This window comes from Actinoplanes sp. NPDC021490 (assembly GCF_055562135.1).
In genome coordinates this window covers 1-57355 of sequence record NZ_JBVHFW010000014.1, presented here as the reverse complement: position 1 = coordinate 57355, position 57355 = coordinate 1, and the positions used below count along the sequence as shown (strand labels likewise).

The window sequence follows — 57355 nt, the reverse complement described above, 5'->3', positions numbered from 1 at the left end:
ACGACCCGGCCGCCGCGATCAGCAGCGCCAGCGCCGTCGGAACCGCTACCGCCGGCGTACGGGAAAGCAGCTTCTCATTGAGGGCCGTGGTGGTGATGCCGACCGACACGAGCGCGATCACGGTGTTCCGATCGATGACCGGGACGACCGTGCGCACCGACTCGCCCAGCGTGCCGACGCTCTTCTCGATGACGACGCCGCCCCGCAGCGCCTTGTCGATCGAGCCGATGAACGGCTGCCCGATCACCTCCGGGGTCGTGTGGGTGAACCGCGTGCGATCCGGGGCCATCACGACGATGAAGGTGGTCTCCGTGGCCAGGCGGACGCTTTCCGTGTACGGCTGCAGGATCTTCGACGGGTCCGGATCGTCCACCGCGTCGATGACCGTGGGCGAGAGGGCCACGGCCTGGGCGATCCCGACGACCTGGTCGATGGCCGCCTGCTCGGTGTCGTCCCGGGCCAGCAGCGCGGCCCCGGCCGTGCCGATCGCCACCAGCGTCGTCACCACCAGCACCTGCAGGACGAACAGCTGCCGCGCGATGCTCCACCGTCGTGCTATCGGCATGTTTCCGGTCCGGTTCTCCGCAGTAAACAGAATGAACGCAATGTCGCCCTGGGGTGAGACGCAGGACACAGTCTGCGGCATGGAGACCCAGAGCCCCACCCCGCGGGTCCGGCGGGACAGAACGCACTACCTCTACCTGGCCGTGATCGCCGCGGTCCTGGCCGGCATCGTCATCGGCCTCGCCGCACCGGACGTCGCCAAGGAGCTCAAGCCCATCGGCACCGGGTTCGTCAACCTGATCAAGATGATGATCGCCCCGGTCATCTTCTGCACGATCGTGCTCGGCGTCGGCTCGATCCGCCAGGCGGCCAAGGTCGGCCGGGTCGGCGGTCTGGCCCTCGGCTACTTTCTGGTCATGTCGACCGTGGCGCTGGCCATCGGCCTCGTCGTCGGCAACATCATCCACCCCGGCTCCGGGCTGCACCTGGACCCGGAGGCCGCCGCGGCCGGACAGAAAGCGGTGGGCGACACCGGCGAGGAGGGCCTGGCCGACTTCGTGCTCGGCATCATCCCCAACAGCCTGCTCTCCTCGCTGACCGACGGCGAGGTGCTGGAAACGCTGATGGTGGCGCTGCTGGTCGGCTTCGCCGTGCAGGGCATGGGCCGCCGCGGCGAACCCGTGCTGCGCGCGATCACCGTCATCCAGCGGCTGGTCTTCAAGATTCTCGCCATGATCATGTGGCTGGCCCCGATCGGCGCGTTCGGCGCGATCGCGGCGGTGGTCGGCGAGACCGGCGTCGACGCGCTCAAGAGCCTGGCCCAGATCATGCTCGGGTTCTACGTCACCTGCGCGATCTTCGTGTTCCTCATCCTCGGCGCGATCCTCTGGGTGTTCACCCGGCTCAACCTGTTCTCGCTGCTCAAGTATCTGGCCCGCGAGTTCCTGCTGATCCTGTCGACCTCGTCGTCGGAGTCGGCGCTGCCCCGGCTGATCGCCAAGATGGAACACCTCGGCGTCAGCAAGCCCGTCGTCGGCATCACCGTCCCGACCGGCTACAGCTTCAACCTCGACGGCACGGCCATCTACCTGACGATGGCGTCGCTGTTCATCGCCGAGGCCCTGGACCAGCCGCTGTCCATCGGCGAACAGATCTCCCTGCTCGTCTTCATGATCATCGCCTCCAAGGGAGCGGCCGGCATCACCGGCGCGGGCCTGGCCACCCTGGCCGGCGGCCTGCAGAGCCACCGCCCCGAACTGGTCGACGGCGTCGGCCTGATCGTCGGCATCGACCGGTTCATGTCCGAGGCGCGGGCCCTGACCAACTTCGCCGGCAACGCGGTCGCCACCGTCCTCATCGGCACCTGGACCGGCGAGATCAACCGCGAGAAGACGCGGGCCGTGCTGGCCGGCGAGGACCCGTTCGACGAGACCACCATGCTCGACGACGAGGACGACGCCGCCACCCAGGACGCCCCGCCGCCGGAGCCCGGCACCCCCGAACCGGCGCCGGCCGCGAGAACCTGACCCAGCGAGCCTCCATCCGGCGCCACCCGGCGGCCCGGCCCTCCGCGCACCCCGCGAGGAGGGCCGGGCCGCGGGCTGTCGGGCCACTTTCCGCGCGTGAGTAACATGATCGGGTGCTTGCCCCCGGAGCCATGCTCAGCGACCGATACCGCCTGACCCAACGTCTCGCCGCCGGCGGCATGGGTGAGGTCTGGCGCGGCGAGGACGTCATGCTCCATCGCCAGGTGGCGATCAAGGTGATGCTGCCCGCGCTGCGCAGCGACCGCGAGTTCGTCACCCGCTTCCGCACCGAGGCGCGCATGATGGCCGCGCTGCGCCACCCCGGCATCGTGCAGGTCTACGACTACGGTGAGACGTCCGACGGTGACTACCTGGTCATGGAGTTCGTCGAGGGTATCCCGCTGTCCAAGCGGATCGAGCAGGCCGGCCGGCTGAGCCCGGCCGAGACCATGACGATCGTGGCCCAGGTGGCGGACGCGCTGCAGGTCGCCCACGAGGCGGGCATCGTGCACCGCGACGTCAAACCCGCGAACCTTCTCGTACGCCCCGGTGGCGCCATCGTGCTGGTCGACTTCGGTGTCGCCCGGTCCGCCACCGCGAACGGCCTGACCGGCACGAACGTGGTTCTCGGCTCGGCCAACTACATGGCTCCCGAGCAGGCCGAGGGCAAGCCGATCGGACCGCCCACCGACGTGTACGCGCTGGGCGCCGTCGCCTACTGCTGCCTCACCGGGCGCCCGCCCTACGTCGGCGACAACCCGCTGCAGGTGATGACCCAGCTGGTGTACGGGCAACTGCCCACCCTGCCGCCCGACGTGCCCCCGGCGGTGTCCGCGCTGGTGCTGCGCGCCCTGGCCAAGGAGCCGTCGCAGCGGTTCGCCAGTGCGGCCGAGCTGGCCTCGGTGGCCCGGTCGCCCGGCCGGGGCGGCCCGGGGTCGTTCGCGCCGCCCCCGCCGACGCGCGCGTTCCCGAACGGCGGCCCGGGTCACACGGCGGCCGGTTTTCCCAGCACGGGCCGGGCCCAAGCCGGTCACCGGCCGCCGGGGCAGAGCTCGAGCCGGATCCCGGCCCCCGGCAGCGCCCAGGCCGGCGGCTATCCGTCCGGTTCCGGCACGCGGGTCGGCGGCTACCCGACAGGCGCCCAGGGCCGTTTCCAGCCCGGGGCCCAACCCGGCGGTTTTCAGCCCGGGCGGGCTCAAGCCGGCCTCGGTCGGCAGACCGGCTTCCACTCTTCGGCGTCCGTCTCCGGAGCCGCTTCAGTCCCGCGGCCGGGCGCCTCCGGCGGCGGCACAGGTGGAGGCACCGGCGGCGGTGGAACCGGCTCCTTCGGCGCGGGGGCCGGCGACGGTGCCCCGAAGCGCCGCAACATGATGGTCATAGCGGCCTTCGTGGCGGTCCTGGTCGGCCTGGGTGGCGTGGGCCTCGCGGTGGCCTGGCCGTCGCTGACCGGCGCTTCCGACAGCTCGGACAATTCCGGGGACGGCCCGCTGGCGGCCGGCGACACGACCACCGAGACGACCGCCAAACCCGGCAAGACCGGCGGCTCGCGCACGAAGACCCCCAAACCCAGCAAGACCACCGACAAGGCCGAGCCCACCGCCGAGCCGACGACGGCGCAGCCCGCGGCCCAGCCCAAGGACCCGCAGGCGGTGTGCGGCGACGGCTTCGACGTCGTCGACCGCAAGAGCCTGAAGGGCGGCGGCACCAGCGGCCGGGTCTTCCTGCTCTACAACGAGGACAGCGACGAGAACTGCGTGGTCACGGTGAAGCTGACCGGGATCGGCGAGAAGTCGTCCATGTCGGCCTACCTCGAAATCGAGGGCCAGCCCGCGACCGAGGACAACACCTCGGCGATCGACTACGTCGGCCCGGTCACCGCCCAGGCGGGGGAGGCTTGCGTGAAGTGGGGCGGCTCGATCGACGACCAGTCCTACTTCAGCGACTTCGAACAGTGTGAATGATCTAGCAGAATCGTGTCCACGGCCTCGCGGACGGCGTCCAGCTCGGGATGCAGCGCGGCCAGGGCGTCGACGGCGGCGTCCAGGTCGTTCAGCCGGGCCCGGTCCTCCAGGCGCCCGCAGGCGTCGGCGGCGTCCCGGGCCCCGATGTTGGCCATGATGCCCTTCAGCTGGTGGGCCTCGTTGCGCAGCGTGCCGGCGTCGTCGAGGGCCAGGGCCTGGCTGATCTTCTCGACGTGGCCGGGCACCCGGTCGGCCATCGTGCGGAGCAGGCGTTCGATCACCGGGGCGCTCGCGGCCGGGTCGGGGCCGCGCAGCTGGTCCAGGCGCTCCTCGATCTGGGCGACGACCGGGGGTGTCGCCCACTTCGCCAGCGCGGCGGCGACGTCGGTGGGCACCAGCGGCTTGGCGATGTGCTCGTCCATGCCCGCCTCGAGGCAGCGGGCGCGGTCCTCGGCCAGGGCGCTCGCGGTCAGCGCGATGATCGGCACGTGCCGGTCGGCGCCCTCCTCACGGCGGATCTCGGCCGTCGCCGCGTACCCGTCCATCTCGGGCATCAGGCAGTCCATGAAGATCAGCTGGTAGCGGTGCTCGGCCGCCATCCGCACCGCCTCGCGGCCGTTGGTGGCGACGTCGGCCGAATAGCCGAGGTTGGCCAGGATGCCCAGCGCGACCGTGCGGTTGATGTCGTTGTCCTCGACCAGCAGCACGTGCCCCTCACCGGCGGGCGCGGCGGCCGGCGGTGACACCGGCGGGTCGTCGGCCGCGAGCACCCCGACCAGCGCGTCGTAGAGCTGCGACTGCCGCAGCGGCTTGGTGAACGCGGCCGACATCACCGCCGGGTCGGGCTCCGAGGGCAGCGACTGCGAGTCGTTGGTCAGCAGGATCGTCTTCGGCGCGGGCGTGCCCGCCGGCGCCTGGGCGAACGCGCCGTCGTGGATGACCAGGTCGATCGGGCGCCCGGCGGCGGCGGCGTCGCGCAGGATCTCGTACGCCTCCTCGCCACGCCCCACCCCGGTGGCCCGCATCGACCAGGCCGCGAGCTGGTCGGCCAGCACCGCCCGGTCGGCCTCGTCCTGATCGACGATCACCACGCGCAGCCCGTCGAGCGCGTGATGGTCGCTCAGGCCCACCCCGTCCCGGGCGGCCCGCAACGTGATCGTGAACCAGAACGTGCTGCCCTGACCGGGCTCGCTGTGCACGCCGATGTGCCCGCCCATCAGCTCGACCAGGTCGCGCGAGATGGCCAGGCCCAGCCCGGTGCCACCGAAACGCCTGGTCGTGCCCGCGTCGGCCTGCGTGAACGGCTCGAACAGCCGCTCCTGCTGGTGGCGGTCGATCCCGATGCCGGTGTCGCGCACCTCGAACCGTACGGGAACCGCATCGGGCCCCGTGGTGACCGCGGTGTCCAGGGTCGCCGAGATCGAGACCCGCCCGTACGCGGTGAACTTGATCGCGTTCCCGGCCAGGTTGAGCAGCACCTGGCGCAGCTTGGCGGCGTCCCCGCTGACGGTCGCGGGCAGCCGCGGGTCGCACTCGCCGGTGATCGCCACCGAACTGGTCGTTCCCGGCGGCGCGGCCAGCGCCACCACATCGTCGACGAGCCGCTGCAGCTGGAAGTTGGTGTCCTCGAGCAGCACCTTGCCCGCCTCGAGCTTCGAGAAGTCGAGCACGTCGTTGATGACCGACAGCAGCGCGGACCCGGCCGTGCTGATCCCCTCGGCGTACCGGCGCTGCTGCTCGTCCAGGGCGGAACCGAGCAGCAGGCCGGTCAGGCCGATGACCCCGTTCATGGGCGTACGGATCTCGTGGCTCATCGAGGCCAGGAACTGCGACTTGAGCCGGGCCGTCTCGATCGCCTGATCGCGGGCCTGGGCCAGGGCCTGCTCGGTCTCGAGGCGGGCGCTGATGTCGCGGGCGAACGCGTGCACGTGCGACGCCCCGTCGTGCCGGATCCGCCACATGGTCAGCTCGATCGGCCGTTCCCGCCCGTCGTGGTGCAGCGCCGCCATCTCGGTCGGCCGGTCGAGCAGCCAGTCCCACCGGCCTTCGAGGAAACGGTCCAGCGCGGCCCGGTACCGGCCGGGCAGCACGGTGTCGGCCACGTGCCGGCCCACGATCTCGTCCCGCGGCCACCCGAACACCAGCTCGGCCTGCCGGTTCCACTTCTCGATGACGCCGTGCGAGTCCATCGAGAAGAACGGGTCGGCCGCCGCCGCCATGATCATTTCGAGTTTTTCCCGCTCGACCCGCAGGCGCTTCTCGGCCCGTACGCGGGCAGTGATGTCGTGGGCCACGGTCGACGCGCCGATGATCCGGCCGTCGTCGTCGCGCATCGGGGCCATGCTCAGCGACACCTCGATGACCCGGCCGTCCTTGCGCATCCGCCGGGTCTCGTGCTGCGGCAGCGTCTCGCCCTGATTGACCCGGCCCAGCAGCAGTTTCTCCTCGTCGAGCCGGTCCGGCGGCAGCAGGCGGGTGACGTCGTGCCCGATCATCTCGGCGGCCGTGTAGCCGTACAGCCGCTCGGCCCCCGAATTCCAGGTCTGGATCGTGCCGTCGAGCGCCTTGCTGACGATCGCGTCGTTGGACGACTCGACGATCGCGGCCAGCCGGGCGTTCGTGTGCGCCTGCATCCGGCGCGCGCTGACGTCCTGGATCGCGGCCAGCACCATCGTCTTGCCCTCGGCCTGCACGGGCGACAGGCTCACGTCGACCGGAAACTCGGAGCCGTCCTTGCGCCGCGCGGTGAGCAGCATGCCCTCACCCATCGGACGCGCCGACGGCGACGCGAAATACCGATTGCGATGCTGTACGTGAACCTTGCGGCTCGCCCCCGGCACGAGCGTCTCGATCGCCGCGCCGATCATCTCGTCCCGGGCGTACCGGAAAAGCGTGACGGCCCGCTGGTTGGCGTGCACGATGTGCCCGTCGCTGTTGACGCACACCATGGCCTCGGGCGACGCGTCGAGCAGGCTGCGGAACTTACCCTCGGCCAGGCGCAGCTGGGTGACGTCGACGCCGGCCCCGAAGATCGCGTACGCCCGGCCGCGCCCGTCGCGCAGCGTGTGCAGGGTCGTCACGTACCAGCGGCCGTCGAGTTCCTCCTCGTACGTGACCGGGCCGGGTCCGCTCAGCACGTCGCGGTCGTGCCGGGAGATCTCGGCCATCCGCTCGGGGGAGTGCACCTCGTGGTCGTGGCGCCCGGCCGCCCCGTGCAGGCCGTGCAGCCTCTCGTAGGCCGGGCTGACGATCTGGTAGCGCCCGTCGATCGACTTCACGAAGGCGGGCGCCGCCGACTCCTGGAGGATCGCGGCGAGGTCGATGTAACGCTCCGTACGGCGGCGGTCGTGACGGCGTGCGAGCCGTCGCCAGGCCCAGACGAGACTGCCCGTAGCGATCACGGCGGTGGCGACACGTCGGCTACTCACGGTCAATAACCGTACAAGGGAAATATCTTGCTTTAGTCTTATAACGGACATGAGCAGATGAGGAGCCGCCGGTGGCCACGGTGATGGTCGTCGACGATGTGGCCGCTAACCGCGACATCGTCCGCTTGCTGCTGGGCTATCGCGGTCACGACGTGATCGAGGCCCACGACGGCGCCGACGCGCTGCGGCTCGCCCACGAACACCATCCCGACATCGTCGTCTCCGACGTGCTCATGCCCGGAATCGACGGTCTGGAGCTGGTGCACCGGCTGCGCACCGACCCCGACGAGGTGGCCGCCCAGGCGCCGGTGATCTTCTACACCGCCAACTATCTCGAACCCGAGACCCGGCCCATCGCCGAGGCGTGCGGGGTCAGCCAGGTCGTGCTCCGCTCGCAGAGCCCCGACGAACTGCTCGACGCGGTCGACGCGGCCCTGGCCAACGGGCCCGTCTCGATCGACGTGGTGCCGTCCGACGACTTCGCGCAGGCCCATGTGCAGGCCGTGAACGCGAAGCTCATCGAGAAGGTGCGGGCGCTGCACCACACGGAACGGCGTTTCGAGGCGATGGCCGTGGCCTCACCGGTCGGCATCGCCCTGCTCGACGCCGACGGCGAGGCCGACTACATCAACCCGCGGCTGGCCGAGATCATGCGTACGCCCATCCCCGGTCTGCTCGGCCGCGGATGGCTGGCCTGCCTGGACGATTCGTCGCGTCCGGACGCCCTCGACCTGCTGCGCGGCGGAGCGGCCGAGCGCCGCTTCACCCACCGCTTCGAACTGCCCGACGGCACCCGCCGATACCTGCGACTGCAGTTGCGGCACATCGAGGACGAGGAAGCCGAACTGGCCGGCGGCGTGCTGATGGTCGACGACGTCTCCGACCTGGTGGACGCCGAGGAACGACTGCGCGACGAAAGCCGCCGCCGGCAGGACGACGCCCGCCGCCGCGACGCCGAACGCCTGGACAGCCTGCGCCGCATGGCCGGCGGGGCGGCCCACGACTTCAACAACATCCTCGGGGCCATGCTCGGATACACGACCCTGGCCATCGAAACGGTCACCGACACCACCCTGCCCGCCGGCATCTCGGACTCGCTGCTGGCCGACCTCGAGCAGGTGATCAAGAGCGGCGAGCGCGCCAAGGCCCTGACCCAGCAGTTGCTGGCCTTCGGCCGGCGCGAAATCACTCAGCCCACGACGTTCGACCTCAACCCGCTGCTGCGCGACCTGCTCAGCACCTTGCAGGACTCGGCCGGCGCGACCCCGGTCGTCCTGCAGCTCACCCCGTCTCCCGCCGACGTGCGGGCCGACCCCAAACAGATCAGCCAGGTGCTGGTCAACCTGGTCAGCAACAGCGCCGAGGCAACGCCGGACGGCGGCACGATCACCATCACCACAGCGGCCACCCCGGACGGCGACGCGGTGGTGACGGTCCACGACACCGGGCGCGGCATGCCGTCCGAGGTGCTCGACCGGGCTTTCGAGCCGTTCTTCACGACCAAACGCTCCACCGGGACGGCCGGGCTGGGTTTGTCGACCGCCCACGGCATCGTCAGCCAGGCCGGCGGGCAGTTGACGCTCACCTCCTCGCCGGGCGCTGGCACGACAGCGACAATCACCCTTCCCGGCGTACGCCCGGAGCCGTCGCCATCCTCGTTGTCGTCTGCGGCTGCTGGGCCGCCGTCGTCATCTGCCGGGGTCGGCTCGCCCTCTCCGTCCGCGGCGGCATCGTCGCTTCCGTCCGCCGCCGCGCCGGAGTCCCTCGGGACCTCCACCCCTGCGGCGTCGTCGGTCGCCCCGGCAACCGTTGGTGGAGCGCCTGCTACGCAGGGTCGGTCTGAGTCTCCGGAAGTTGCCGGCACGTTCGGCCATCCGGCCGTTTCTGAAGTGCCCGGCCATCCTGGTGTCCCGGGCGCGCTTGGCCATTCCGCTGTCTCGGACGCGCTCGGCCGTTCTGCTGTCTCGGGCGTGCCTGGCCATTCTGGTGTCCCGGATGTGCCTGGCCATCCTGCTGTCCCGGCCGTGTCTGACCGGCCGGCTGCTTCCGGTGAGCGGGACCGGCCGGTTGCTTCCGACGTGCGTGACCACCCGGCTGCCTCTGGCGGAGCTGAGCACCCGGCCGACTCCGATGTGCCCGCGTCGCCGACTGCCCATGTCTTGTCCAAGCCGTCGGCCCGAGCGGGCGTGCCCGGGCGTCCACGTGCGGCCGAATCGGACAGCGGCCGCGAGACGCTGCTGCTGGTCGACGACGAGGCGGACCTGCGCGAGGTGACCGCCCGCTTCCTCGGCGGCGCGGGCTACCGTGTGCTCTCGGCCGCCGACGCCGTCGAAGCCCTGCGCCTGCTCGACGGCCATCACGACCCGATCGCCGCCATGATCACCGACGTGGTGATGCCCGGCATGAACGGCCGCCAGCTGGCCCGGGTAGCCAAGCAGCGCCGCCCCGAACTACGCGTCGTCTTCGTCTCGGGTTTCGCCGAGGCGCTGATCGACGAGGCCGGCAACAACCTCGAACCCGACTCGATGATCGTCGCCAAGCCCTACACGCGAGATCAATTGCTGGCCGGCGTCGAGTCGGTCCTGCGCCGCGCATAGACAGCCATGGCCCCGCGCGGAAGTCGGGGTCGGCCCGGAGATCGCGTCGTGCCTGCGAGTTGCGTACTGCCCGGAAGTCGCATCGTGTCTGGGAGTCGCGTGCTGCCAGGGAGTTGCGTCGCGCCCGCGAGTTGCGTCGCGCCCGGGAGTTGCGTCGCGCCCGCGAGTTGCGTCGCGCCCGCGAGTGCGTCTTGCTTGGAAGTCGCATCGTGTCTGGGAGTCGCGTGCTGCCAGAGAGTTGCGTCGCCCGCGAGTCGCGTTGCGCCCGCGAGGTGCGACGCGCCCGCGAGGTGCGTCGCGCTCGGGAGGGCGTCGTGCCCGGAAGTCGCATCGTCTCCGAGAGTCGCGTGCTGCCAGGGAGTTGCATCGTGCGCCGGAGTTGGGCGCTGCCAGGGAGTCGCGTCGTGGGTCATTCCCGCAGAGCCGGATCGGCCCGAGAGCCACGTGCTGCCAGAATCGCCTCGTGCCCGCGAGTTGCCAGCTCCGGGAGACCGCACCCTGCCCCGAAGACGCATCTCGACCAGACGGCGTTCTGCCCCGAAGTCGCGGCCCACTTCAGAAGCAGGGCCTCCCCGAAGACAGGGCCCACCCTACCGGGGGAACCCCCGCCCTCGGCCATTTTAGTGATTTGGGGCGATCCTTGGAGTTGGGTTGTGGATAAGTCTGCATTGTGGATAACGGCTGGGCGGCGGATGCGGGGGATTGCGCTGGTCGCGGCGGTGATGGCGGGAACGGTGGCTGTTGCGCCTCGGCCGGAATTGGTGGGGTCGGCGGCGGCAGAGTTCGATCTGTGTGTCGGTCGGGCGCACGTTGACGACGATGGCACGTTGGCGACTTGCGCGGTGGCGGAGGACGTGAGTGGCGACTGGGTGCCGCCGGCTGAGCCGGTTGAGGCTTCGGCGCCCTATTTTCCGTCGCTGCACGTTCCCGTTGCGACGGACCTTGCGCCGGGTTGCGGGACGGTTGTCGGTACGACGGGGGCGGTGGAGGTGTCGGCGTCCTTTTCGACGATGTATGGGGGGCGGCCGGAGCAGGCGCTGTTTGAGGTTTGGGGGGATGACAGTGAGGAGGCCTGGTATTCCAACGTTCCCCTGGAGGGGGCGCGGGCGGTTCTGACGTTTGAAGCCGGCGAGCTGGGGCCGGGTGTTTTCTATCGGTGGCGCGTACGGGGAACCCCGATTGATGCTCTGGCCCCGACCTGGTCGGACTGGTGCTCGTTTGCGGTGGCGGACGATGCGCCGGATCTGCGGGCGCTCGACTCGAGTGAGATTGACGGCCTGCGGGAGCTGGGGTTGAGGCCGGAGCGTCGTTATGCGGTGACGTTGACCGGTGCGCAGTGGAAGCTGGTGCTGGAGCCGTTGGTGGCCGAATACGCCACGTCCACCGTGGACGAGTTTGGACCGGATCCGGACGAGGTTGCCCGGGAGCAACGCCGGGAGCGGCTGGCCGAAGTTGTCCGCGGAGCCGACGGTCGGCTGAGCATGACCGGCGTTGAGTGGGTGGCGGTGGCGCTCGAACTGGTCGGCTGGATCCAGGGCATCGGGTTCGGGAACGATGAGGTCGAGCCCGAGTTTCAGACCGACACTGCGCCTTACTGGGCTGTGGTCGACCGCATCTCCCGGCAGCTCGGCGGGCCGGACCACCCATCCTTCGGCCTGCGCTGACCGGGGCCGGGTGCTTTGAATCGGGCGCGGATGCGGGCGGGCTGGGCGGCGCCGGATGGACAGGTTCGGATGCGGATTCGGCTGGGCTGGGCTGAGCTGCGCCGGGTGGGCTGGACCGGGGGACTGAGCTGCGCCGGGCGGGCTGGACCGGAGCGCGGATTCGGCCGGGTGGATCGCGCAGGCCGGCCAGGCTCGGAGCGCGCACGCGGCGGGCTGAGCGCCGTCGGGCGCGGGCCCGGCTGGGGGTGAGCAGGGCGGGACGGGCAGGATCGGGGTATGGATCCGATTGCCGATGCCCGCGATCTCGTGGCCGACCTGTTTCCCGGGGCGACGTGGGCGCTGCTGACCGGGAGTGTTCTTGGCCCGGCCCGTACGGCGGGATCTGATCTGGACATTGTGGTGCTTCGGGACGAGGAGCCGGGCTTTCGCGAGAGCCTGCGCTTCCGGGGATGGCCGGTCGAGTTGTTCGTGCACACCCCGGCGAGGCTCGAACAGTTTCTCGCCGCCGAACTCGCCGTGCGCAAGCCGAGCACCCACCGCATGATTGCCACGGGCGTGGCGCTGGCCGGTGATCCGGCGGAGCTCATCGGGCGGTGCGCGCGGGTGCTGGCCGACGGTCCGCCGCCGTTGAGTGAGGGGGAGCGGGACAGGGTGCGGTACGAGCTGACCGACCTGGTCGACGACTTCCGGCATGCGGGGGACCCGGGGGAGCGGGCGGTCATTGCGGCCGCGCTGTGGACCGAGACGGCGAGGGCCGCGCTGCTGTTCCGTGGGGGCTGGGTCAGTCGGGGCAAGTGGCTGCTGCGCGAGCTTCGGGAACTGGATCCGGAGTTCGCCGCGCGGTGGTTGGGCGTACGGGAGAACGCTGTTGATCTGGCCCTGGAAGTGCTCGACGGGGTTGGCGGTCCGCTGTTCGAGGGCTACCGCGTCTGAGGCTCAGTCCGACTTGTCCTCTTGGTAGGTGGCGCCGCCGGTGGATTCGCGGGTCAGCGGGCGGGCGCCACCCTCGGGTGGGCCGGCCGGCGACTGGGCGCCCGCGGCGAGTTCGGGGAACTTGGCGTCGAAGGCGGGGCGCTCCGAACGGATGCGGGGCATTTTGTCGAAGTTGCGCAGCGGGGGCGGGCTGGAGGTAGCCCACTCCAGGGAGTTGCCGTGGCCCCACGGGTCCTGGGCGGTGGTCACCTGGCCCGCCCGGTAGGAATACCAGACGTTGTAGAGGAACGGCAGGGTGGCGATGCCGAGGATGAACGAGCCGATCGTCGAGATGGTGTTCAGCGTGGTGAAGTTGTCGCTGGTCAGGTAGTCGGCGTAGCGGCGGGGCATGCCCTCGGCGCCCAGCCAGTGCTGGACCAGGAAGGTCGTGTGGAAGCCGATGAAAGTCAGCCAGAAGTGGACCTTGCCGAGGCGGTCGTCGAGCATGCGGCCGAACATCTTGGGGAACCAGAAGTAGATGCCGGCGAACACCGCGAACACGATCGTGCCGAACAGGACGTAGTGGAAGTGCGCGACCACGAAGTACGAGTCGTGGACGTGGAAGTCGATCGGCGGCGAGGCCAGCAGCACGCCGGTGAGCCCGCCGAACAGGAACGTGACCATGAAGCCGAGCGCGAACAGCATCGGGGTCTCGAAACTGATCTGGCCCCGCCACATGGTGCCGATCCAGACGAAGAACTTCATTCCGGTCGGTACGGCGATCAGATAGCTGAGCAGGCTGAAGAATGGCAGCAGAACCTGGCCGGTGGCGAACATGTGGTGCGCCCAGACCACGAACGACAGCGCGGCGATCAAGAGGGTGGCCGACACCAGTCCCTTGTAGCCGAAGACGGGTTTGCGGCTGAACACCGGAATGACCTCGGTGACGATGCCGAAGAAGGGCAGCGCCACCACGTACACCTCGGGATGGCCGAAGAACCAGAACAGGTGCTGCCAGAGCATCGGGCCGCCGGTGGCCGCGTCGAACACGTGCGCGCCGAGGATGCGGTCGGCGGCCAGCGCGAACAGGGCGGCGGCCAGGAACGGGAAGATCAGGATGACGAGCAGGCTGGTCAGCAGGATGTTCCAGGTGAAGATCGGCATCCGGAACATGGTCATGCCGGGGGCCCGGAGGGTCAGGATCGTGGTGATCATGTTGACGCCGCCGAGGATCGTGCCGAGCCCGCTGATGGCCAGCCCGACGACCCACATGTTGGCGCCGACGCCGGGCGAGTGGATGGAGTCGCTCAGCGGGGCGTACGCCGTCCAGCCGAAGTCGGCCGCGCCGCCGGGCACCAGGAACCCGCCCACCGCGAGCGTGCCGCCGAACAGGTAGAGCCAGTACGCGAACGCGTTGAGCCGCGGGAACGCCACGTCGGGCGCGCCGATCTGCAGGGGCACCACGAAGTTGGCGAACGCGAACACGATCGGCGTCGCGAACAGCAGCAGCATGATCGTGCCGTGCATGGTGAACAGCTGGTTGTACTGCTCGGGCGACAGGATCTGCATGCCCGGGCGGGCCAGCTCGGCCCGCATGAGCAGCGCCATCAGCCCGCCGAGCATGAAGAACACGAACGCCGTGGCCAGATACATGATGCCGATCTGCTTGGCGTCGGTCGTGCGGATCGTCCGCGCCAGGAAGCTTCCCCGCACCTGACGGCGTACGGGGAAGGGGCGGGTGACTATCGGTTTCGGTTCGACAGCGGTCATCGGGACCTCCCCCAGGCGAAGACGACCATGACGCTACGCCGTTCCGCTCAAGACCACATCGCCGTGCTCAGGCGTACACGACGAAACCACCCGGCGGGACGGTGACCTCGATGGCCTTGCCGTTGCGGGGCTCGACCCGCGCGCGGCGGCCCTCGTCGGCCGGGTCGGTGCTGTAGCGGCAGGTCAGGCTGTCGCCCGGCGAGTGCAGATCGTTGTCGATCGTCACCCACGCCGTACGGGCCCGGCCGGGGTCGGTGTTGATCGCGGCGACGACCTCGCCGCCGGCCAGCAGGCGCGACCACGGCACGACCGACAGCATGCGGCCGCCGAGCACGCGGGGCAGCCCGAACGACACGCCGTCGCCGGAGATCTCGCGCAGGTACTGCCGTCCGCGGCGCAAGGCGGGCATCTGCCGGCGCAGGGCCAGCAGCCGGGCGAACTGCCGGTACGCCGGGTGGTCCTCGTCGAAGGCGTGCCCGCCCCGGCTGCGGAACGGCCCGAACCCGCCGCCGAACATGGCCTCGCGCAGATAGCGGTCGTTGTCCCCGGCGCCGTCGAAAGCCTGCTCACTTCCGTAGTAGACACACGGGATGCCCAAGGTGGTCGCGTTGAGGGCCAGCGCGGCCAGGGTCAGTCGGCCGCCGTCGGTGTCGGCCGCGAACCGGGCCTTGGCCGACCCCTTGCGCACCTGGTCGTGGTCGTCGTAGCTGGTCACCACGCGGTCGCGGAACCACGTGTGCGAGTCCTTGCCGATCTCGAACGAGTTGCGGAACAGGTCGAAGTAGTCGGACGGGTCACGCCGGCCCTTGACCAGCCCCTCGAGCCGGTCCTGGACGTCGGCGATGCCCAGCGCGGCGTCCATGCCGACCGCCTCCAGGGTCCGGTACGCGAACCCGCGGTCCCCGGTGATCTCGGCGATCAGGCAGAAGTTGTCCTTGCCGATGCTCTGCGCGAACTCGTGGATCGCCGACGCGAAGTAGCGGGCCGCCCCGGGATCCATGTGCTTGACCGTGTCGACCCGGAAACCGTCCAGATCGGCGTACGCGATCCAGTACTGATAGGCCCGGGTCAGCGCCTTCAACGCGGCCGACGGGCGGTACGCGTCGACCGGCCCAGCGCCCAGCGCGATGTCCTTGAGGCCCTCGAAGTCGCCCTCGAGGAACTCGGCCGGCCAGTCCCAGTTGCGGATGCGGCCCTTGCCGGTGAACGTGCCGGGCTGCTGCAGCTCGGCCGGCCACACCGCGCCGTCGGGCCAGGCGTCGTCGACCGGCCCGAACGGCAACAGCGGCTTGCCGCTCGCGTCGCGAAAACCTTCCGTCCGGTACGGGTTCCCGTCCCACCGCGCGTCGAAGGTGCCCTCGGGTGTCAGGTAGCGGTCGGGGTCGTAGCCGAAGACATCGCCGGCGTGGTTGACGACCACGTCGAGCACCACGCGGATGCCCTGCGCATGCGCGTCGGCGACCAGGTCGCGCAGCTCCTCGGCCGAGCCGAAGTGCGGGTCGACGTCGAGGAAGTTCTGCGTGGCGTAGCCGTGGTAGCTCTCCACGCCGGGCGCCTGCCGCAGCACCGGACTGATCCAGACCGCGGTGACCCCCAGCCGGCGCAGGTAGCCCAGCTTGCTGCGCAGTCCCGCGAACGTTCCGCCGGCGAAGCGGGTGCCCGCCTCCCGCCAGCGCCGCGCGTCGGCCTCGGTGGTGACCGCGTTGCCGTGGTCGGCCTCGCGCAGGCGCGGTGTCGTGCCGGTGGTGACCGGCTGCCCGTCGGGGCCGAGGTAGTCGCGCTCGTGGCCGTCGGAGAACCGGTCGAGCATCAGGAAATAGAGGACCTGGTCCTCCCAGGCGGCGGGGGAGGGGTGGAACTGCCGGCCGGTGAACGGGGCGAAGTCCAGATCGGCGACCCGGCGTACGGTCATGATCCCTCCTCGAAGTGAGACCCCACCAAGCTATCGCCGCCCACCCGGGGTGACGGGTGTCGGATCAGCGACCGCCCCCCGTTCTCCCCGGCTCCCGGTTAGGTTAGCCTCACCTCATGAATGGGGATGTGGCGCTCGCCGGGAGCGAACTGACGCTGGCCTACGACGGGCGCACCGTCGTGCACGGCGCGGGCCTCGAGCTGCGCGCCGGGCAGGTCGTGGCGCTGGTCGGGCCGAACGGCTCGGGCAAGTCGACACTGCTGCGCTCGCTCGCGCGGCTGCACGCCCCGCAGTCGGGCCGGGTCACGCTGGACGGCGTGGGTGACGCGTTCGCCCTCAAGCCCAAGGACTTCGCCCGCCAGGTCACGCTGCTCACCCAGTCCCGTCCCACCCCTGGGGGCGTACGGGTGCGGGATGTGGTCGCCTATGGCCGCCACCCGTATCGCGGCCGCTTCGGGGCGGGCGACGCCGAGGGGCACGTCCACGTGGACAAGGCGATGCGCCTGACCGGGGTGGACACGATGGCCGAGCGGGCCGTCGACGAGCTCTCCGGCGGCGAGCTCCAGCGCGTCTGGCTGGCCACCTGCCTCGCCCAGGACACCGGGGTCGTGCTGCTCGACGAGCCGACCACGTTCCTCGACCTGCGCTATCAGGTCGAGATCCTGGACATCGTGCGCGAGCTCGCCGACGACCACCGGGTCGCGGTCGGGGTCGTGCTGCACGACCTCGACCAGGCCGCCGCCGTGGCCGACCGGGTCGTGCTCATGCACTCCGGCGTCGTCCGGGCCACCGGAACGCCCGCCGAGGTGCTCACCGGCGAACTCCTCAGCGAGGTCTACGGCCTGCGCATCGAGGTGGCGGCCGGCGACGACGGCCACCTGCACACACGCCCGATCGGCCGGCACACCAGCCGGCACGTCACCACCTGATTCCGTTCACCGAGAGGGACCCCCATATGAACCGCCGAGCCTTCGCGGCCACCACGGCTGCCGCTCTGACGGCCCTTGTCCTCACCGCCTGCGGCACCACCGAGGAGCCCGCCGGCGAGGCCGCCGCCCCGGCCGCACCCTCGTCCGGCCCGGTCGAGCTCACCGACGAGCGCGGCACGGTCAAGCTCGACGCCCCGGCCACGGCCGTGGTCTCCCTCGAGTGGGGTCTCACCGAGAACCTGGTCGCGCTGGGCGTCAAGCCGGTCGGGCAGGCCGACGTCAAGGGCTACAACGCCTGGGACAAGAGCGCCCCGATCGACGCCTCCACCCCGGATGTCGGCACCCGCGGCGAGCCCAGCCTGGACGCGATCGCCGCGCTCAAGCCCGAACTGGTCGTCACCACCACCGACGTGCCCGAGAACGTCATCGCCCAGATCGCCAAGACCGCCCCGGTGCTGGCGCTGCGCGGCTCGGACGGCGCCGACCCGATCGGCTACATGCGCAAGACGGTCACCACCCTCGCGCAGGCCACCGGCACCACCGCCCAGGGTGAGAAGCTGCTGGCCGGCTTCGACGCCAAGGTCGCCTCGGGCAAGGACGCGCTGGCCAAGGCGGGCAAGACCGGCGCGCCGTTCGTGATGAGCGACGGCTGGGTCGAGTCGGGCAACGTCTCGCTGCGCATGTACACGCCGACCTCGTTCTTCGGCGGCATCGCCAAGGAGCTCGGCCTGGAGAACCAGTGGCCGGACGGCGGCGACAAGGACTACGGCCTGGCCCCGAACGACGTCGAGGGCCTGACGAAGATCAAGAACGCCGCGACCACGTACGTCTATGTGGCCAACGACAGCGACGGCGGCGACTTCACCGGCAACCTGAAGAACAACGCGGTCTGGAAGCAGCTGCCGTTCGTCAAGGCCGGCCACGTCAAGCGCATCCCGGACGGCATCTGGATGTTCGGCGGCCCGCCCTCGGCCTCGGCCTACATCGACGCGATCACCGCCGCGCTGACGTCATGACAGCCGGCACGATCGCCCCGGTTCGCACCGCGCCCAAGGCCGCCGGAGGCGGTTCCCAGGCGTACGGGATCATCGCCGTCTTCGCTGTGGCGGTCGTGCTGCTGGTCGTTCTGTCGGCGGTGCACCTCACGCAGGGCACCGCGAACGTGGGCCTGGCCGAGTTGCTGCGCGCGCTGCAACCCGGAGGCGAGAGCGGCGACGCCCGTACGGAGGCCGTCGCCGTTCTCGTCGCCAGCCGCCTGCCCCGCCTCTTCGCCGCCCTGCTGGTCGGCCTGGGCGTGGGCATCGCGGGCGCGGTGCTGCAGTCGGTGGCCCGCAACCCCCTGGCCTCGCCGGACACCCTGGCCGTCAACGCCGGCGCGTACGTCTCGGTGGTCGCCGTGGCCGCGTTCGGCATCTCGCTGCCGTTCCTGGCCGGCGGGGCCGTCGCGTTCGTCGGCGGCCTGCTCGCGGCGGGCCTGGTGCTGCTCGTCTCGCGGGGCGGCGCCGCCGGACCGACCCGGCTCGTGCTGGCCGGCTCGGCCGTCGCGCTCGCGCTCAACTCGCTCACCACCGTCCTGCTGATGCTGTTCCAGCAGAACACGATCGGCCTGTTCGCCTGGGGCAGCGGCACGACCGTGCAGAGTGGTTCGCAAAACGTCACGATGGCCGCGCCCGTGCTGGCCGTCGGCGTGCTCGCCACGATGCTGCTCGCCCACCGGCTCGACGTGCTCGGCCTGGGCGACGACTCGGCCCGGGTGCTCGGGGTCGACGTCCGCCGTACGCGGGTGCTCTCGGTCGGGGTCGCGGTGCTGCTCTCGGCGACCGCCGTGACCGTGGCCGGCCCGATCCGTTTCGTCGGCCTGTGCGCGCCGGTCATCGCCCGCCTGGTCGCCCGGCGCGTGCCCGGCCTCGGCGCCCACGTGCTGCTTCTCCCGTTCGCGGGCCTCGCCGGCGCCCTCACCGTCGTGCTCGCCGACGTGCTGCTGCGCCTGGCCATCCCGGCCGGCACGGCCATCTCGGTGCCCACCGGCGTCGTCACCACCCTGGCCGGCGCGACCGTGCTGGTCTGGCTGGCCCGCCGCCTGCGCGACGGCGGACCCGCGGCGGCCCCCGCTCGCGGCGCCCACGGTTCGATCCGATCCCGTACGTGGGTGGCCGCCGTCGGTGTCGTTCTGGGGGTGGCTCTGGTCGCCGCTTTCACCGCCGCCCTGCTGCTCGGCGACCGCCTGATCCTGATGGGCGACGTCCTGAACTGGCTGAGCGGCTCGGCCGGCCGCCAGGTCACCTTCGTCCTGGACCAGCGCTGGCCCCGGGTGCTGGCCGCCCTGCTCGGCGGCGCCGCCCTGGCCCTGGCCGGCATCATCGTGCAGGCCATCTGCCGTAACCCGCTGGCCGAACCCAGCCTGCTCGGCGTGACCCCCGGCGCCTCGGTCGGCGCGGTGGCGGTAGTGCTGCTGTTCCCCGGCGTCGGCGGCTGGCCGATCATGGGCGCGGCCACCGTCTTCGCCCTCGGCACGTTCCTCCTCGTCTATCGGCTGGCCGCCGGCCGGGGCCTGTCCTCCGACCGCATCGTGCTCGTGGGCGTGGGTGTCAGCGCGGCCGCCACCGCCCTGACCACCCTGATCGTGGTCATCGTCTCCCCGTGGAACGTGGGCACGGCCCTGACCTGGCTGGCCGGCTCCACCTACGGCCGCAGCCTCGACCAGATCGGGCCCGTGCTCGTGCTGCTCGTCGTCGCTCTGCCTCTGACCCTGGTCGGCCGCCGGACCCTGGACCTGGTCGCCCTGGACGAGGATGTGCCCCGCCTGCTGGGCGTCCCGCTCAACCGCGCCCGCCTGGGCTTCCTGACCCTGGCCGCCCTGCTCACCGCGGCCGCGGCCACGGCGGTCGGTGCGCTCGGCTTCGTCGGCCTGGTCGCCCCGCACGCGGCCCGGGCCCTGGTCGGCTCGTCCCACGCCCGCGCGGTGCCGGTCGCCGTGGGCCTGGGCGCGCTGCTCGTCTGCGTGGCCGACACCCTGGGCCGCACCGTGATCGCGCCCAGTCAGCTGGCGGCGGGGCTGGTCACCGCCCTGATCGGCGCCCCCTACTTCGTCTGGCTGCTCTGGCGGAGCCGTTCGGCCTGACGCGCGTGCGCGGGGCGCCCCCGCGATCAGCTCGCCGGCACCACGTTCATCACGTACTGGTCCCGCATGTTTCCGGGCGGCGAGAAGTTCGCCACGATGTAGGTCTCCCACCATTTCGAGCCTTGGCCGGCCACCCGTCCCACCCCGATCTTCGTGGTGTTCTTCCACACCAGGGCGGTGAAGTGCCCGATGGCTTTCGCGGGGTCGATCTTCTGGCCGGTGGCGAAGTCGTAGTTGCTGATCTCGCTGTACCAGGCGTCGACGGCCGCGGTGCCCGAGCTTGCCGTCGGGCCGGTCGGCGCGCCCGCCCACGACCCGTTCTCGCCGGTGCCCGAGCGCAGGCCCTCGTGGGTGAGGTCGTCCTTGTCGGCCATGAAGGAGGCCCGGGACTTGGCGTAGTCGTTCAGTTCCTCGTCGAGCGCGAGCGGCGGTGCTCCGTGCTTCGCCCGCAGCTGGTTGACCTTGTTCAGCACCTCGAGCTGGAACTCTGAGCTGGTCCGATCCGCGAATCCGTCACGCATGACGTTGCACCTCTTCTGACGATGGACGGCGGGAAGGTGAACTGCGCCCTGTCCGGGTCATTGATCGGTCCTGTCGAATTGGCGCGCGGCCAATGCTGCGACAAGGGTCCCGCGCTGCCTACTCAAATTTGCGGACAGTCACATTCCCAGGACGACACGCGCAGTGTTGCATCCCGATTACGGATCGGGCACGTGCGGAAAATGGCGCGAGAAGCACGAGCCGTCAAAGACGACACCCCGTCGAGTGTTTTACCTGCGCAGACGTCATCCGGCGTACTTGCGGAACCGCTCGAACGGGCAACCGAAACCATCCGGCCGACGTACCCAAACGGCATGACAATGCCGGTATTCCGCGGTGATCGAAGCGGACGTGATGTGACCCGTTTCGCCGGCGGACTAATGTCGACCTCGAATCATGCCAATCACGTCGGCCTGTCTCTTTGAAGAATGACAAGAGGCGTCTCCGCGGACTATGTTATTCGGCTCTCGCCGGCCGCTGGGGACGGCGGGCCACCCGGCGGCGCTGCAGCAGCTGGATCACCGTCACCCCGAGCGCGAGCGGGATCAGCCCCAGCGCGAGTTGCTGCAGCAGGGCCGGGTCGTCGACGGTGAAGCGGTTCCATGAGCCGTCGACGATCTGCTCGGCCGTCTGGAAGGCCACGTGGAACCCGATCGGCGCCCGTAACCCTCGCCCCAGATCGCGTCGGCGGCGGCGGAGACGGCGAGCCAGATCAGCGTGGCGGCGGTGAAGACGATCGCGATGCGGACAACGACATGAGGGGGCCGGCTGCGGTCCATGTCCCGAGTGTGACGGCGGCCACCGGCGGGCGCCGCGGCAGAAAGTCGATGTGTGTGCGCCGAAGTCGGTCCCGCGCACCCCGTGGGACCGTACTTGCTGTACTCCTATCGAAATGGTAGGCATGGTGGGCGCGGTCGAGAATCGCCCCGCATCCGCCTGGACTCTGGAGCGACCATGAGGAAACTGATCCTCCTAGCCCTCGTCGGCCTCGGAGCGCAGCTCGTCGACGGCAGCCTCGGCATGGCGTACGGCGTCACCTCGACGACGCTGCTGCTGGCCATCGGCACCAACCCGGCGGCGGCGTCGGCCACGGTCCACCTGGCCGAGATCGGCACCACGCTCGTCTCCGGGTTCTCGCACTGGAAGTTCGGCAACGTCGACTGGAAGGTCGTTTTCAAGATCGGTGTGCCGGGCGCGGTGGGCGCCTTCGCCGGTGCGACGTTCCTCTCCGGCCTCTCGACCGAGACCGCGGCCCCGCTGATGGCGATCATCCTGCTCGCGCTCGGGCTGTACGTGTTCATCCGGTTCACCGCGATGGGCCTGCCCAAGGGCCGTCTCGGCCTGCCGCTGCGCAAGCGGTTCCTGGCCCCGCTGGGCCTGGTGGCCGGCTTCGTCGACTCGACCGGGGGCGGCGGCTGGGGCCCGGTCGGCACGCCGGCGATCCTGGCCAGCGGCCGTCTCGAGCCGCGCAAGACGATCGGCTCGATCGACACCAGCGAGTTCCTCGTCGCGATCGCGGCCAGTCTCGGCTTCCTGGTCGGCCTCGGGTCGGAGAGCATCGACTTCACCTGGGTGGCCGCGCTGCTCCTCGGCGGGATGATCGCCGCGCCGATCGCCGCCTGGCTGGTCCGGCACATCCCGCCGCGGGTGCTCGGGTCCGCGGTCGGCGGCGTCATTATCCTGACCAACTCGCGGACGCTGCTGCGCTCGGACTGGATCGACGCCGGCGACACGACGCGGTACACGATCTACGCGTTCATCTACGTGATCTGGGCGGCCGCGCTGGCCTACTCGGTCCGGGAGTACCGCCGCAACGCCGAGGAGGACCGCCGCATCATCGCCGAGGCGGAGGCGCTCGAGGCGGCCCGGCAACGCGACGAGCGCGAGCTCGACCCGGCCTGACCTGCCGCTCGCCCGGTGGCCGCGTCGAACCCCGTCCGGCGCGGCCACTACATTGGGCCCCCATGATGACCGAACTGGCCCAGCGGATCGCCGACGCCATCAACGAGGCCCTCGACCAGCGCGTCGCCACCGACTACTCGGCCGGCCACGTCGCCCGCGGCCTGGCCGACGGCGGCCCGGAGGAGCCGATCATCGCCATGACCGTCGACGAGGTCGCCCGCATCGCCGCCCGCACGGCCCGCGACATGGCGGAGGGCCGCTGAACCCGGTCGCGGATCACCGCCGGCGTCGGCGCCACGAGCTCACCGCCCGGCGGACCGGCACGGCGGGACCGGGGGACACCGTCCCCCAATCGACCACACCCCGGACGTACCGGGTCTCGCTGTCGAACCGCACGGCCTCGGGCGTCGTGACGTCGGCGAAAGACACCGGCGAGCCGAGGTAGGCGCCGCGGAATTCGACGACCCCGCCGGTCAGGTCGGCCCCGGCGAAGCCGACGTGCGACCCTTCGAATCGGGCGAGGCCGAACCACATGTGCGCCTCCACCGGATCGTCGGCGTCCTCGTAGCGCTTCGCCTCGAGCCGCATGTTGTCGAACGAGAACCAGCCGGTGAACCGCGCGCCGTAGAAGGTCATGTGACCGCGCCCCACCAGGCGGATGCTGGTCAGGTCGCCGACCTCGATGGTCGCGCCCTCGAAGCTGAAGCGGTGCTCCGACCATTTCACGTCGCCCCAGATCGGGTCCGGCCGCAGGTGGTTGCGGATGATCCGGAACAGCGTGCGCCGCACCTCGCGCTCGCCGGCGTCGGTCGCGGCGTGCGGCATCCGGACGTAGGCGCAGAGGACGTCGATGCACATCTGCCGGCCGTCGGCCCACTCGTCGGCCAGGTTCGCCACCGCGTACAGGCCGGACACCCGCACCTGCGGCCGGTCGTGGCCGAGCTGTTCGACCGCCTTGACCAGCCGGTCGGTGTAGGCGCCGGTGCGGTCCCGGCCGGCCGCGTCCTCGCCGAAACGTTGCTTGCGGTAGGCGACCGTCAGCGCCACGACGCCGCCGACGCCCGCGATGACGCCGAGGATGAGCTTGATGCTGTCGAGCCGCTCGATCGCGGTCAACGGCCGGCTGGCACCGGACGAGGGGATCGCCCGGCCACCGGTCGCGGTCGCGGCCGGGGTCGGGGCGGCCGGGGCGGGCAGCGGTCCGGTGAGGTCGGGGCGGCTCAGCGCGAACCACAGCAGCAGACCGAGACCGCCCACCAGGATCAATCCGAGCACGGCCAGCGTGACCGCATGGGCCAGCAGCGAGGCCGGCCAGATCGTCACCCGCCGCTCACGCTCGGAGTTCGAACCGGGGCGCAGCGTCGAGAACGCATTCATGAGCTTCACACCTACGGCACGCCGGGCCGGGACCGCAAGGAGGGTCACCGTCCGGCGGGGGTGCGGCCGGCGGGCCGCGGGCCGCTAGGCTGTGCTCCGCGCGAGGGTATCGGGAGCGGGGACCTGCATGAACGACGAGCTGTTCAGCCCGACGATCCGGGATCAGGCGCCGCCGGCCAAGCGCCCGTGGCGGCCCGAGTCGATCGTCTATCCGGCGTTCTTCGGCGGGCCGCTGGCCGCCGCGACGCTGGGGGTGCTCAACGGGCGGCGGCTCGCGCTGCCGACCCGGCACCTGCTGCTTATCGGGGGTGCGGGGTTCGCCGGTTTTGCCGCGCGGGTGGCGGTCAGCCGGTTTGTCGAGACCAATTCCGGCGTACGCCTGGCCGGCACGATCACCGGCCTGCTGGTGTGGCTGGTCGTGCTGGCCTTCCAGCGCCGCGCGTTCCGGGTGGCCATGCTGCGCGGCGTCGAGCCCAAGAGCCTGGTCCTTCCCGGCTTCCTGGCCGCGATCGGCCTGGGGCTGTTCGAGGGCGCGGTCATCCTGGGGCTGGTCCGATGACGTCGCCGCAGCCGGTGCTGCACCGGGCTCAGGCGCTGCTGGCGACCGGCCGGGCCGAGCAGGCGCTCACCGAGCTGTCGATGCTGCCGGCCAACGAGGTCACCGGGTCGTACGCGATGCAGTTGCGCTGCGCCGCGCTCAGCCGGCTCGACCGCTGGACCGAGGTCGGCGAGGCGGCGCGGGCCGGGCTGGCGGCCAACGGGCCCGATCCCGACCTGCTGCTGTGGCTGGGCCGCTCCGAACACGAGGCCGGCCGCGACGAGATGGCCGAGCGGGCGCTGCTCGACGGGCTGGCCCTGGCGCCGGACGACGTCGACCTGCTCTGCGCGTACGCGGACCTCTGCGCCGGCGACGGTCAGCTCGACAAGGCCGGCAAACTCGTCGACCTGGCCGCGGCGCGGGCGCCGGAGGCGCCGGTGGTCTACGCGACGCGCATCCAGGTGGCCCACGCCCGCGGCGACGACCGGGAGGCGCAACGGATCAGCCGCGAGTTCGTCGGCGTGCACCCCGGCAACCCGGTGGCGCACGCCCTGCTCGGCGGCACGAGCGCCGCACGGGGTCAGATCGACACCGCGTACGAGGGTTTCCGCCAGGCCGCCGCGGCCCGCCCGACCGAGCAGGTCTTCGCCGAGTCGGCCCTGGAGCTGCGCGCGGCCCGCCACCCGCTGATGCTGCCGCTGCGCCCGGTGCTGCGTTTCGGCGCCCTCAAGACCTGGCTGGTGGCGGTGGGCGGCATCCTGCTGCTGCGCGCGATCGGCCTGCCCGTGCTGGCCGGCCTGCTCGGCTTCGGATGGCTGGCCTTCTGCGTCTACTCCTGGGTCGTGCCACCCCTGGTGCGCCGCTGGGTCCGCCGCGGCTGGAACTGACTAACCCAGCGGTGACCCGACCCGGTGCAGCGTGCCGTCCGGGTCGACGTAGGCGAACTCCCGCAGCCCCCACGGCGTGTCCCGCGGTTCGCCGAGGCGCCCCTCCGCCCCCGCCCACTCGGCGTGCACGGCGTCGGCGTCGCCAACGTACAGATAGACCGACGCCGCCGTGCTGAGCGGATCGTGCCCGGCCCACTCGGTCAGGTGCAGCGAAACGGAGTCGCGGTCGACGAATGCGTACCGCTCGGGCCCCTCGTACGCCCGGGTGGCGAACCCCAGCCGCCGATAGCGGGCCAGGGCCGCATCGAGGTCGCGTACGGGAATGATCGGTGCCACCGACTCGAACATGACCCGATCCTAGTGAGGCGGAACGGGTCGGCCGTCCAGATGGTGCGGTCCGTGTGCCGGTGGCGCAAGGTTGGCTCGGGGAAGGAGCCTCACTGTGCGGGACGCGTACGCGGTCGACCTCGTCTTCTGCCTGGATGTCACCGGTAGCATGTATCCGATCGTGGACCGGCTCAAGGAGGGTGTGCTCACCCTCCCGAAGCGGCTGGCCGAGTCGGCCGCGGCCGGCGACAAGGCGATCGGCGAGCTGCGGGTCCGATTCGTGGCCTATCGCGACTTCCGCGACAATCCGGCCGACGCCCTGCAGGAGTCCCGCTTCTTCGACATGCCCGCCCAGGTGGCCGAGTTCGAGACCGCCGTACGCGATCTGGAGGCGGCCGGCGGCGGCGACGAACCGGAGTCGGGGCTGGAGGCGCTGGTCGTGGCGCTCGGCTCGGACTGGTCGTCCGGAAGCAACCGGCGGCGTCTCGTGGTCGTGCTGACCGACGCCTCCGCGCACCCGCTCGGGGTGGGCCGCACCGCCCCGGACTATCCGCCGACCGCACCCTCCACGCTCGACGACCTGGCCGCCGTCTGGGTGAGCCACCCCGACACCACCCGCCTGCTGCTGTTCGCGCCGACGACGACCCCGTGGCAGGACATGACGGCCTGGCGGGACACCGTCCACGTGCCGTCACGCCCGGGCAACGGCCTCAACGAGTACGCCCTGACCGAGATCGTCGACGCGATAGCGGCCCGGATCTGACCGAGCCGGAACGGCCGGGATCCGAGCGGGGCGGAACGGCCGGATCCGAGCAAGCCGGAACGGTTCGTTGATTCGGGGGAATCCGGACGCGCGCCCCGGTGGATACAGTCCAGCCATGGATTCGTGGGACGACGAAACCGTGCAGGACGCCGTCGCCGTCCTCCAGCACGTGGTCATGTGGACACACACGCCCCGCAAGTGGGAGCTGGTCGACGTGGCCATGCGGGCCCTCGGCGACGCCTTTGCGGCCGGGGACGCCGAAGCCATGCGCGCGGCCGTCGCCGAGCTCGACCGGCTCGGCCCCGAACGGATCCTGCGGATCGGCAGCAAGGCGGCGACCGGGATCCCGGCCCCGGTGCTCGACCGGCGCAACACGCTCGTGCACGCGCTGACCAGGTCCGGGGAGGAGGGCGAGCGTGGTGCACGGCAACCTCGTTGAGCCCGAGTTCGTGGCGCACGTCTTCGTTCCGCTCGACGGGCCCGACAGCGCCACCGCGCTGACCCGGGTCCGCGCGCTGTGGGCGAACTGCCGCGACCAGCTCGGCATGCAACGGCCGATCCTCGAGATCGATCTGCCCGCCACCCTGCCTCCGGACTTCGCCGGCGGTCGGGACCGGCCGGTGGCCGCCACCGAGGACGTCGCCGCTCAGTTTCAGATGATTGCCCGGGTCGAGCATGACCTTCTGAACGTCTCGTTCGCCGCCGCCTCGCTCGATGCCATGTCGCGGACCCGGCTTTCGCTGGCCGCGTCGGCTCCGCTCGGCTGGCATGAGTTCAGCCGGTGGTGGGCCACCCTCGGTGGGGAGGCGCCGCTGCTCGGCACGGCGATTGTGTTGCTGGCCAAGGCCGAGAACCCGGCCGCGGTCGACTTGCGGGCCGAGGTACCCGGTCGCGGCGACGACGGGGACCGGTGGTGGCAGGCCGGGTTCGAGCTGGGTGACTTCGCGGGCTGGGAGACCAGCGCGCCGGGGTCGGCGGCCGCGCGGCGGCTGGTGCTGCTGGCCGCGCCCGATCGGGATGCCGAGCTGAGCCGGTTCGTGTGGAGCGACGGCGGGACGGGGCTGCCGCCGCTGGGGCGCTATCTGATGCACGCGGCCAAGCTGCGCTATCTGGCTCGCGTCCACAACGGGGGCCGCGATCTGACCCGGCTTCAGGAGCGGGTGACGGCCCGGTTCGAGGACGCCCCGGAACTGCTGCGCACCGCCGACGGCGAGAGCCGGGCCGCCGAGCACGCGGAACTCGCCGCCGCCGAGGCCGAGCTGGCCGGTGCCCTGGCCGCGGTCCGCAAGATGCGCCGCAGCGTCGACATCGCCCGCTCGAACATGGCCAAGGCGCTCAGTGCCCCGCTGCCCGCCGACGCCGAGCTCGGATCGTGGCTGAGCGACCAGTTGGCCGACGACACCGAATATCTGCGAGCCACCTATGAGCAGGTGGGCGCCGTGCGGACCGTGCTCGCCGGGCCGGCCGGGCCGCCGCCGGTCACCACGCCACGGCGGGGCCGCGATCGCCTGCTGGACGGCATGCGGCACGATCCGGCCGAGCCGGTCACCGTGCCGGTCACCGGCGACGATTCGGTGCCGGTGCATCGGGTCGCGTTCGGGGTGGACATCGTCAGTTACAGCTCCCGTTCGACGCCGCAGCAGCTCGAGCTGCAGAAGCGCGTGGCCGGCATGGCCGGGCGGATCCTCGCGCGCCTCGGCCTCGACCTGCACGAGACCGACCGGCAGCCCGCCGGTGACGGCATGATGGTGGTGCTGCCGCCCAGCGTGCGCGAGGACGTGGCCCTGCCGAAGTTGCTGCACGGCTGGCGGGCCCAGGTGGTGGCCGACAACGCCGAGCATCCGGGCGAGCGGATCCGGATGCGGCTGTCGGTGGGTTCGGGCCGGTTCACGCCGGCCGCGCTCGGCTTCACCGGACAAACGATCATCGAGGTTGGGCGGCTGCTCGACAGCCAGGTGATCCGCGATGCCGTCACCGAACACCCGGACGCGGACCTGGTCGCGATCGTCTCCGACCGGATCTTCCGGGATGTCGTGGGTGAGGGCTACGACGGGCTGACCGCGGGCGAGTTCGAGCGGATCGAGGCCAGGGCCAAGACCTATGCGGACACGGCCTGGTTGTGGACCGGTTCGGCCGCGGGATCCCCGCGCCGGGCGCCCACTCGGGACGTGTTCGTCATTCACGGACGCCACCGGCGTACGAGGGAAGCGGTCTTCGAGCTGCTGAGGGCGCTGGATCTGGCCCCGCTCAGCTGGGACGAGATGGTGGCCCGGACGGGCAAGCCGTCCCCGCACCGCGACGACGTGGTCAGCCAGGGCTTCGCGGCCGGGCCGGGCGCCCTGGTCGTCATCACCCGCGACGACGTGACCGGCGGCGACACCGACGTGCTGATCCGGGCCGGGCGGGCCATGGCGCTGCAACCGGACCGCACGATCCTGGTCGAGATCGGCGACGTGCCCCGGATCCGGGATTTCGACGGGCGCGAGACCGTACGCCTGGAGGACGACACGCCCGGGGCCCGCGTGCTGTTCCAGCATCAGGTGGCCGAGCGCCTGCGGGTGGTCGGCTACCCCGTCGACACCACCGGAGCGGACTGGCTCGACCAGAGCCGGTTCGACGGTCTGGTCTAGATCGAGTCGAGGAAGGCCTGCAGCTCGGCCCGGTTGAGCTGCGCGAACTCGGCCGGCCGGACCACGATCCGCAGCCGGGTGGTGAGCAGCCGGTCGCGGGTGGCGGCCACGAACGACAGCAGCGTCAGCCGGAGCAGGGCCTCGCGGTCGAGGGCGTCGACCCGGGCCAGCGTGGCCCCGACGATCGGCATGGCCAATGGCCGTCGCTGGCCGCGGTCGTGCACCTCGGACCAGAGACGGCTCAGACTGTGCCACAGCATGTCGGCCGAGGACTGGGCGACCAGGTTCGGTCCCATCTCGCTGTACGCGACGCAGAAGAACAGCCGGCCGGGCTCGCCCAGGGTGGCGATCGTCCCGGCCGGGTAGCGGCGGCGCTTGCCGAGCGCCTTGCCGGCGGTGGTGTGCGGCACGCCGGCCAGCGCCTGGTCGAGGTCGGCGTCCAGCCCGGCCCGGTCGCCGGCGTAGATCCGCCGCAGGAACTGGCCCTGCACGCTGGACTCCTGCACGATCCGCCCGTCGGCGACGTCGGTGTCGAACACGTCGGTGAACCCGATGACCAGGTGGGCGTCGACCTGCTCGAACAGGTCGCCGGGCACAATCTCGACGCGGCACCGCGACCGGTCGAGGTCACGCGCGACCGAGCGGGCCGGGCGGGCGCGCCACAGCCCGTACGCCAGGGATACGCCGGCCACGCCCAGCGCGACGGCCACCGCGTGACCGGCGAACAGCGCCCTGTCCCAGATCGCCTGGTAGGACTGCAGCAGCAGCGCGGCCACACCGAACGCGGCGAAGCTGTGGGTGGCCAGCCGGCGCAGGCCGCGCGCGGTCAGTGGGCGGCCAGGTGCGCCTGGACCACGTCGGTCAGCCGGGTCGCGGCCTGGGTGCCGGAGAGCCGTCCCCGGTGGATCACTGTGAGGTCCTCGACCGCGCAGGCCGGGGGAGCGAACTCGACAGCCGCGGCGAGCATCCGGTTGCGGACGGCCCAGGCCGCCACGGCCGTGGTCAGCTCGGTCTCCATCACCTCGGCCGACATGCCGGTGGTGATCGTGCACAGCAGCCGCTGGCGGTGCTCCCAGAAAGACCAGACCTTCGTTTCGTCGATGAGCTGCTCGACCGGGTCGTTGCGCAGGTAACGCAGGGCGATCTGGATGGCGTCGGAGCCGCCGTCGTTGATCAGCTCGTCGACCATGCGGTGCCGCGCGTGCGCCCCGGCGACCTCGTAGAACGTGCTGCGGCAGCCCTTGTCGGCCGCGGCGACGATGTTCTTCCAGTTCAGCGCGGGTCGCGGCACCGACTCGAGGACCCGGGTGGCCGCCTCGAAGTAGATCTCCTTGGTGCGCCAGTGGTTGCGGCGGGGCGAGGCGTTGGCGGACAGACGGTCCACCCATCGGGACACGGCGGTCTCGTCGAAGCCTTCGAAGGCATGCGGGGCGGTGGGTGCCGTTGTCATCGCGCGGTGTCCTTTTCGATCGGTCCCGGCGCAGACGGGGAGTTCTGCGCTCGTCGAGCCTCCCGAAACCTGTGGGCTGTCCACATCACGTAGTCACGTGATCCTGTGCGCGATGACCCGTGACGACGTCGAGCACGGCGTCCCAGTCGGACGGGCAGTCGGGCGATCGCCAGGCGACGTAGTTGTCCGGGCGCACCAGCACGAGCCGGCTGCGCCAGTCGGCCCGCAGCGCGTCGTCGTCGACGGGCACGTGGATCACCGGGATGCCGCGCGCCACCGCCGCGGCCACCAGCGACCGCCCGTCGTGGCCGGCGGTGAGGTCGATCAGGGTGAACTGCGGCCCGAGCCGGTCGAACAGTTGGCGTCCGTCGCCGAGCCGGACGGCCGGCAGCCGGGTGCCCGCGGGCTCGGGGCCGTCGTGCCACACCACCGGCGACGTGGCGTGGTGGCTGGCCGTGGCGCCGGCCGGGTCGACGTTCGGGGCCTCCTGCCGCAGCAGGGTGACCAGGCGGTCGAAGGAGGCGCCGGCCGCGGCCAGCCGCCCGAACCGCGACCGGGCCTCGAGCGACCGGGACAGCGTCTCGCGTTCCAGCATGGCTTGGCGCCGGCGTTCGCCCTCGTAGCTGCCGAGCAGGTGCGGCCCGCCCCACCGTCGCACCGCGGCGGCCAGCTTCCAGCCCAGGTCGACCGCGTCGGCCAGGCAGGTGTCCACGGTGGCGCTCGGCGGGTGGAACCGGTGCGCGGACTCGCCGACCAGATAGGCGGTGCCGCGGCGGTAGGTCCGGGCCACCCCGAGCGCCTCCTGCCACGGCGTCACCCCGACGATCTCGTACTGCCGGGCGCCGAGCCGCCGGCTGAGCAGGGCGGCCGGGTTGGTCAGGTCGGTGTCGTCCTGGTCGAGCGGCAGATGCCCGATCCACAGGTCGTGGCCGGCCCGCCGGATCAGCGCCGTCCCGTCCGCGGTGATCGTCGAGAAGGCCGGATACGCCGGTTGCAGGTTGTCGCTGCGGAACGAGACCGTGCAGTGCCGGGCCGGGGTGATCGCGTCCTGCAGGGGCACGCCCAGGCAGCGGCGCACAGTGCTCTGCGCCCCGTCGCATCCGGCCAGGTAGCCCGCCTCGATCTCGTGGCGCATCCGGGTGGAGCCGTCGAGCACGGTCGCCACCGTGCGGTCGGCCTCCAGCCGCAGATCGGTGAAGGTCCAGCCCTCGCGCAGTTCGATCAACCGGTTCGCCCGTACGGCGGCCCGCAGTCGCGTGGTCATCCCGGATCCCGTGAGCAGCACGTACGGCTCCACCGGGGCGCTGCCGTCGGTGCTGTGCGCGTACTGCTCGCGCAGCTCGTTGGCCGACGGCACCGAGTTGACGAGCACCGGGTCCTCATCGATCGCGCGGCTCCACACGACGGTGGCCGGGCTGTCCGGGTCGGCCCCCTCGGAGCGGATCGCCTCGGCCAGCCCGAGCCGGCGCAGCAGTTCCATGCCCCGCCCGGTGACTAGGCCGGGCTCGGGATGCCGGGGCGGTTTCGAGGCGCGCTCGACGACGATGCTCGCCACGCCGTGGTGGGCGAGTTCGAGGGCGAGCACGCATCCGGCCAGGCCGGCCCCGACGACGAGCACCGGTGTGTGCAATGCGGACATGATGGCGGCTCCAGGATTCCCCGTGGTGGTGTGATGGCAACACCTACCGCCATGCTCGGATGACGCGCCCGGAGCCGGAATCACGTGTTTACGTGGCACCCTCCTGGGCGACGACGCGGGCCAGCTCGACCCGGCTGTGGATCTTCAGCTTGTGAAAGACCTTGCGCAGGTGACTGTCCACCGTGTGCGGCGACAGGTGCAGCTGCCGGGCGGCCGCGATGTTGGTCATGCCGGTGGCGATCAGCTCGGCGACCTGCCGTTCGGCCGGCGAGAGCGGGTCCAGCCGGGAGGCTTTCGCCCCGGCCGGCGCGGGCGGCGAGGTGGCGGTGCCGCGCCAGCCGCCCAGCTCGGCCACCAGGCGCTGCTGTGATCCGGTCGCCCCGGCCCGGGTGAGCAGCAGGTTCGCCTCGTCGTACCACTCCTGCGCGCCGCTGCGGTCGGACCCGCGGCTCTGCGCTGCCGCGTCGTGCAAGGCCGTGGCCAGGGCCAGGGGCCGGTCGGTCAGCCGGTACTGGGCGATCGCCAGCTGCAGCTGGTGGGGTTCGCGGCGCAGCAGCCCGGCGGCGTGGGCGGCCGCGCCGGCCAGCGTGTGCGAGACCGGGTTGCGGGCGGCGAGCCGGGCCGCCGCGTCGGCCGCCCTGGTGGCGCGGGCGCGGTCGCCGACGGCCAGGGCCAGCCGGACCAGGGCCGGGGTGGCCGCCGGATTCTGGGCGATCAGCGTGGGGCGGTCGTCGAGCCGGTCGTAGATGTCCCCGATCAGCTCGACGGCCCGTACGGGATCCCCCTCGGCGGCGATCAGCGTGGCCAGGGGCCATTCGACGTCTTCCGGCGGCGCCGAGATGCCGGTCTTGACCAGCTCGTGCATCCGGTCGCGGAAGACGGCGGCCTGGACCGGGTCGCCGCGCAGTACGGCCAGGCGGATCAGCGTGCCCAGCAGCGGCACGGTCAGCTGGTAGGCGGTGAGCTGCTCGGCCAGGGCCACGCCGGCGTCGGCCTCGGCGGCGGCGTCGTCGAGGCGGCCGCGGGCGATGAGCAGCGCGGCCGCGTAGTAGTGCAGCAGGGGCTGGGCCCAGGCGGTGCCCAGGGCCTGGGCTTCTTGCTGGCCGCGGCGCAGGGCTTTTTCGGCTTCGTCGAAGCGGTCGAGGGAGGTCAGGGCGTTGGCCAGCCAGATGCGCGGGTGCCGGTGCAGGGCGGCGCCGCCGGTGCGGTCGGCCAGCTCGGTGGCGGTGGCGGCATGCCCGTACGCGTCGTCGAGGCGCCCCTCGGCCTGCGCAACCAGGCTGCGGGCGGTCAGGCCGAACACGGCGGCGCCCGGCTCGTGCTCGCGGCCGATCCGGTCGGCCTCGGCCCCGGCCGCATCGGCGGTGCGGTAGTCGTCGAGATAGAACGTGGCGTGCGCGTGGATGGCGTGCAGCCGCGCCCGGACCGGCTCGGGGATCACCGGCTGGCTCAGGCCGTCCTCGGCGTATTCGGCGGCCTTGCGGTTCTGGCCCGCGTGTTTGGACGCCTCGGCCAGCCCGAGCTGCAACGACGCCTTCGTCCGCGGTTCCAGGCCGGCCCTGAGCGCTTCCCGGCCCAGCTGCTGCGCCTGGGCGACGCGGGCGGCCGAGGCGAGCAGCCCGACGGTGTCGGCGATCATCTCGGTGCGGCCGGGCTCGGTCTCGTCGACCGCGTTGAGGGCTTGCAGCATCAGGTCGGCGGCGGCGCCGGGCGCGCTGGTGGCGACGGTGGCGGCGTTGTCGCGCAGCATCGTGACTGCGGCGGCGGCGCCCCGGCGGCCGCTGTGCAGCAGGTGCGCGGCGATCTCGGCGGTCGGGCGGCCGTGCTCGCGGGCCAGTTCGGCCGCCTCGTAGTGCAGGTGCTGGGCCCGGGCCGCGCCCAGGGTGTTGCGTACGGCCTGGTGCACCAGGTCGTGGCGGAAGGTCATGCCGTCCTTGTCCTCGGCCAGGATGCCGGAGGCGATCACCTCGTCGATCACCTCGAACAGGCCGACCGGCTCGCTGCCCATCAGCCGGGCCGCGGTCTCGATGTCGAACGGCCGGTCGAGCACCGAGGTGGCCTTGAGCAGCCATTGCGCTTCGGCCGAGAGCACGCCCATGATGTCGCCCACGGTGGCCACGAAACTGGACGGCAGGTCGTCGCCGACCACGGTGGCGGTGCCGTCGGCGATCACGATCTGGTCGGTGGTGTGCAACGCGGACAGCAGCTGCTCGATGCGCAGCGGGTTGCCGCCGCAGGTCGCCACGAGCGCGAGGACGGTCGCGTCGACCTCGGCTCCGAGCACTTCCTCGCAGAGCCGTTCGGTGGCGTCGTCGTCGAGCACGTCGAGGCGGATCGGGGTGCCCCGCTCGGCCAGCCAGTTGAGCGTCTGCCAGCCCGCCGCGTCGGTCTGCTTGGACCGGCCGGCCAGCAGCCAGCGCACCGGGGCCGACGCCAGCGCGGGCACCAGCTCCCGGATCGCCAAAGCGCTGAGCTCGTCCATCCAGTGGGCGTCGTCGATCACGATCAGCAGGGGGCGCTGGGCCGCGTAGCGCTCCAGCGACTCGCGCAGCCGGTAGATGCGGGCGTAGTTGTTGTTGTCGCCGGTGTCCCGCTCGGACATCCAGGCGAAGTCGGCGGCCGGCGGGCTGCACGCCTGCAACGCCCCGGCCAGGGTGACCAGGGGAGCGGCCATGTCATGCCGGAAGGCCTCGCGGGCGGCGACCGCGATGTCGTGCTCGAAGGCGTAGTCACCGGTCGCGCGCAGCAGCTTCGATTTGCCGATGCCGGGCGGCCCGAGCATCACGTCGCAGCCCCCCGCGCCCCGGCGGGTGTCGTCGAGCGCGCGGCGCAACAGCGCGAGCTCCCGGTCGCGGCCGACGATGCGCTCGGTCATGCGCGGCCTCCGCCACCGTCGTCGGCGGAACGCTCGTCCAGCAAAACCCGTCTCCCTCGCCAAAGGTTGCTCGTCTCGAGGGGTGCCGCCGATGATGCTCCCCGGCGGCGATGAGATTAATACCGTTTGCGGATTTCTCTCACTGTCTGTCCGGCCGGATTTGCCGACCGGCCGACCACCGAAGAACGGACGTGTCGAGGGGCACCTTGCCGCACCCGGCCGCCCGAATCCAATCGATCATTGGATGGCCAGGTCACCGCGGGCAACTCCCTTCGATGGGCACGGAATCGTCCTCGGCGCGAGGCGATTCCCCGCAGAACTGTATTGATCGGACCGTCATCACCGTCAATGTGTCAACGATTCCGCTGGTCGCGTCGCGTGTCACCCGGACGGGGCCGCGGCGGGTCGCGGGGTCACCCGGTCCGCGCTGGGCGCGGCCACGACCGGGTGCCGGAACCCACCGGCCGGGTCCGTCCGTCAAGGACAATCCGACGGCGAATCGACGGCCAGGTTCATCCGATCGGGTGACGTGCGGGCCGGGTTGCGCGGCGGAGGCCCGCGCGATCGTGATCGGCGCGTCGAAGGTCATCGGCCGATCCCACTGCCTCCGCGGCCGTCGCGGCAACTACTCGTGTGCGGAGCAATCGCCCCCGTTCGCCGCTGACCTGCGAATTCGGTTTCGGCCGGAGACACCTACTCGTTCGAGCAGTGGGCCGGAATCCGGGACGTGGCTAGCGTCCCCATTCGAATACCGCATTCGGATCGTGATCGAGGTGACAACCGTGAACGCCCATGGCTCCTTCGCCCGGCGCCTGCGCCTGCGCCGGCTCCATCGCCGCCAATCCGGGCTGCTGGTGGTGCCGCTCGACCACGCCATCGGCGCCGGGCCGCTGGCCCATCGGGGCACGCTCGACGGCCTGCTGGCCCGGCTGGCCGAGGGCGGCGCCGACGCCGTGGTGCTGCACAAGGGCGCCGTGCGGCGGGTGCGCCCCGACCGCTTCCTCGACATGTCGCTGATCCTGCACCTCAACGCCAGCACCAGCCTGGCCACCGACCCCGACGCCAAATATCCGGTCGCGACCGTGGCCGAGGCGCTGCGGCTGGGCGCCGAGGCGGTCAGCGTGCACGTCAACGTGGGCTCGCGGACAGAGGACCGGCAGATCGCCCATCTGGCCGCGACGGCCGAGCAGTGCGACCACTGGGGCATGCCGCTGCTGGCCATGATGTACGTCCGCGGCCCCGGCATCACCGACGGCCGCGACCCCGAACTGGTCGCGCACGCCCTGATCGTCGCGGCCGAACTCGGCGCCGACCTGGTCAAGACCGCGTTGCCGGACGACCCGGCGGCGATCGCCCGCATCACCGCGGCCTGCCCGGTGCCCGTCCTGGCGGCGGGCGGCGACGCGGCCGACGGCGAGGAAGCGATCGGCCGGCTCGGCTCGGCCCTGCGGGCGGGGGCGGCCGGGGTGGCCGCCGGGCGCGCGGTCTTCACCGCCGACGACCCGGGCGCGGTCACCGCCCGCCTGGCCGGTCTCGTGCACGGTCCGCGGACCCCGGTCGGTGTGCGATGACCGCCAAACTGTGCTGGCTCGACCTGCGGGCCCTGGGCGACACCAAGCGGGCCGTGGCCGAGGAGGCCGTTCATCAGCGGTTCGACGCCGTGGTGGCGGCCGACCCGGCCGACCTGGCCGGGCTTCCGCCGACCGTGACCCGCGTGCTGGTGCCCGCGGGGGACCAGCTGCCCGACGACCTCGGCCCGGCCGACCTCGTGCTGGTCGCGCCGGGAACACCGGTCGACGCCGGGCGGCATCCCGGCGTGCGCTTCGGCGAGCGGCACGAGATCACCGGTCGGGCCAGTCTCGACCGCGCCTGCGAGGCGGTCCGGGGCGACGGCGTGACCCTGCTCAGCTTCGCCGACCCGACCAACATCCCGATGGAGATCGTGCTGGCCGCGGCGGCCCGCACGGCCGGCACCATCATCACGGCCGCGAACGACGTCGACGACGCCCTGGTGCACCTCAGCGTGCTCGAGCACGGCCCCGACGGCGTGCTGCTGAGGGCGCCCCGGCCCGGCGACGCGACCCGGCTGGCCGGCCTGGTGCGCGCCCCCTCACCCAAGCTCGACCTGGTCACGCTGACGGTGACCGGCATCCGGCACGCCGGGGCCGGGGAGCGGGCCTGCGTCGACACGTGCACCTACCTGCGGCCGGATGAGGGGATTCTGGTCGGGTCGTGGGCCAAGGCGCTCATGCTCTGCGTCAGCGAGACCCACCCGCTGCCCTACATGCCGACCCGCCCGTTCCGGGTCAACGCGGGCGCGATCATGTCGTACACGCTGGCCGACGGCGAGCACACCCGGTACCTCAGCGAGCTGTCGGCCGGGGACACCGTGCTGGCGGTCGGGGCGGACGGGCGTACGCGGAAGGTGACCGTCGGCCGGGTGAAGATCGAAACCCGGCCGCTGCTGGCGATCGACGCCACCGCGCCCGACGGCGAGCCGGTCAACCTGATCGTCCAGGACGACTGGCACGTCCGCGTGCTCGGGCCGGGCGCCGCCGTGCTCAACACGACGGAGCTCAAGCCGGGCGACGAGATCCTCGGTCATCTGCCCGGGCGTGAACGGCACGTCGGCTACCCCATCGACGAACTGTGCTACGAGCGATGACCGTCGTCGACTTCCACGCGCGGCTCACCCCGGGCGACGCCGAGCCGGGGCGGCTGCTGGCGGCCATGGACGCGGCCGGCATCGACCGGGCCGCGGTCTGCGCGGGCGGGCTGCTGCCCCTCGACCGGCTGTCCCGGCAGCTCAACGACGGCGGCCGCACCGAGACGGCGGCCGACAACGAGGGCGTGCTCCGGGCCTGCGAGCGGTCGGGAGGACGGTTGCTGCCGTTCTACTTCGCCGATCCCGTACGCGACGTGACGGCGTACCGGAAACGCGCCTTCGAATTCCGTGGCCTGGAGATCTCGCCGGCCGTGCACGGCGGACGCCTGGACGACACCGGCGTCGCCGAGCTGGCCGAGATCGCCCAGAGCGCGGGCCACCCCGTCTATGTGGTGACGGTGGCCCATCCCGGCGGACGGCCGGCCGACCTGGCCCGGCTGGCCGCCCGGTTCCCGCGGGTGACCTTCGTCTGGGGGCACTGCGGGCACACCGGACTCGACATCGACGGCCTCAACACGATCGCGGGCAGCCTCAACGTGATGGCCGAGCTGTCCGGCTGCCTGACTGTCACCGCCCGGCTGGCCGTGGCCCAGCTCGGCCCGCGGCGCGTGCTGTTCGGCACCGAATATCCGCTGCAGCAACCCGAGGTCGAGCTGTGCAAGATCGACGCGCTCGGCCTCGACCCACCGGCCCGCGAGGCCGTGCTCGGCGCCAACGCGTGCCGCGTGCTGGAGGAGGAGACCTCATGGACACGACTCTGACCGACCAGCTGGACCGGACCCTGGCGGCGGCCGCGCGCTCGCCGTTCTACGCCCGGCGCGGCATCCCGGCCGGCCGCGACGAGCTGGCCGCCTATCCGCTCACCACCAAGCAGGACCTGCGCGACGCGTACCCGTTCGGGCTGCTCGCCGTCGACCGGGCCGAACTGGCCACCTATCACGAGTCGAGCGGCAGCAGCGGGGTGCCGACGTCCTCCTACTACACGCCCGGCGACTGGCAGGACCTGATCGAGCGTTACGCCCGCAAGCACGTCGGGATCCGGGCCGACGACATTTTCCTCGTACGCACCCCGTACGCGCTGATGATCACCGGTCATCTGGCCCATGCGGCCGCCCGTTCCCGGGGCGCGACCGTGGTGCCCGGCGACAACCGCTCGCTGGCCATGCCGTACGCCAAAGTGGTCCGGGTCCTGCACGACCTCGGCGTGACCCTGACCTGGTCGCTGGCCACCGACACGCTGATCTGGGCGGCGGCCGCGCGGCTCAAGGGGCTGCGGCCCGGGACGGACTTCCCGGCCCTGCGCGCGCTGTTCGTCGGCGGCGACCCGCTGGGACCGGCCAAGAAGGCGCGGGTTGCCGAGATCTGGAACGCGCCCGTGGTCGAGGAGTACGGCGCCACCGAGACGGGAAGCCTGGCCGGCGACTGCCCGTACGGGAAACTGCATCTGTGGGCCGACCGCGTGCTGTTCGAGGTGCACGATCCGGTCACCGGCCGCACGACCCCGACCGGGCGCGGGCAGCTGGTGGTCACGCCGCTCTACCGGGAGGCCATGCCGCTGCTGCGGTACAACCTCGAGGACGCCGTCGAGGTGTCCACCCCGGACTGCCCGTGCGGCTGGGACCTGCCCGTGGTGCGCGTGCTCGGGCGTTCGGCCTGGACCGTGCACACCAGCGTGGCCGACCTCAGCCAGGGCGACGTCGAGGACCTCGTGTTCGGGCTGCCCGCCGAGTACGGCGTGATGTTCTGGCGGGCCCGGGCCTCCGAGTCGTCGCTGCTCGTGCAGATCGAGGTGACCTCGGCCTACGCGAGCGCGGCCGCGCTGGAACTGCGCGAAGCTCTCGGGAAGGCGTACGGGATCGAAGCGGTGGTCGAACCCCTGCCGCCCGGCTCGCTCGTGCCCGAGCGCCTGCTGACCGCCGAGCCCGAGGTGATGAAGCCGCGCGGGCTGTTCCGCGAGGGCGAGGACTGGAACAAGGCCCTGGAGTACTACTGATGAACGGGCCGGTCGTGATCGTCGGCGCGGGCATCGGCGGGCTGGCCACCGCGGCCCTGCTCCGGCGCCGGGGAGTCGAATGCGTCGTGCTGGACCGGGCCGGCGGCGTGGCCGGCAGCGGCGCCGGCATCCAGATCGCCCCCAACGGGTCGGCCGTGCTGCACCGGCTCGGGCTGGCCGACGCGCTGGATCGGGCCGGCCGGCCGGTCGAACGGCAGATCCGGCGGTGGAGCGACGACGCCACGATCGGCGCGGTCGAGCTCGGCGCCGCGGCGGTACGCCGATACGGCAGCCCCTACTACACGATGCGGCGCTCGGTGCTGCACCGGATGCTGCTCGACCTGGTCGACGTGCGGTTCGGGGCCCCGTGCATCGGGGTGAACGACCGCGGCGACCACGCGGTGGTGTCGCTCGCCGACGGGACCCGGCTGACCGCCGAGGTGGTGATCGGGGCCGACGGACTGCGGTCGGTGGTGCGGCGGGCGGTGGTCGCGGATCGGCTCCGGGCCAGCGGCTGGGTCGCGTACCGGGGTGTCGTGCCGGCCTCGCGGGTGCCCGAGCACGGCAACCGGGTGATCGTGCGGCTCGGGCCGGGCCGGCATCTGGTGAGCTATCCGCTGGGCGACGGCAGCCTCAACGTCGTCGCCGTGCTGCCCTCGCCCGCGCCCGCGCCCGCCTTCGACGGCTGGCATCCGGCCGCGGGCCGGTTGATCGCCGCCGCCGGCCGGTTCGACCGCCACGAGCTGTTCGACCGGCCCCGCGCGGCTTGGCGCCGGGGGCGTGTCGTGCTGCTCGGCGACGCCGCCCACCCGTTGCTGCCGTTCCTCGCCCAGGGCGCCTGCCAGGCCCTGGAGGACGCGGAGGCCATCGCCGCCGGGGTCGAGGACTATCAGCGCGTACGGGCCGCGCGGGTGGCCCGGGTCGCGGCGGCCGGACTGGCCGGCGCCCGGGAATACCACTTCGACGACGGGCCCTCGCAACGCGCCCGCGACGACCGGCTGGCCGTCACCGGGCTGCCCGGCCAGGACTGGCTGTTCGGACCCGCGTCATGATCACCACGGCACGCCCTCGGTGGGCCACAGCGCCGCCAGTTCCACGCGGGACCCGATGCCCAGCTTCTGGAAGATCTGCCGGAGGTGGAAGTTGACGGTGTGCGTGCTGATCCCGGTCCGGTTGGCGATCTGCCGGTTGGTCAGCGCCTGCCCGGCCAGCTCGGCGATCTCCCGTTCCCGCGGGCTCAGCGCCGCCCAGTCGGCCGGACCCTTGTGCACGGGCCGCGCCGCCATCCTTCGAGGCGCCCGTCGCGGAGCCTCGGGACGCAGGGCGGCGGCCACCGGGCGGGGGAGCGTCGACTCCACCGCCGCCCGCACCAGGTCGTGGCCGAACGCGAGCAGTTCCCCGTCCCCGCCCAGCAGCCCCGACTCCAGGGCCTCCTCGAGCGCGGGCAGCATCATCACCGGCCCGACCCCCATCAGCCGGGCCAGCCGCAGCAGCGGGAACGACACCCCCACCGTGGCCGCCGCCTGCAGCAGATGCCGGGCCGGGGCGGACACCGAGGCCACCTGTCCGCGCAGATACGCCTCGGTGCGCCGGGGCAACCGGCTGACCCGCAGCACGGCCCAGCCGCCGTCCAGGCGCAACAGGCCCTCCTCGTCCAGCCCGGCGACCAGCTCGCGCAACGCCCCCGGCCGTCCCCCGGCGGCCCGGCACAGGTCCATCAGCAGCGGATCGGGCCGGCCGCCGACCAGCCGGGCGACGAACTCGGCCTGCGCGGCCGGCGACAACGGCGACACCTGCACCCGGTGCACGTCGGCCACCGGCAGCCGGACCCCCTCGGCCGGACCGGTCAGCGCGACCAGCGCCGGCGTGGTCGCGGCCAGCAGTTCCAGCACGGCCCAGGCCCGCGGGTCGATCCGGCGCGGGTGCTCGCCGAGGAAGAGCAGCGGCCCCGGATGGTCCCCGGCCGTGCGCAGCACCTGCCGCGAGCCGACCGGGCCGGCCCACTTCGGGTCGGTCCTCTTCGGGTCGGTCCACTCTGGGCGGGTCCACTTCGGGCCGGCCCACTCCGGCTCGGTCCACTCCGGGCCGGCCCACTCCGGCTCGGTGAAAACGGTGAAGCCGCGGGCGTCGGCCCGGGCCAGCCTGGCGGTCTCGTCGAGCAGCCGGGTGCGGCCGCTGCCCGCGGGACCCTCCAGGGCCAGCACGGTGAGCCGGCCCGGTCGCAGACCGTCGAGCACGCCGGCGATCTGCCTCAGTTCCTCGTCCCGTCCGATCAGTGCGTGCCCCGCGATGCGTGGGAACACCATCAGCCCTCCTCGATCGCTGTCGTACGCACGATCGTCGAGCTGATCTCAGAATGAGACCGCCTACTGGTAGGGGATTGCGCTTTTCCGACTGCTTCCGGCCCGTCAGGGTTCGGCGGTCAGCCGCAGCTTGGCCGGGTCGACCAGGACGATGCGGCGGTAGCCGGTCGTGATCAGCCCCTGGTCACGCAGCTCGTGCAGGGCTTTCTCCACGGTGGCCTGCGCGATCGCCACCATGGCGGCCAGGTCGGCCTGGCTCAGCGGCACGAGCAGCTCGACCGTGCCGTCGGGACGTTCCCGCCCGCTGACCTCGGCCATCTCGGACAGCACCCGGGCCAGCCGGATGTGCGCCGGATAGGCCGCGAAATCGGTCCGGCGCCGGTTGGCCCACCGCAACTGGCGGGCCACCGCCGCCGCGATCAGGGCCGAGGCATCCGGCCGCTGCCGCAGGAAGGCCTCGAAATCACCGCGCTGCAGCTGCCCGGCCACCAGCGGCCCGGAGGCGCTGACCGTCGCGTTGCGCGGCTCGCCGGTGAGGGCGCCGATCTCACCGACCACCTCACCGGGCAGCCGGATGCCGAGCAGCGTCTCGACCCCCTCGACGGCCGTGGTCACCTTGACGAAGCCGCTGAGCAGCAGGAAGACGTGCGAGTCGCGGGCGCCCTCACGCAGGATGATCCGGCCGGGCGGGAAACTGCGCCGGATGCTGCGGGCGGCCAGTGACTGGGCGACCTCGGCGGGAAGGCTGCCCAGGAACGTGCCCGCCGCCCACACGTAGTCGCGCACGAGAACCCCTCGGCTCAGCCCCGCTCGTCACCCGGCGTCCACTCAACCACGCCGCCCGTTTCGGCGGCAATGCGCAGCTGCGAGCCTTTCGCCCGTCATCGCCCGCACCCGGCGGCTCCGTCCGCGGCGCTCCCCACCGCGGCGCCTGACGGCCTGTCCCGGCGCGTCCGTCGGCTCGCCCCGGCGCCCGTCGGCTCGCCCCGGCGCCCGTCGGCCGGCCTCGGCGGCGTGTCCGCTGCTTCGGCCGGCCCGTCGTCGGTGTCCTACCGCGTCAGCCGGAAACTCTGCGCCGCGGTGCCGTTGCAGGTGTACTGCACCAGCTGCACCCCATCGGCCGTCGAGGCCGCGGGCACGTCCAGGCACTTGCCGCTGTTGCGGTTCACGAAGTGGTAGTAGCCGCCGCCCTCGCTCACCGGCAGCCACTGCTGATTGGTCCCGCCCCCGTACGCCCAGGTCTGGATCGGAGCGTTGTCGGCCGCGGACACATTGGTGACGTCGAGCGCCTGCGCGGCGTTGCCCCGGCCGTTGATGCGCACATATCCGCCGCTCACCGGCGCGAACTGGAACTGCTGGGCGGTCGAGCCGTTGCACGCGTACTGCTGGATCGCCGTGCCGTTGACCGTTCCGGCGGCCCGGGCGTCGACACACTTGACGCTGTTCCGGCTGACGACCGGATACCAGGCGGCCGGGTCGATCGGTTGCTCGGCCGGCGGCTGCGTGGAACCGCCGCCCAGCCACAGGATGCTGTTGATCAGCCACTGGTTCTGCTGCGCGCTGGCGAACGTGGACGACGTACGGGTATTGGTCTCGTAGTTCATCCCGTTGTGCCCGAAGTTCGTGTAGACCATCTTGTAGTTCTTGTTGCTCCAGATCAGCGGATAGAAGCCGCTGCGCCACTGCTGGTTGGGGTCGGTGCCGACCGGGAAACTGGACGCGTCGACCGAGGCCAGAATGTCGATGTCCGGGTTCTGCCGCAGATCCCGGCTCCACGAATACCATTCGCTGACCGCCGACGGAATGGTCGCCGGCAGGCCCGCCGTGGTCGGATGCGCCCGGTTCTCGACGCGCAGGGTCTCGGCCGTCGGCCCCCACGTGTTGGTCGCGAAGTTTCCCGAACCCAGAAACGTGTTGTAGTACCAGCTCCACTCGGCGGCATTCGTCGTGAACGCGCTCACGTGAAAGCCCAGCCAGGCCCCGCCGTTCTGCATGTACTGCTGAAACGCCGCCCGCCGCTCGACCGGCGGCGCATCGTCCAAGAACATGATCAGCTTGTAGCCGGCCAGTCCCGACGCGCTGAGCCGGCTCCAATCGGTGGTCGCCTCCCAGGTGAAACCGTTGCGGGCGCCCGCTTGCGGGAACCATTCACGGGCCTCTTTATCGAAATCGATGTGCGCGGCATCCCAGGTGCCGTTGTAGAAGGCAAGCACCTTGAAAGGCTCAGCCAGAGGCGCGGGGGAGGTGACTCGTGCGGCCGGGGCGAGGGGAGACGCGGCGAAGGCGGCGGGTGGGGCGGTCATTGACGGCGTGGCGACGACGCCGACCGCGAGCAGCGCCGTGACGAGGGCGCGTTTGAGCAGACGCATAGCGATACCTCATGGGGATGAGTGCGGGGATGGGGGCGGCGCCGCGATCCCATCCTGAGGCATCGACACAGCTTGATACAAGCAATAGTTAATTCGGTTTCCAGAAAGACCGGACTTTGCCCGTACGCGTCGTCGCCGCCCTCAACCGCACCACCCCCGAACCCGCCGCGCCTCGCGAGCTGGGCAAACCGGCAGGCCGTAGCGCGCGCTCGGGACGTTCCCGGTGGTCATGCCGGCATCGCGGCCGCGTGCGCCCGGCGCATCCGCGTTGGTCAGCGCAGGCGGTGGGCCAGTTCTGCGCTGCGGCCGGCGAACTCGGACCACTCCGCCGGGGTCAGCTCCAGATGCCGGCGTGCGGAGGGTAGCGAGACGGCCCGCTGTTCCCAGCCGTCGAGGCGGCCGCGCCGGATTCGGAACCGTACGAGGAGGCCGCCGGCCCAGCCGTAGACGTCGTGGTCGGCCTCCGCCGCCAGCCGCGTGACCTTCTGCTCGGCGACGATCCAGTCGACCGCCTCGATCTCCTGCTGGATCCGGCCGGCCAGCTCGAAGGCCAGGTTTTCCGACGCCCGGTCGCGCAGCAGAGCCAGCCCCTCCCGTACGGCCCGGGTCTCGTCCTTGTCCCGTCGCAGCACCGCGCCGATGCTCGCCAGGAACGCCGGGCGGTCGGCCACGCTCACGCCCCGCATCCGGGCCAGGTCGCGCAGCCCGCCGTCCAGCCGGTCGTTCGTGTACCGCAGCGGCAGCACCCGCTCGATTCCCGACACGGCCAGCCGGGCCTGCGCGCCGCCCAGGTAGGGCCCGAAGTCGGCCGCGCCCGGCGCGTGCAGGTGCACCACGCGCAGGCCGCCGGCGTCGACCCGGATGCCGACCGGCACCTCGAGCCCGCCGCGGATCCGGTTCCATCGCGGCTTGGATCGTTCCAGCAGATTGCGCTCGAGCCACGCGGCCTCGTGCACCGAGTCGCACTCGACCGCCTCGACCCGGGTCACCTGCGGGACCATCCGCCGCAGATGCCGCCGGTCCCGCAGGTCACCCCAGTAGGACGAGACCCGGCTGCGCAGATGCGTGGCCCGTCCGACGTAGAGCACCCGCCCGCCGGCGTCCCGGAACCGGTAGACCCCCGGCGCGGCGGGCAGCCGGGCACTCAGTTCCCTGGACATGGCCGGAATCTACTCGACCGGCGGCCCCGATCAGATGTACGCGCCGAGCGGAGGCGCCTCCTCCTGCCGTTGCCGGATCGCGTCGAGCAGCGCCGCCCGTGCCTCGGCGCCGTCGCCGGTCAGCGGCCAATGGATGAACAGGTAGGGCCGCAGAAAGATCGGCAGGGCCTTGCGGGTGTCGTCGGACCACACGACGGGCAGATATTTGAGCTGCTCGTTGCGGGCGCCGATGTCCTCCTGGATCTGCTTGATCTCGTACGCGAGCCCGCCGTCCAGGGCGTCGGCCCGTTTCGCGTACGCCTCGGTGCACACCAGCACGACCCGGTCGGCCTGGGTGATCTCGTTCTGCATCCACTGCTGCAGGTTCATGCCGGCCATCAGGTGCCACAGGTCGCACCGCGCGTTGATCCCGTTGCGCCGCAGGAACGTGCCCAGTTCCCGGACCCACTGCTTCACCTCGGGCCGGTCGGCGTGATAGCTGAGGAACACGCGCACCGGCTCGGGCGCGACATGCACCCGCTCGATCGCCGGGTCGTCCGGCGCCGGCAAAGGCCGTCGCTCCGAGTCCGACGGCTGGTCCGAGGCGGGCAACCCGTCCCGGTGGCGCAGCAGCGCGTCGTACGTCTCGCGGGCCAGCACGAACACCCGCAGCGTGGCCTCCCGGGCGGCCGTCGACAGGAACCCCGCGGTGAGCCGGTCGAGCACGTCCTCCGGGACCAGGCCGCCGGATGCGGCGCCGAGCAGCGGGGCCGACAACTTCTGCGGGTACGGCTCGCGGGTGGTGGCCTCGCCCAGCCGCCGCCCCACCTGCTCGATCGCGCCGAGGTCGCTGCCGAAGCCCTGCACCGAGCTGGCCCACGCGACCTGCTGCGCGAAATGCTCGGCACCGTCGAACCGGGTGATCCGGACCGTGCCCAGCGGCCCCTGCTGCGGACGCGGTATCTCGTACTTCCGCATCTTCTCCGCGACGAACGGCGTGGCCGTCCCTCCGGTGGACGCGGGCAGCACGATCAGGTCGCAGGCCCACGTGAACATGTCGCCGTGCACGAGTTGAACGCTCCCCATGCCGACCAGTCTCACCCGTCGCGCAAGCGGCCGGGGCGCCGCGCTACACCTGCCGCGGCGGTGCGGTGCTCGCGCGCTTGACCAGGGTGGTGGGGACCAGGACCGTGCCGGGCTCGAGGGTGTGGCGGCGGATCTGGTCGAGCAGGCCCTGGACGCACTGCCGGCCGACCTCGGCGAAGTCCTGGTGGACCGTGGTCAGCGGGGGCAGGTAGGAGGCGGCGTCGGGGATGTCGTCGAAGCCGGCCACGCTGACGTCGTCGGGGACCCGGCGGCCGCGTTCGTGCAGGGCCCGCAGCACGCCCAGGGCCATCTGGTCGTTCGCGCAGAAGACGGCGGTGCAGTCCGGGTCGGCGGCGAGGCGCAGGCCCGCCTCGTAACCGGACAGGGCCGACCAGTCGCCGCGCAGAACCTCGGGGACGGGGCGGCCGGCCTCCTCCAGGACCGTGCGCCAGGCCAGGGCGCGGCGCTCGCTCGCGAACGACTCGGCCGGGCCGGTGACGTGCCAGACCGTCTCGTGGCCCAGTTCGAGCAGGTGGCGTACGGCCTGGCGGGCGCCGTCGGCCTGGTCGGTGTCGACGACGGGGTAGCGGTCGCCGGCGTCGGAGTCGACCACCACGACCTGGACGCCGGGCGGGAGGGTCAGGTTGGCCGCGTCGAGCAGGTGCACTTCCATGATCACGATGACGCCGTCGACGGCCAGCTCGCCGAGCCGGGTGAAGGCGCCGAGCACGCCGTCCTGGGTCGGCATCGCCACCGGGATCAGCGTGATCGCGTACCCCTCCTGGGCGGCCTGGGCGGCGATCGCCTCGACCGTACGGCTGTTGCCGGTTGTCGCCAAGGTGAACAAAATGACGCCGATAGTACGAAACTCACCGCGTTTGAGTGCACGAGCGGCACTGTTGGGCCGATAACCCAGCTGTTGCATCGCGTTCAGAACATGACGCCTCGTCGACTCGACCACGCTGGGGTGGCCGTTGGCGACGCGGCTGACCGTCTGGGAGGAGACCCCAGCTAGACGGGCCACGTCGGCCATCGAAACGCCTCGGGGGCGGCTGCTTGACGATCCCTGCACGTGGTGAAACTATCACCTTCATGTTTACGCAAACATCACACCGGTGAACTCGACGAAACATTGTCGAACACGCTTGATCAGGTGCAATGTTTACGCAAACAACACCCACGGTGAACAGTAAGACAGGATGACGGCAGATGGCAGTTCCACAGGTCGCGGCACCGCCGCCGGCGACGAGGCGCGCGCGTCGCTCGTACAGGGGCTGGCAGTTCGTCGGCCCGTTCATGATCGTGTTCGCGCTGGTCTTCCTCGCCCCGATCGTGTACGCGATCTACCTCAGCCTCTATCGCAACCGGCTCATCGGCGGTAACGCGTTCGTCGGCCTGGACAACTACACGCAGGCGCTGCAGGACGCGCAGTTCTGGTCGGGCGTCGGCCGGGTCGGGCTCTTCCTCGTCGTCCAGGTGCCGATCATGCTGTTCCTGGCGCTGCTGGTCGCGCTGGCCCTGGACAGCGGCCGCCTCTACGGCAAGAGCTTCTTCCGGGTCTCGATCTTCCTGCCGTACGCCGTGCCGGCCGTAGTCGCCGCGCTGATGTGGGGCTTCATCTACGGGTCGCAGTTCGGGCTGATCGGCAACCTCAACGACGCCCTCGGCATCACCCTGCCCGACCCGCTCAAGCCGAGCCTCATCCTGGCCTCCATCGGCAACATCTCGACCTGGCAGTTCGTCGGCTACAACATGCTGATCTTCTATTCGGCCCTGCAGGTCGTGCCCAAGTCGCTCTACGAGTCGGCCGCGATCGACGGCGCCGGCCAGGTCCGGATCATCCGCTCGATCAAGCTGCCGGCCATCCGGGGCGCGCTGGTCATCGCCACGATCTTCTCGATCATCGGCAGCTTCCAGCTGTTCAACGAGCCGGCCATCCTGCGCAACCTGGCGCCCAACGCGATCACCACGTACTTCACGCCGAACTTCTACGCCTACTCGCTGACCTTCTCGGGCCAGCAGATCAACTACTCCGCGGCGGTCGCGGTCGTGATGGCCCTGATCACCATGATCGTCGCCTACGTGGTGCAGCTGCGCGGGACGAGGGACCTCTGATGACAACCACGACGTCTCCGGTGCAGTCCTCATCCCGTACGGGAAAGCCTGTGACTCTGTCGTCGAAGAGGCGGCGCAAGGGCAGCGTGCTGCTGACCGTGCTCACCGCCCTGATGGCCCTCTATTCGCTGTTCCCGCTGGCCTGGCTGCTGATCAACTCGACCAAGACCCAGGACGGGCTGTTCAGCTCGTTCGGGCTCTGGTTCGACGACGGCAAGTTCGCCCTGTTCAGCAACATCGCCGACACCTTCACGTACAACGACGGGATCTTCCTGCGCTGGCTGGGCAACACCCTGCTGTACGTGGTGGTCGGCGCGGGCGGAGCGACGTTCCTGGCCCTGCTGGCCGGTTACGGGCTGGCCAAGTTCGACTTCGTCGGCAAGAAGGCCGTCTTCGCGATCGTCATCGGTGCGGTGGCCGTCCCGCCGACCGCCCTGGCCGTGCCGACGTTCCTCATGTTCAGCAAGATGGGCCTGACCAACACGCCGTGGGCCGTCATCATCCCGTCGCTGATCTCGCCGTTCGGGCTGTACCTGATGTGGACCTTCGCCGCCCAGGCCGTGCCGACCGAGATGCTCGAGGCGGCCCGGGTCGACGGCGCCGGCGAGTTCCGCACGCTGTTCCGGCTCAGCGTGCCGCTGCTCATGCCCGGCATCATCACCACCCTGCTCTTCACCATGGTCGCCACCATGAACAACTACTTCCTGCCGCTGATCATGCTGAAGAACCCGGACTGGTACCCGCTCACCGTCGGCCTGAACTCGTGGAACGCCCAGGCCGCGACCGCGGGCGGCGAGGCCGTCTTCAACCTCGTCATCACCGGTTCGCTGATCACCGTCGTGCTGCTCCTCGCAGCGTTCCTCTCGCTGCAGCGCTACTGGCAGTCCGGCCTGGCCGCCGGCTCCGTCAAAGAATGAACACCCCGAAAGGACCCGCTCGCATGTCCCGATTCCTCAAGGTGGCGGCGGCCGCATCGGCCGCCGTCCTGGCCCTGGCCGCCTGTGGCGGCGGAGGCGACGACACGTCGTCCTCCGGCTCCTCCGGCGGCGCGACCGTCACCGACGCGCAGGTCGAAGCCGCGCTCCAGAAGGGCGGCACCCTCACCGTGTGGGCGTGGGAGCCCACCCTCAAGGACGTCGTCACGAAGTTCCAGCAGAAGTACCCCAACGTCAAGGTGGACCTGGTCAACGCGGGCACCGGCGACAAGCAGTACACCGCCCTGCAGAACGCGATCGCCGCGGGCAAGGGCGTGCCGGACGTCGGGCAGATCGAGTACTACGCGCTGCCGCAGTTCGCCATCGGCAAGGCGCTGACCAACCTCAACTCGTACGGGGCGGAAGCTCTGAAGGCCGACTTCAACCCCGGCCCGTGGAACTCGGTCAACGCGAGCGGCGGTGTCTACGGCCTGCCCATGGACTCGGGCCCGATGGCGCTCTACTACAACAAGGAAGTCTTCGACAAGCACAAGATCGAGGTCCCCAAGACCTGGACCGAGTACCTCGAGGCGGCTCGCAAGCTGCACAAGGCCGACCCCAAGGCCTACATCACCAACGACACCGGCGACGCGGGCCTGACCACCAGCCTGATCTGGCAGGCCGGCGGCAAGCCGTACCAGGTCGACGGCACCAACGTCACGATCAACTTCAACGACGCGGGCTCGCAGGAGTTCGTCAAGGTGTGGCAGGCCCTGATCAGCGAGAAGCTGCTCGCCCCGGTCAGCTCCTGGAGCGACCAGTGGTTCCAGGGCATGGGCAACGGCTCGATCGCCACCGTGGCGACCGGCGCCTGGATGCCGGCCAACTTCGTGACCAGCGCCCCGGCCGGTAAGGGCAAGTGGCGCGCGGCCGAGCTCCCGCAGTGGACCGCCGGTCAGAACGCCAGCGCCGAGAACGGCGGCAGCTCCCTCGCGATCATGGAGAAGGGCGCCAACAAGGAACTCGCGTACGGCTTCCTCAAGTACGCCAACGACGGCGACGGCGTGCAGATCCGCGTCGACGGCGGCGCCTTCCCGGCCACCAGCAAGACCCTGGCCGACCCCAAGTGGCTGGGCGACGAGTTCGAGTACTTCGGCGGCCAGAAGGCCAACGAGATCTTCGCCAAGTCGGCTCAGAACGTGGTCACCGGCTGGTCGTACCTGCCCTTCCAGGTCTACTCGAACAGCGTCTTCAACGACACCGCGGGTAAGGCCTACGTCTCGAACACCACGCTCGCCGACGGGCTGAAGGCCTGGCAGGACCAGTCGGCCAAGTACGGCAACGAGCAGGGCTTCACCGTTAAGTAACTGGGAGATTCAGTGCAAAACCCCCGTTGGCTGCGCCGGGACGGCAACCCCCGACTCGAGTACGGCGCCGACTACAACCCCGAGCAGTGGCCCCGCGAGGTCTGGGACGACGACATGCGCGCCATGCGCGAGGCCGGCGTCACCATCGTCTCGCTCGGCATCTTCTCGTGGGCCAAGATAGAGACCGCCGAGGGCCGGTACGACTTCGGCTGGCTCGACGAGGCGATCGAGAAGTTGCACGCCAACGGGATCTCGGTCGATCTGGCCACGGCGACGGCCTCGCCGCCGCCGTGGCTGACGACCAAGCACCCTTCGATCCTGCCGGTGGACCAGAAGGGCAACACCATCTGGCCGGGCGGCCGCCAGCAGTGGCGGCCGACCTCGCCGATCTTCCGGGCCTACGCGCTGCGCCTGGTCCGGACCCTCGCCGAGCGTTACAAGGACCACCCGGCCGTGGTCGCGTGGCACGTCAGCAACGAGCTGGGCTGCCACAACGTGTACGACTACTCCGACGACGCGGCGGCGGCGTTCCGGGTCTGGCTGCGCAACCGCTACGGCACGATCGACGAGCTCAACGAGGCGTGGGGCACGGCCTTCTGGTCCCAGTGGTACACCGACTTCGAAGAGGTCCTGCCCCCGCGGCAGGCGGCCACGCACCCCAACCCGGGGCAGCAGCTCGACTTCAAGCGGTTCTCGTCCGACGCGCTCAAGGACTACCTGATCGCCGAACGCGACATCCTGCGCGAGATCACCCCCGGCATCCCGGTGACCACCAACTTCATGGTCATGGGCGAGACCAAGGGCATGGACTACGCCGACTGGGCGGCCGAGGTCGACTTCGTGTCGAACGACCACTACCGCCTGCCCGGCCGGCAGACCCTCGACGAGCTGTCCTTCTCGGCCAACCTGACCGGCAATCTGGCCGGCGGCAAGCCGTGGTTCCTCATGGAGCACTCCACCAGCGCGGTCAACTGGCAGCCGATCAACCTGGCCAAGAAGCCGGGCGAACTGGCCCGCGACTCGCTCACCCACGTCGCCCACGGCGCGGACGCGGTCTGCTTCTTCCAGTGGCGGCAGTCCCGGGCCGGGGCCGAGAAGTACCACTCGGCGATGGTTCCGCACGCGGGCAAGTCCTCCCAGCTGTTCCGGGACGTCGCCGAGCTCGGCGCCACGCTCGCCTCGCTGTCCGAGGTCGCCGGCCTTCCCCGTACGCCCGCGAAAGCGGCCATCCTCTTCGACTGGACCTCGTGGTGGGCCGTCGAGCAGGACTCGCACCCGACCGAGCGGCTCAGATATCGGCAGGAGGCGCTGGACTGGTACACGGCGTTCCTCGACCTGGGCGTCCGGGCCGACGTGGTGCCGGTGGCCAGTGACCTGTCCGCCTACGACGTCGTGGTCGCCCCGGTGCTGCACGTGGTGCCGTCGGCGCTGGCGGCCCGCCTGGAGGCCTTCGTCGAGGACGGCGGCCACCTGATCACGACGTACTTCTCGGGGATCGTCGACGAACACGACCACGCCTGGCTCGGCGGCTATCCGGGCGCCCTGCGCGACCTGCTCGGCATCCGCATCGAGGAGTTCGGCCCGCTGCTCGACGGCGACACGGCCGAACTCGACAATGGCCTGACCGGCACGCTGTGGACCGACCGGATCGACGTCGTCTCGGACGACACGTCGGTGCTGGCCTCCTACAAGACCGGCGACCAGGCCGGCCGGGCGGCCATCACGCGGCGCTCGGCGGGCACCGGCTCGGCCGCGTACGTGTCGACCCGCCTCGGCCCCGACGGCCTCACCCCGGTGCTGGGCGACCTGCTGGCCCGGGCCGGCGTGACCAGCGAACTGCCCGAGTCGCTGCGCGGCCGGGTCGAGCTCGCGGTCCGCGGGGGCATCCGCTTTGTCATCAACCGCACCGAAGAACCGGTCGACATCGCCGCCCTGGGTGGCCCCGACCGCACTCTCACCGCCAGGGGAGTGGCGGTGCTCCGCGCCTGAGTCCCAGCTCGAGCGCGTGAGACGCCCCGGGAGCCTGCGCGGCTCCCGGGGCGTCTCTGCATGGTCACGGGTTGTGCTGCGTGAGCCGGTCCTCAATGGGGTACCACCGGGGCCATGATCGGGGATGAGGCACGACCGGAGCGAGGATCCTGGCGAGTGGTGTGGCGGGCCCTACGGGTCGGACACGTTGACGACCCCCGCTACGAGGCCCTGACCCGGCAGACCGCCGAGCGCAACGTCCGCAACGTCTGGCTGCCCATAGTCCTCACCGTGGCTGCCGCTATCCAGCTCACCCTGGTGGTGGTCCGCTTGGCGCGCGGCGCCGACCCGTCCGGCACCGTCGCAACCGTCTTGTCCGCGTTGTTCCTGGCCGCCGGGGCCGGCATGCTCTGGGTGGCCCGCCGCCGAAGCCGCCGATACCTGGCCGGCCGGCGATAGACGCTCAGAACAACCGACGCCCGGGGGGTCACTTCTGGAGGCCGGCTCAGTGGCCGAGGGCGGCCATGTTGGCTTCGTCGTAGCGCTCGCCGGTGGCCGGCGTCAGGTTGTTCAGCCGGGCGATCTGGTCGTCGGTCAGGCGGATACGGTCAGCGGCGGCGTTCTCCTCCAGCCGGTCGATGCGCGTGGTGCCGGGGATGGGGGCGATGTCGTCGCCCTGGGCGAGCAGCCAGGCGAGGGCGATCTGCGCGGGCGTGGCCGCGGCTTCGGCGGCGACGGCGCGGACCTCGTCGACGATGCTCATGTTGCGTTCGAGGTTGCCGCCGGCGAAGCGTGGGTTGGTGCGGCGCCAGTCGTCGGCGTCGAGATCGTCCAGCGTACGGATGCCGCCGGTGAGGAATCCGCGGCCGAGCGGGGAGTACGGGACGAGGCCCACACCCAGCTCCCGCAGGACCCGCAGCACCTCGGCCTCAGGGTCGCGGACCCACAGCGAATACTCGGACTGCACCGCGGCGATCGGATGGACGGCGTGCGCCCGCCGGATCGTCACGGGCCCGGCCTCCGACAGTCCGATGTGCCGGATCTTGCCCTCGGCCACCAGCTCCGCCAGCCCGCCGACGGTCTCCTCGATCGGCGTGTCCGGATCGCCCCGGTGCTGGTAGTAAAGGTCCAGGTGGTCGGTGCCGAGGCGGCGCAGCGATCCCTCCACCGCGAGCCGGATGCCGGCCGGGGTGCTGTCGTTGCCTGGGCGGCCGAGGTGCGAGATGAGACCGAACTTGGTCGCGAGTACGACTTCGTCCCGGCGTCCCTTGATGGCGCGCCCGACCAGCTCCTCGTTGACGTAGGGGCCGTACGCCTCGGCGGTGTCGATGTGGGTGACGCCGAGGTCCAGGGCTCGCCGGATGGTGCGGATCGACTGGTCGTTGCGCCGGCCGGCACCGGTGTAGAAGGCCGACATGCCCATGGCGCCCAGACCGATGCGGGAGGTCTCCAGCCCGCCGAGCGAGGTGCTTCTCATCGTGGTGCTCCTCTTCTTGTGCTGGCTACGGCCGCTTAAAGTTCCGATCGGTACAGAACGCTAGCACATCTGTACCGACCGGGAGTAAAGTCGGCGTCGGTTCAGGATCGAGGAGAATGCCGTCATGAGTGGAGCCCAGAACACAGTGCTCGGCCGCCCCCGGGAGTTCGATGTCGACGAGGCGCTGGAGCGCGCCATGCAGGTGTTCTGGGCGCGGGGGTACGACGGCACCAGCCTCACGGACCTGACCGGCGCGATGGGGATCACCAAGTCGAGCATGTACGCCGCCTTCGGCAACAAGGAGCAGTTGTTCCGCAAGGCCGTGCAGCGCTACGCCGAAGGGCCGGCCTCCTACGCGACGCGGGCCCTGCGGGAACCCACAGCGCGCGCGGTGGCCGAGGCGTTCCTCCGGGGAGCCGTCCGGACGACGACCTCGCCCGGCTGCCCCACGGGATGCCTGTCCGTTCAGGGCGCGCTGGCGTTGAGCGAACAGAGCCGGCCGGCGCACGACGTGCTGGTCGGCTGGCGCATCGACGCGGGCGACCAGCTCGAGGCGCGCTTCCGGCGCGCCGTCGAGGAGGGCGACCTCCCGCGTGACGCCGACCCGGGGCGTCTGGCGCGTTTCGTCATGACGACGGGGTTCGGCATCGCCGTCCAGGCCGCGAACGGCCTCGCGCCCGACGCGCTGGACGAGATCGTCGACACGGCACTGCTTGCTTGGCCGGCGTGACACCCGCCCTCGTACCCGGGAGCCCGAGCGAGCGACCGGGCGGCCGACGCCCGCTCGGCGTCGGGATCGTGGGGCTGAGCGCGTCGGGCGGATGGGCTGCCGGGGCCCACCGGCCCGCGACAGCGGCAGTCGACGGCATCGAACTCACCGCCCTGGCGACGAGTTCCCCCGCGTCGGCCGCGGCCGCGGCCGACGCCTTCGGAGTGCCCGGCTACGCCTCGGCCGCACAGCTCGCGGAGGACGAGAACGTCGACCTCGTGGTCGTCGCGGTCAAGGTGCCCCGGCACCGCGAGCTGGTGTTGCCCGCGCTACGAGCCGGCGTGCCGGTGCTCAGCGAATGGCCCTTCGCCGTCAACCTGGCCGAAGCCGTCAAGATGGAAGGCGCCGCCCGCGGCACGCCGAGCTTCATCGGGCTGTACGGCCGCTCCTCGCCCACCATCCGCTGGCTGGCCGGACTCGTCGCCGACGGGTACGTCGGCGACGTGCTGTCCGCGACAGTGCTGGCGTCGTCGACCGAGTGGGGCACCCCCGTTTCCGAGCGCATGCGATACACCCTCGATCGCACGCTCGGCGCCACGATGCTCACCATCGCCTTCGGAAATGCCATCGACGTGGTCTCGATGGTCGTCGGCGAGCTGCGGGAGGTGGTCGCCTCGACGGCGACCCGGCGCCCGGCCGTTCCGCTCGGCCGGACCGGACAGACCGTCCCGATGACCGCCGAGGACCAGATCGCCGTCTCGGGCACGCTGCCGAACGGAGCGATCCTCTCCGTCCATCACCGTGGCGCCACCACGACCGGACCCGGATTCTCCCTGCTCGTCGACGGTACCGAGGGAACCCTCGAAATCACCGCCGCGAGCGGATATCCCCACCTCGGGCCCGTCGCGGTGCGCGGCGCACGAGGTCGCGCCCCACTGTCCCGGCTGACACCGCCCGACGGCCACGACGACTATGCCCACCTGGCCGGAACCCCTGTCCACAACCTCGCGCACATGTACGCGGCGATTCGCGACGATCTCACCCACGGCACCGCGACCGCCCCGGACTTCGCCCACGCCGTCAGACGTCACCGGCTCCTGGACGCGATCGTCCGATCGGCCGCCGAGGGACGACGCGTGCCTCTCCCGGATCTCTGACGCAGATTTCGTACGGAAAGGATCAATGAGATGACCGAGAATGGCCTGCACGACTTTTATTTGCGATACATCGCGGCACTCAACGCCCACGAGTTCGGCGGCATGGACGAGTTCATCGCCGAGAAGGTCCTGCTCGGCGGCGAACCCGGCACCCGCGACGCCGTCGTCGAAGTCCTCGAGGGGATCGTCGACGCCGTGCCGGACATCCACTGGGAGATCCAGGAGATGCTGTTCGACCGCGACGGCATCGCCGTCCGCCTGACTAACACCGGCACGCCGGCCAAGGAATGGCTCGGCGTCCAGCCGTCCGGAGCCTCATTCACCATCGTCGAGTACGCGATCTACTAGGTCCGTGACGGCAGATTCATCCACATGACCAACTTGCACGACTCAGCCGAGATGCTGCGCCAGCTGACCGCTTGACATCTCCTGAGGCCCTGCGCCGAACCAAGACCCTGGGTGCGTTCCCCGACTGTTCCATCGATCAAGTGACGGCAGCAGATCACGGCGCGAACGTGTCCGTCGTCAATGTCGAGACACATGTACGGCGCAGGGCTGCGCGGCGGACCGGGCCGCGGTGGCCCAAAGCCTGCGCCCCGGCACGGCACCGATACCGCAGCCACCCGAGCGGGCGATCGCCATGGAGGCGCCGAAGGAAATACATCAGGAGGGGAACCACAGCGTCACGGAGGACCGGGCTCACCCTCCGTCCAGACGATCATGAGACGACCCTGAGTGCACGGATTTGCTTGATATGCAGGTAATCCTTGGTGATCCACGGCATGTTTGTGCTGGTGGATCGGGTGGTGAGGGGTGCCTGGATGTCGGCGTGGAGTGGTTT

Annotated in this window: 47 protein-coding genes (1 of these 47 cut by a window edge); 28 read left to right on the top strand and 19 right to left on the bottom strand. The window is 71.3% G+C overall.

Annotated elements, in window-relative coordinates; all coding sequences use genetic code 11:
- Window positions 1–565 carry the start of a sensor histidine kinase gene (locus tag ACZ3I4_RS31535; protein WP_465385683.1) on the bottom strand. 977 nt of this gene lie to the left of the window's left edge, so 565 of the gene's 1542 nt are visible here — the first part of the coding sequence; the start codon lies at window positions 563–565; its stop codon lies off the left edge, out of view.
- Between the two features lie 79 nt (window positions 566–644).
- Between ACZ3I4_RS31535 and ACZ3I4_RS31530 the strand changes: the two genes are divergently transcribed.
- Window positions 645–2030 carry a cation:dicarboxylate symporter family transporter gene (locus tag ACZ3I4_RS31530; RefSeq protein ID WP_465385682.1) on the top strand — a complete coding sequence of 462 codons (1386 nt, stop codon included), beginning with the start codon at window positions 645–647 and terminating at the stop codon, window positions 2028–2030.
- Between the two features lie 113 nt (window positions 2031–2143).
- Complete coding sequence (locus ACZ3I4_RS31525) at window positions 2144–3991, top strand: serine/threonine-protein kinase (protein WP_465385681.1); 1848 nt, start codon at window positions 2144–2146, stop codon at window positions 3989–3991.
- Here the strand turns inward: ACZ3I4_RS31525 and ACZ3I4_RS31520 are convergent.
- Window positions 3961–7419, bottom strand: a complete 3459-nt coding sequence (locus ACZ3I4_RS31520) for a PAS domain S-box protein (RefSeq protein WP_465385680.1) — start codon at window positions 7417–7419, stop codon at window positions 3961–3963. The two genes, ACZ3I4_RS31525 and ACZ3I4_RS31520, sit on opposite strands and share 31 nt — an antisense overlap.
- 71 nt (window positions 7420–7490) lie before the next feature.
- Here ACZ3I4_RS31520 and ACZ3I4_RS31515 point away from each other — a divergent pair, with 71 nt between their 5' ends.
- The 3 genes from ACZ3I4_RS31515 to ACZ3I4_RS31505 all read left to right on the top strand — a co-directional run bounded on the left by ACZ3I4_RS31515 (window position 7491) and on the right by ACZ3I4_RS31505 (window position 12613).
- Window positions 7491–10016 carry an ATP-binding response regulator gene (locus tag ACZ3I4_RS31515; RefSeq protein ID WP_465385679.1) on the top strand — a complete coding sequence of 842 codons (2526 nt, stop codon included), beginning with the start codon at window positions 7491–7493 and terminating at the stop codon, window positions 10014–10016.
- Between the two features lie 653 nt (window positions 10017–10669).
- Window positions 10670–11680, top strand: a complete 1011-nt coding sequence (locus ACZ3I4_RS31510; RefSeq protein ID WP_465385678.1) for a hypothetical protein — start codon at window positions 10670–10672, stop codon at window positions 11678–11680.
- Window positions 11681–11956: 276 nt separating this feature from the next.
- On the top strand, window positions 11957–12613 hold the full coding sequence (locus ACZ3I4_RS31505) for a nucleotidyltransferase domain-containing protein (RefSeq protein ID WP_465385677.1): 657 nt from the start codon (window positions 11957–11959) through the stop codon (window positions 12611–12613).
- Window positions 12614–12616: 3 nt separating this feature from the next.
- On the opposite strand, the gene ctaD is transcribed toward ACZ3I4_RS31505, so the two are convergent.
- Together ctaD and ACZ3I4_RS31495 are read right to left on the bottom strand one after the other, a co-directional pair.
- Entirely contained in the window at window positions 12617–14362 is a 1746-nt protein-coding gene (gene ctaD, locus ACZ3I4_RS31500; RefSeq protein WP_465385676.1) for an aa3-type cytochrome oxidase subunit I, read from the bottom strand.
- A gap of 67 nt (window positions 14363–14429) precedes the next feature.
- Window positions 14430–16274, bottom strand: coding sequence for an alpha-amylase family glycosyl hydrolase (locus ACZ3I4_RS31495; protein ID WP_465385675.1), 1845 nt, complete (start codon window positions 16272–16274; stop codon window positions 14430–14432).
- Between the two features lie 116 nt (window positions 16275–16390).
- Between ACZ3I4_RS31495 and ACZ3I4_RS31490 the strand changes: the two genes are divergently transcribed.
- Genes ACZ3I4_RS31490 through ACZ3I4_RS31480 form a run of 3 tightly spaced genes read left to right on the top strand, consistent with a single transcriptional unit; the run spans window position 16391 to window position 20324 of the window.
- On the top strand, window positions 16391–17203 hold the full coding sequence (locus ACZ3I4_RS31490) for an ABC transporter ATP-binding protein (RefSeq protein WP_465385674.1): 813 nt from the start codon (window positions 16391–16393) through the stop codon (window positions 17201–17203).
- A 26-nt stretch (window positions 17204–17229) separates the two neighbouring features.
- Complete coding sequence (locus ACZ3I4_RS31485) at window positions 17230–18219, top strand: ABC transporter substrate-binding protein (protein WP_465385673.1); 990 nt, start codon at window positions 17230–17232, stop codon at window positions 18217–18219.
- Window positions 18216–20324 carry an iron ABC transporter permease gene (locus ACZ3I4_RS31480; RefSeq protein WP_465385672.1) on the top strand — a complete coding sequence of 703 codons (2109 nt, stop codon included), beginning with the start codon at window positions 18216–18218 and terminating at the stop codon, window positions 20322–20324. Before ACZ3I4_RS31485 ends, ACZ3I4_RS31480 begins: the two co-directional genes overlap by 4 nt.
- Before the next feature lie 26 nt (window positions 20325–20350).
- Here the strand turns inward: ACZ3I4_RS31480 and ACZ3I4_RS31475 are convergent, their stop codons facing one another.
- Together ACZ3I4_RS31475 and ACZ3I4_RS31470 are read right to left on the bottom strand one after the other, a co-directional pair.
- The gene (locus ACZ3I4_RS31475; protein WP_465385671.1) at window positions 20351–20845 is read right to left on the bottom strand and encodes a CAP family protein; all 495 of its coding nucleotides are present in this window, start codon (window positions 20843–20845) and stop codon (window positions 20351–20353) included.
- Window positions 20846–21320: 475 nt separating this feature from the next.
- Window positions 21321–21506: a hypothetical protein gene (locus ACZ3I4_RS31470; protein WP_465385670.1), complete on the bottom strand. Its 186-nt coding sequence runs from the start codon at window positions 21504–21506 to the stop codon at window positions 21321–21323.
- A 312-nt stretch (window positions 21507–21818) separates the two neighbouring features.
- Here ACZ3I4_RS31470 and ACZ3I4_RS31465 point away from each other — a divergent pair, with 312 nt between their 5' ends.
- Together ACZ3I4_RS31465 and ACZ3I4_RS31460 are read left to right on the top strand one after the other, a co-directional pair.
- Window positions 21819–22766: a sulfite exporter TauE/SafE family protein gene (locus tag ACZ3I4_RS31465; protein WP_465385669.1), complete on the top strand. Its 948-nt coding sequence runs from the start codon at window positions 21819–21821 to the stop codon at window positions 22764–22766.
- Between the two features lie 62 nt (window positions 22767–22828).
- Window positions 22829–23029, top strand: coding sequence for a hypothetical protein (locus tag ACZ3I4_RS31460; RefSeq protein ID WP_465385668.1), 201 nt, complete (start codon window positions 22829–22831; stop codon window positions 23027–23029).
- A 13-nt stretch (window positions 23030–23042) separates the two neighbouring features.
- Here the strand turns inward: ACZ3I4_RS31460 and ACZ3I4_RS31455 are convergent, their stop codons facing one another.
- Window positions 23043–24143 carry a hypothetical protein gene (locus tag ACZ3I4_RS31455; RefSeq protein ID WP_465385667.1) on the bottom strand — a complete coding sequence of 367 codons (1101 nt, stop codon included), beginning with the start codon at window positions 24141–24143 and terminating at the stop codon, window positions 23043–23045.
- A 127-nt stretch (window positions 24144–24270) separates the two neighbouring features.
- Here ACZ3I4_RS31455 and ACZ3I4_RS31450 point away from each other — a divergent pair, with 127 nt between their 5' ends.
- Complete coding sequence (locus ACZ3I4_RS31450) at window positions 24271–24702, top strand: hypothetical protein (protein ID WP_465385666.1); 432 nt, start codon at window positions 24271–24273, stop codon at window positions 24700–24702.
- Window positions 24699–25568, top strand: coding sequence for a hypothetical protein (locus tag ACZ3I4_RS31445; protein ID WP_465385665.1), 870 nt, complete (start codon window positions 24699–24701; stop codon window positions 25566–25568). Before ACZ3I4_RS31450 ends, ACZ3I4_RS31445 begins: the two co-directional genes overlap by 4 nt.
- Here the strand turns inward: ACZ3I4_RS31445 and ACZ3I4_RS31440 are convergent, their stop codons facing one another.
- Window positions 25569–25916: a bleomycin resistance protein gene (locus tag ACZ3I4_RS31440; protein WP_465385664.1), complete on the bottom strand. Its 348-nt coding sequence runs from the start codon at window positions 25914–25916 to the stop codon at window positions 25569–25571.
- Window positions 25917–26010: 94 nt separating this feature from the next.
- Here ACZ3I4_RS31440 and ACZ3I4_RS31435 point away from each other — a divergent pair, with 94 nt between their 5' ends.
- The 3 genes from ACZ3I4_RS31435 (at window position 26011) to ACZ3I4_RS31425 (ending at window position 29288) form a co-directional block, all read left to right on the top strand.
- The gene (locus tag ACZ3I4_RS31435) at window positions 26011–26658 is read left to right on the top strand and encodes a vWA domain-containing protein (protein WP_465385663.1); all 648 of its coding nucleotides are present in this window, start codon (window positions 26011–26013) and stop codon (window positions 26656–26658) included.
- Window positions 26659–26773: 115 nt separating this feature from the next.
- Window positions 26774–27097 (top strand): CATRA system-associated protein, encoded by a 324-nt coding sequence (locus tag ACZ3I4_RS31430; protein ID WP_465385662.1) that lies wholly within the window; start codon window positions 26774–26776, stop codon window positions 27095–27097.
- A complete protein-coding gene (locus ACZ3I4_RS31425; protein ID WP_465385661.1) occupies window positions 27075–29288 on the top strand; it encodes a CATRA conflict system CASPASE/TPR repeat-associated protein in 2214 nt (737 codons plus the stop codon). The genes ACZ3I4_RS31430 and ACZ3I4_RS31425 overlap by 23 nt, the downstream gene beginning before the upstream one ends.
- On the opposite strand, the gene ACZ3I4_RS31420 is transcribed toward ACZ3I4_RS31425, so the two are convergent.
- From ACZ3I4_RS31420 to ACZ3I4_RS31405, 4 genes are all read right to left on the bottom strand, one after another.
- On the bottom strand, window positions 29285–30064 hold the full coding sequence (locus ACZ3I4_RS31420; RefSeq protein ID WP_465385660.1) for a macro domain-containing protein: 780 nt from the start codon (window positions 30062–30064) through the stop codon (window positions 29285–29287). The genes ACZ3I4_RS31425 and ACZ3I4_RS31420 overlap by 4 nt on opposite strands.
- Before the next feature lie 50 nt (window positions 30065–30114).
- Window positions 30115–30738 carry a hypothetical protein gene (locus tag ACZ3I4_RS31415; protein WP_465385659.1) on the bottom strand — a complete coding sequence of 208 codons (624 nt, stop codon included), beginning with the start codon at window positions 30736–30738 and terminating at the stop codon, window positions 30115–30117.
- 85 nt (window positions 30739–30823) lie between these two features.
- A complete protein-coding gene (locus ACZ3I4_RS31410) occupies window positions 30824–32377 on the bottom strand; it encodes an FAD-dependent monooxygenase (RefSeq protein WP_465385658.1) in 1554 nt (517 codons plus the stop codon).
- Window positions 32378–32465: 88 nt separating this feature from the next.
- Window positions 32466–35252: an AAA family ATPase gene (locus tag ACZ3I4_RS31405; protein ID WP_465385657.1), complete on the bottom strand. Its 2787-nt coding sequence runs from the start codon at window positions 35250–35252 to the stop codon at window positions 32466–32468.
- 782 nt (window positions 35253–36034) lie between these two features.
- Here ACZ3I4_RS31405 and ACZ3I4_RS31400 point away from each other — a divergent pair.
- The 5 genes from ACZ3I4_RS31400 to ACZ3I4_RS31380 are packed head-to-tail and all read left to right on the top strand — an operon-like array spanning window position 36035 to window position 40962.
- Window positions 36035–36823, top strand: coding sequence for a 2-amino-3,7-dideoxy-D-threo-hept-6-ulosonate synthase (locus tag ACZ3I4_RS31400; RefSeq protein ID WP_465385656.1), 789 nt, complete (start codon window positions 36035–36037; stop codon window positions 36821–36823).
- Window positions 36820–37917 (top strand): 3-dehydroquinate synthase II family protein, encoded by a 1098-nt coding sequence (locus ACZ3I4_RS31395; protein WP_465385655.1) that lies wholly within the window; start codon window positions 36820–36822, stop codon window positions 37915–37917. The genes ACZ3I4_RS31400 and ACZ3I4_RS31395 overlap by 4 nt, the downstream gene beginning before the upstream one ends.
- Entirely contained in the window at window positions 37914–38678 is a 765-nt protein-coding gene (locus ACZ3I4_RS31390) for an amidohydrolase family protein (protein ID WP_465385654.1), read from the top strand. The genes ACZ3I4_RS31395 and ACZ3I4_RS31390 overlap by 4 nt, the downstream gene beginning before the upstream one ends.
- On the top strand, window positions 38663–39910 hold the full coding sequence (locus ACZ3I4_RS31385; protein WP_465385653.1) for an AMP-binding protein: 1248 nt from the start codon (window positions 38663–38665) through the stop codon (window positions 39908–39910). Before ACZ3I4_RS31390 ends, ACZ3I4_RS31385 begins: the two co-directional genes overlap by 16 nt.
- Window positions 39910–40962, top strand: a complete 1053-nt coding sequence (locus ACZ3I4_RS31380) for an FAD-dependent monooxygenase (RefSeq protein ID WP_465385652.1) — start codon at window positions 39910–39912, stop codon at window positions 40960–40962. Before ACZ3I4_RS31385 ends, ACZ3I4_RS31380 begins: the two co-directional genes overlap by 1 nt.
- Here the strand turns inward: ACZ3I4_RS31380 and ACZ3I4_RS31375 are convergent, their stop codons facing one another.
- The 6 genes from ACZ3I4_RS31375 to ACZ3I4_RS31350 form a co-directional block, all read right to left on the bottom strand.
- Entirely contained in the window at window positions 40963–42216 is a 1254-nt protein-coding gene (locus ACZ3I4_RS31375) for a helix-turn-helix transcriptional regulator (protein ID WP_465385651.1), read from the bottom strand. It lies immediately after the preceding gene.
- A gap of 102 nt (window positions 42217–42318) precedes the next feature.
- Window positions 42319–42999: a Crp/Fnr family transcriptional regulator gene (locus ACZ3I4_RS31370; RefSeq protein ID WP_465385650.1), complete on the bottom strand. Its 681-nt coding sequence runs from the start codon at window positions 42997–42999 to the stop codon at window positions 42319–42321.
- 263 nt (window positions 43000–43262) lie between these two features.
- Entirely contained in the window at window positions 43263–44582 is a 1320-nt protein-coding gene (locus tag ACZ3I4_RS31365) for an RICIN domain-containing protein (RefSeq protein ID WP_465385649.1), read from the bottom strand.
- Between the two features lie 272 nt (window positions 44583–44854).
- The gene (locus ACZ3I4_RS31360; RefSeq protein WP_465385648.1) at window positions 44855–45742 is read right to left on the bottom strand and encodes a GIY-YIG nuclease family protein; all 888 of its coding nucleotides are present in this window, start codon (window positions 45740–45742) and stop codon (window positions 44855–44857) included.
- A gap of 30 nt (window positions 45743–45772) precedes the next feature.
- On the bottom strand, window positions 45773–46807 hold the full coding sequence (locus tag ACZ3I4_RS31355; protein ID WP_465385647.1) for a toll/interleukin-1 receptor domain-containing protein: 1035 nt from the start codon (window positions 46805–46807) through the stop codon (window positions 45773–45775).
- A 43-nt stretch (window positions 46808–46850) separates the two neighbouring features.
- Complete coding sequence (locus ACZ3I4_RS31350) at window positions 46851–47840, bottom strand: LacI family DNA-binding transcriptional regulator (RefSeq protein WP_465385646.1); 990 nt, start codon at window positions 47838–47840, stop codon at window positions 46851–46853.
- A 176-nt stretch (window positions 47841–48016) separates the two neighbouring features.
- Here ACZ3I4_RS31350 and ACZ3I4_RS31345 point away from each other — a divergent pair, with 176 nt between their 5' ends.
- The 5 genes from ACZ3I4_RS31345 (at window position 48017) to ACZ3I4_RS31325 (ending at window position 53630) form a co-directional block, all read left to right on the top strand.
- On the top strand, window positions 48017–48922 hold the full coding sequence (locus tag ACZ3I4_RS31345) for a carbohydrate ABC transporter permease (RefSeq protein WP_465385645.1): 906 nt from the start codon (window positions 48017–48019) through the stop codon (window positions 48920–48922).
- Window positions 48923–49035: 113 nt separating this feature from the next.
- On the top strand, window positions 49036–49839 hold the full coding sequence (locus tag ACZ3I4_RS31340; protein WP_465385896.1) for a carbohydrate ABC transporter permease: 804 nt from the start codon (window positions 49036–49038) through the stop codon (window positions 49837–49839).
- A 23-nt stretch (window positions 49840–49862) separates the two neighbouring features.
- The gene (locus tag ACZ3I4_RS31335) at window positions 49863–51203 is read left to right on the top strand and encodes an ABC transporter substrate-binding protein (RefSeq protein WP_465385644.1); all 1341 of its coding nucleotides are present in this window, start codon (window positions 49863–49865) and stop codon (window positions 51201–51203) included.
- Window positions 51204–51215: 12 nt separating this feature from the next.
- The gene (locus ACZ3I4_RS31330) at window positions 51216–53192 is read left to right on the top strand and encodes a beta-galactosidase (protein ID WP_465385643.1); all 1977 of its coding nucleotides are present in this window, start codon (window positions 51216–51218) and stop codon (window positions 53190–53192) included.
- 114 nt (window positions 53193–53306) lie between these two features.
- Window positions 53307–53630, top strand: coding sequence for a hypothetical protein (locus ACZ3I4_RS31325; RefSeq protein ID WP_465385642.1), 324 nt, complete (start codon window positions 53307–53309; stop codon window positions 53628–53630).
- A gap of 46 nt (window positions 53631–53676) precedes the next feature.
- Here ACZ3I4_RS31325 and ACZ3I4_RS31320 read toward each other — a convergent pair whose 3' ends face one another.
- Window positions 53677–54648, bottom strand: coding sequence for an aldo/keto reductase (locus ACZ3I4_RS31320; RefSeq protein ID WP_465385641.1), 972 nt, complete (start codon window positions 54646–54648; stop codon window positions 53677–53679).
- Between the two features lie 124 nt (window positions 54649–54772).
- Here ACZ3I4_RS31320 and ACZ3I4_RS31315 point away from each other — a divergent pair, with 124 nt between their 5' ends.
- The 3 genes from ACZ3I4_RS31315 (at window position 54773) to ACZ3I4_RS31305 (ending at window position 56862) form a co-directional block, all read left to right on the top strand.
- Window positions 54773–55378: a TetR/AcrR family transcriptional regulator gene (locus ACZ3I4_RS31315; RefSeq protein WP_465385640.1), complete on the top strand. Its 606-nt coding sequence runs from the start codon at window positions 54773–54775 to the stop codon at window positions 55376–55378.
- 68 nt (window positions 55379–55446) lie between these two features.
- Window positions 55447–56514 carry a Gfo/Idh/MocA family protein gene (locus ACZ3I4_RS31310; protein WP_465385639.1) on the top strand — a complete coding sequence of 356 codons (1068 nt, stop codon included), beginning with the start codon at window positions 55447–55449 and terminating at the stop codon, window positions 56512–56514.
- Between the two features lie 30 nt (window positions 56515–56544).
- Complete coding sequence (locus ACZ3I4_RS31305; RefSeq protein WP_465385638.1) at window positions 56545–56862, top strand: ester cyclase; 318 nt, start codon at window positions 56545–56547, stop codon at window positions 56860–56862.
- Window positions 56863–57355: the final 493 nt, after the last annotated feature.

Excerpts from the sequence above, each read along its gene's own strand:
- ACZ3I4_RS31530 (WP_465385682.1), top strand. The coding sequence starts at position 645 with ATGGAGACCCAGAGCCCCACCCCGCGGGTCCGGCGGGACAGAACGCAC.
- ACZ3I4_RS31505 (WP_465385677.1), top strand. The coding sequence starts at position 11,957 with ATGGATCCGATTGCCGATGCCCGCGATCTCGTGGCCGACCTGTTTCCC.
- ctaD (WP_465385676.1), bottom strand. The coding sequence starts at position 14,362 with ATGACCGCTGTCGAACCGAAACCGATAGTCACCCGCCCCTTCCCCGTA.
- ACZ3I4_RS31495 (WP_465385675.1), bottom strand. The coding sequence starts at position 16,274 with ATGACCGTACGCCGGGTCGCCGATCTGGACTTCGCCCCGTTCACCGGC.
- ACZ3I4_RS31490 (WP_465385674.1), top strand. The coding sequence starts at position 16,391 with ATGAATGGGGATGTGGCGCTCGCCGGGAGCGAACTGACGCTGGCCTAC.
- ACZ3I4_RS31485 (WP_465385673.1), top strand. The coding sequence starts at position 17,230 with ATGAACCGCCGAGCCTTCGCGGCCACCACGGCTGCCGCTCTGACGGCC.
- ACZ3I4_RS31480 (WP_465385672.1), top strand. The coding sequence starts at position 18,216 with ATGACAGCCGGCACGATCGCCCCGGTTCGCACCGCGCCCAAGGCCGCC.
- ACZ3I4_RS31475 (WP_465385671.1), bottom strand. The coding sequence starts at position 20,845 with ATGCGTGACGGATTCGCGGATCGGACCAGCTCAGAGTTCCAGCTCGAG.
- ACZ3I4_RS31465 (WP_465385669.1), top strand. The coding sequence starts at position 21,819 with ATGAGGAAACTGATCCTCCTAGCCCTCGTCGGCCTCGGAGCGCAGCTC.
- ACZ3I4_RS31460 (WP_465385668.1), top strand. The coding sequence starts at position 22,829 with ATGATGACCGAACTGGCCCAGCGGATCGCCGACGCCATCAACGAGGCC.
- ACZ3I4_RS31455 (WP_465385667.1), bottom strand. The coding sequence starts at position 24,143 with ATGAATGCGTTCTCGACGCTGCGCCCCGGTTCGAACTCCGAGCGTGAG.
- ACZ3I4_RS31450 (WP_465385666.1), top strand. The coding sequence starts at position 24,271 with ATGAACGACGAGCTGTTCAGCCCGACGATCCGGGATCAGGCGCCGCCG.
- ACZ3I4_RS31445 (WP_465385665.1), top strand. The coding sequence starts at position 24,699 with ATGACGTCGCCGCAGCCGGTGCTGCACCGGGCTCAGGCGCTGCTGGCG.
- ACZ3I4_RS31440 (WP_465385664.1), bottom strand. The coding sequence starts at position 25,916 with ATGTTCGAGTCGGTGGCACCGATCATTCCCGTACGCGACCTCGATGCG.
- ACZ3I4_RS31430 (WP_465385662.1), top strand. The coding sequence starts at position 26,774 with ATGGATTCGTGGGACGACGAAACCGTGCAGGACGCCGTCGCCGTCCTC.
- ACZ3I4_RS31415 (WP_465385659.1), bottom strand. The coding sequence starts at position 30,738 with ATGACAACGGCACCCACCGCCCCGCATGCCTTCGAAGGCTTCGACGAG.
- ACZ3I4_RS31410 (WP_465385658.1), bottom strand. The coding sequence starts at position 32,377 with ATGTCCGCATTGCACACACCGGTGCTCGTCGTCGGGGCCGGCCTGGCC.
- ACZ3I4_RS31405 (WP_465385657.1), bottom strand. The coding sequence starts at position 35,252 with ATGACCGAGCGCATCGTCGGCCGCGACCGGGAGCTCGCGCTGTTGCGC.
- ACZ3I4_RS31395 (WP_465385655.1), top strand. The coding sequence starts at position 36,820 with ATGACCGCCAAACTGTGCTGGCTCGACCTGCGGGCCCTGGGCGACACC.
- ACZ3I4_RS31390 (WP_465385654.1), top strand. The coding sequence starts at position 37,914 with ATGACCGTCGTCGACTTCCACGCGCGGCTCACCCCGGGCGACGCCGAG.
- ACZ3I4_RS31385 (WP_465385653.1), top strand. The coding sequence starts at position 38,663 with ATGGACACGACTCTGACCGACCAGCTGGACCGGACCCTGGCGGCGGCC.
- ACZ3I4_RS31380 (WP_465385652.1), top strand. The coding sequence starts at position 39,910 with ATGAACGGGCCGGTCGTGATCGTCGGCGCGGGCATCGGCGGGCTGGCC.
- ACZ3I4_RS31375 (WP_465385651.1), bottom strand. The coding sequence starts at position 42,216 with ATGGTGTTCCCACGCATCGCGGGGCACGCACTGATCGGACGGGACGAG.
- ACZ3I4_RS31365 (WP_465385649.1), bottom strand. The coding sequence starts at position 44,582 with ATGCGTCTGCTCAAACGCGCCCTCGTCACGGCGCTGCTCGCGGTCGGC.
- ACZ3I4_RS31360 (WP_465385648.1), bottom strand. The coding sequence starts at position 45,742 with ATGTCCAGGGAACTGAGTGCCCGGCTGCCCGCCGCGCCGGGGGTCTAC.
- ACZ3I4_RS31355 (WP_465385647.1), bottom strand. The coding sequence starts at position 46,807 with ATGGGGAGCGTTCAACTCGTGCACGGCGACATGTTCACGTGGGCCTGC.
- ACZ3I4_RS31350 (WP_465385646.1), bottom strand. The coding sequence starts at position 47,840 with ATGGCCGACGTGGCCCGTCTAGCTGGGGTCTCCTCCCAGACGGTCAGC.
- ACZ3I4_RS31345 (WP_465385645.1), top strand. The coding sequence starts at position 48,017 with ATGGCAGTTCCACAGGTCGCGGCACCGCCGCCGGCGACGAGGCGCGCG.
- ACZ3I4_RS31340 (WP_465385896.1), top strand. The coding sequence starts at position 49,036 with ATGGCCCTCTATTCGCTGTTCCCGCTGGCCTGGCTGCTGATCAACTCG.
- ACZ3I4_RS31335 (WP_465385644.1), top strand. The coding sequence starts at position 49,863 with ATGTCCCGATTCCTCAAGGTGGCGGCGGCCGCATCGGCCGCCGTCCTG.
- ACZ3I4_RS31325 (WP_465385642.1), top strand. The coding sequence starts at position 53,307 with ATGATCGGGGATGAGGCACGACCGGAGCGAGGATCCTGGCGAGTGGTG.
- ACZ3I4_RS31320 (WP_465385641.1), bottom strand. The coding sequence starts at position 54,648 with ATGAGAAGCACCTCGCTCGGCGGGCTGGAGACCTCCCGCATCGGTCTG.
- ACZ3I4_RS31315 (WP_465385640.1), top strand. The coding sequence starts at position 54,773 with ATGAGTGGAGCCCAGAACACAGTGCTCGGCCGCCCCCGGGAGTTCGAT.
- ACZ3I4_RS31305 (WP_465385638.1), top strand. The coding sequence starts at position 56,545 with ATGACCGAGAATGGCCTGCACGACTTTTATTTGCGATACATCGCGGCA.